Annotated in this window: 42 protein-coding genes, 1 pseudogene and 2 riboswitches (1 of these 45 running past the window's edge); of the genes and pseudogenes, 6 read left to right on the top strand and 37 right to left on the bottom strand. The window is 38.0% G+C overall.

Annotated features, from left to right (window positions below):
• The 25 genes from EDD61_RS05535 to EDD61_RS05415 all read right to left on the bottom strand — a co-directional run.
• Nucleotides 1–633, bottom strand: partial view of an HAD family hydrolase gene (locus tag EDD61_RS05535; protein ID WP_132224459.1) — the 5' portion only. It extends 27 nt beyond the left edge of the window; the window shows 633 of its 660 coding nt (coding positions 1–633); the start codon lies at nt 631–633; its stop codon lies beyond the left edge, outside the window.
• Between the two features lie 5 nt (nt 634–638).
• Nucleotides 639–1,670: an SIS domain-containing protein gene (locus EDD61_RS05530; protein ID WP_132224457.1), complete on the bottom strand. Its 1,032-nt coding sequence runs from the start codon at nt 1,668–1,670 to the stop codon at nt 639–641.
• A gap of 680 nt (nt 1,671–2,350) precedes the next feature.
• Nucleotides 2,351–3,082: a GntR family transcriptional regulator gene (locus EDD61_RS05525; protein ID WP_008687630.1), complete on the bottom strand. Its 732-nt coding sequence runs from the start codon at nt 3,080–3,082 to the stop codon at nt 2,351–2,353.
• Between the two features lie 13 nt (nt 3,083–3,095).
• Entirely contained in the window at nt 3,096–3,797 is a 702-nt protein-coding gene (locus EDD61_RS05520; RefSeq protein ID WP_008687629.1) for a GntR family transcriptional regulator, read from the bottom strand.
• A 143-nt stretch (nt 3,798–3,940) separates the two neighbouring features.
• Nucleotides 3,941–4,894 carry a 3'-5' exoribonuclease YhaM family protein gene (locus tag EDD61_RS05515; RefSeq protein WP_132224455.1) on the bottom strand — a complete coding sequence of 318 codons (954 nt, stop codon included), beginning with the start codon at nt 4,892–4,894 and terminating at the stop codon, nt 3,941–3,943.
• Nucleotides 4,887–6,863 carry a RecX family transcriptional regulator gene (locus tag EDD61_RS05510; protein WP_008687625.1) on the bottom strand — a complete coding sequence of 659 codons (1,977 nt, stop codon included), beginning with the start codon at nt 6,861–6,863 and terminating at the stop codon, nt 4,887–4,889. Before EDD61_RS05510 ends, EDD61_RS05515 begins: the two co-directional genes overlap by 8 nt.
• Entirely contained in the window at nt 6,854–7,921 is a 1,068-nt protein-coding gene (locus tag EDD61_RS05505) for a lysylphosphatidylglycerol synthase transmembrane domain-containing protein (protein WP_132224453.1), read from the bottom strand. Before EDD61_RS05505 ends, EDD61_RS05510 begins: the two co-directional genes overlap by 10 nt.
• A 122-nt stretch (nt 7,922–8,043) precedes the next feature.
• Complete coding sequence (locus EDD61_RS05500; RefSeq protein WP_008978662.1) at nt 8,044–9,123, bottom strand: glycosyltransferase family 4 protein; 1,080 nt, start codon at nt 9,121–9,123, stop codon at nt 8,044–8,046.
• 174 nt (nt 9,124–9,297) lie between these two features.
• Nucleotides 9,298–9,762 (bottom strand): hypothetical protein, encoded by a 465-nt coding sequence (locus EDD61_RS05495; protein ID WP_008687620.1) that lies wholly within the window; start codon nt 9,760–9,762, stop codon nt 9,298–9,300.
• Between the two features lie 78 nt (nt 9,763–9,840).
• Nucleotides 9,841–10,698, bottom strand: coding sequence for an inositol monophosphatase family protein (locus EDD61_RS05490; protein WP_132224451.1), 858 nt, complete (start codon nt 10,696–10,698; stop codon nt 9,841–9,843).
• A gap of 530 nt (nt 10,699–11,228) precedes the next feature.
• On the bottom strand, nt 11,229–11,975 hold the full coding sequence (locus EDD61_RS05485; protein ID WP_132224449.1) for an amino acid ABC transporter ATP-binding protein: 747 nt from the start codon (nt 11,973–11,975) through the stop codon (nt 11,229–11,231).
• Nucleotides 11,972–12,739 (bottom strand): amino acid ABC transporter permease, encoded by a 768-nt coding sequence (locus EDD61_RS05480; RefSeq protein ID WP_008687612.1) that lies wholly within the window; start codon nt 12,737–12,739, stop codon nt 11,972–11,974. The genes EDD61_RS05485 and EDD61_RS05480 overlap by 4 nt, the downstream gene beginning before the upstream one ends.
• A 15-nt stretch (nt 12,740–12,754) precedes the next feature.
• Nucleotides 12,755–13,600, bottom strand: a complete 846-nt coding sequence (locus tag EDD61_RS05475) for a transporter substrate-binding domain-containing protein (RefSeq protein WP_132224447.1) — start codon at nt 13,598–13,600, stop codon at nt 12,755–12,757.
• Nucleotides 13,601–13,660: 60 nt separating this feature from the next.
• Nucleotides 13,661–13,832: riboswitch (Lysine riboswitch) on the bottom strand.
• 64 nt (nt 13,833–13,896) lie between these two features.
• Complete coding sequence (locus tag EDD61_RS05470) at nt 13,897–14,628, bottom strand: pilin N-terminal domain-containing protein (RefSeq protein ID WP_008978666.1); 732 nt, start codon at nt 14,626–14,628, stop codon at nt 13,897–13,899.
• Nucleotides 14,612–15,466, bottom strand: coding sequence for a class C sortase (locus tag EDD61_RS05465; protein WP_132224445.1), 855 nt, complete (start codon nt 15,464–15,466; stop codon nt 14,612–14,614). The genes EDD61_RS05470 and EDD61_RS05465 overlap by 17 nt, the downstream gene beginning before the upstream one ends.
• Nucleotides 15,467–15,576: 110 nt before the next feature.
• The gene (locus EDD61_RS05460) at nt 15,577–17,178 is read right to left on the bottom strand and encodes a SpaH/EbpB family LPXTG-anchored major pilin (protein ID WP_132224443.1); all 1,602 of its coding nucleotides are present in this window, start codon (nt 17,176–17,178) and stop codon (nt 15,577–15,579) included.
• Nucleotides 17,179–17,227: 49 nt separating this feature from the next.
• Nucleotides 17,228–25,804, bottom strand: coding sequence for a Cna B-type domain-containing protein (locus EDD61_RS05455; protein ID WP_132224441.1), 8,577 nt, complete (start codon nt 25,802–25,804; stop codon nt 17,228–17,230).
• Between the two features lie 332 nt (nt 25,805–26,136).
• Complete coding sequence (locus EDD61_RS05450) at nt 26,137–27,429, bottom strand: immunoglobulin-like domain-containing protein (RefSeq protein ID WP_132224439.1); 1,293 nt, start codon at nt 27,427–27,429, stop codon at nt 26,137–26,139.
• Between the two features lie 126 nt (nt 27,430–27,555).
• Nucleotides 27,556–29,148, bottom strand: coding sequence for an NAD(P)/FAD-dependent oxidoreductase (locus EDD61_RS05445; RefSeq protein ID WP_132224437.1), 1,593 nt, complete (start codon nt 29,146–29,148; stop codon nt 27,556–27,558).
• Nucleotides 29,149–29,198: 50 nt separating this feature from the next.
• Nucleotides 29,199–30,239 (bottom strand): acyltransferase, encoded by a 1,041-nt coding sequence (locus EDD61_RS05440; protein ID WP_008687596.1) that lies wholly within the window; start codon nt 30,237–30,239, stop codon nt 29,199–29,201.
• A 70-nt stretch (nt 30,240–30,309) separates the two neighbouring features.
• On the bottom strand, nt 30,310–31,458 hold the full coding sequence (gene alr / locus EDD61_RS05435; protein WP_132224435.1) for an alanine racemase: 1,149 nt from the start codon (nt 31,456–31,458) through the stop codon (nt 30,310–30,312).
• An 18-nt stretch (nt 31,459–31,476) separates the two neighbouring features.
• Nucleotides 31,477–32,541 (bottom strand): D-alanine--D-alanine ligase family protein, encoded by a 1,065-nt coding sequence (locus EDD61_RS05430; protein WP_008687593.1) that lies wholly within the window; start codon nt 32,539–32,541, stop codon nt 31,477–31,479.
• Nucleotides 32,538–33,935, bottom strand: coding sequence for a UDP-N-acetylmuramoyl-tripeptide--D-alanyl-D-alanine ligase (locus EDD61_RS05425; RefSeq protein ID WP_132224433.1), 1,398 nt, complete (start codon nt 33,933–33,935; stop codon nt 32,538–32,540). Before EDD61_RS05425 ends, EDD61_RS05430 begins: the two co-directional genes overlap by 4 nt.
• A 410-nt stretch (nt 33,936–34,345) precedes the next feature.
• Nucleotides 34,346–35,776 (bottom strand): beta-Ala-His dipeptidase, encoded by a 1,431-nt coding sequence (gene pepD / locus EDD61_RS05420; protein ID WP_132224431.1) that lies wholly within the window; start codon nt 35,774–35,776, stop codon nt 34,346–34,348.
• Nucleotides 35,777–35,843: 67 nt separating this feature from the next.
• A complete protein-coding gene (locus tag EDD61_RS05415) occupies nt 35,844–36,623 on the bottom strand; it encodes a Crp/Fnr family transcriptional regulator (protein ID WP_243642689.1) in 780 nt (259 codons plus the stop codon).
• A 72-nt stretch (nt 36,624–36,695) separates the two neighbouring features.
• Between EDD61_RS05415 and EDD61_RS05410 the strand changes: the two genes are divergently transcribed.
• From EDD61_RS05410 to EDD61_RS05400, 3 genes are read left to right on the top strand one after another with little or no spacing between them, the layout of a single operon-like run.
• Entirely contained in the window at nt 36,696–37,523 is an 828-nt protein-coding gene (locus EDD61_RS05410) for a DUF3100 domain-containing protein (RefSeq protein ID WP_008978677.1), read from the top strand.
• Between the two features lies 1 nt (nt 37,524).
• On the top strand, nt 37,525–37,971 hold the full coding sequence (locus EDD61_RS05405) for a membrane protein (protein ID WP_008687587.1): 447 nt from the start codon (nt 37,525–37,527) through the stop codon (nt 37,969–37,971).
• The gene (locus EDD61_RS05400) at nt 37,972–39,261 is read left to right on the top strand and encodes an amidohydrolase family protein (protein ID WP_132224429.1); all 1,290 of its coding nucleotides are present in this window, start codon (nt 37,972–37,974) and stop codon (nt 39,259–39,261) included.
• Between the two features lie 211 nt (nt 39,262–39,472).
• Here the strand turns inward: EDD61_RS05400 and EDD61_RS05395 are convergent, their stop codons facing one another.
• Together EDD61_RS05395 and EDD61_RS05390 are read right to left on the bottom strand one after the other, a co-directional pair.
• Nucleotides 39,473–40,024, bottom strand: coding sequence for a chromate transporter (locus EDD61_RS05395; protein ID WP_020990842.1), 552 nt, complete (start codon nt 40,022–40,024; stop codon nt 39,473–39,475).
• Nucleotides 40,021–40,584, bottom strand: a complete 564-nt coding sequence (locus tag EDD61_RS05390; RefSeq protein WP_008687583.1) for a chromate transporter — start codon at nt 40,582–40,584, stop codon at nt 40,021–40,023. The genes EDD61_RS05395 and EDD61_RS05390 overlap by 4 nt, the downstream gene beginning before the upstream one ends.
• 97 nt (nt 40,585–40,681) lie before the next feature.
• On the opposite strand from EDD61_RS05390, the gene EDD61_RS05385 reads away from it, so the two are divergent.
• A complete protein-coding gene (locus EDD61_RS05385; protein ID WP_008687582.1) occupies nt 40,682–41,560 on the top strand; it encodes a LysR family transcriptional regulator in 879 nt (292 codons plus the stop codon).
• Between the two features lie 31 nt (nt 41,561–41,591).
• On the opposite strand, the gene EDD61_RS05380 is transcribed toward EDD61_RS05385, so the two are convergent.
• From EDD61_RS05380 to EDD61_RS05355, 6 genes are all read right to left on the bottom strand, one after another.
• Nucleotides 41,592–44,762 (bottom strand): CHAP domain-containing protein, encoded by a 3,171-nt coding sequence (locus EDD61_RS05380; protein ID WP_132224427.1) that lies wholly within the window; start codon nt 44,760–44,762, stop codon nt 41,592–41,594.
• A 177-nt stretch (nt 44,763–44,939) separates the two neighbouring features.
• Nucleotides 44,940–46,112 (bottom strand): phosphoribosylaminoimidazolecarboxamide formyltransferase, encoded by a 1,173-nt coding sequence (locus EDD61_RS05375; RefSeq protein ID WP_008687580.1) that lies wholly within the window; start codon nt 46,110–46,112, stop codon nt 44,940–44,942.
• Nucleotides 46,113–46,164: 52 nt separating this feature from the next.
• A riboswitch (ZMP/ZTP riboswitch) is annotated at nt 46,165–46,244 on the bottom strand.
• A 146-nt stretch (nt 46,245–46,390) separates the two neighbouring features.
• Entirely contained in the window at nt 46,391–48,286 is a 1,896-nt protein-coding gene (locus EDD61_RS05370) for an extracellular solute-binding protein (RefSeq protein WP_008978684.1), read from the bottom strand.
• The gene (locus EDD61_RS05365) at nt 48,283–49,137 is read right to left on the bottom strand and encodes an ABC transporter permease (RefSeq protein WP_132224425.1); all 855 of its coding nucleotides are present in this window, start codon (nt 49,135–49,137) and stop codon (nt 48,283–48,285) included. Before EDD61_RS05365 ends, EDD61_RS05370 begins: the two co-directional genes overlap by 4 nt.
• 3 nt (nt 49,138–49,140) lie before the next feature.
• Nucleotides 49,141–50,718 (bottom strand): ABC transporter ATP-binding protein, encoded by a 1,578-nt coding sequence (locus tag EDD61_RS05360; RefSeq protein ID WP_040013773.1) that lies wholly within the window; start codon nt 50,716–50,718, stop codon nt 49,141–49,143.
• 20 nt (nt 50,719–50,738) lie between these two features.
• Nucleotides 50,739–51,272 carry a helix-turn-helix domain-containing protein gene (locus EDD61_RS05355; RefSeq protein ID WP_008687576.1) on the bottom strand — a complete coding sequence of 178 codons (534 nt, stop codon included), beginning with the start codon at nt 51,270–51,272 and terminating at the stop codon, nt 50,739–50,741.
• 361 nt (nt 51,273–51,633) lie between these two features.
• On the opposite strand from EDD61_RS05355, the gene EDD61_RS05350 reads away from it, so the two are divergent.
• Entirely contained in the window at nt 51,634–51,975 is a 342-nt protein-coding gene (locus EDD61_RS05350) for a helix-turn-helix domain-containing protein (RefSeq protein ID WP_008687575.1), read from the top strand.
• Between the two features lie 187 nt (nt 51,976–52,162).
• On the opposite strand, the gene EDD61_RS05345 is transcribed toward EDD61_RS05350, so the two are convergent.
• From EDD61_RS05345 to EDD61_RS05335, 3 genes are all read right to left on the bottom strand, one after another.
• The gene (locus EDD61_RS05345; protein ID WP_008687573.1) at nt 52,163–52,492 is read right to left on the bottom strand and encodes a winged helix-turn-helix transcriptional regulator; all 330 of its coding nucleotides are present in this window, start codon (nt 52,490–52,492) and stop codon (nt 52,163–52,165) included.
• Nucleotides 52,493–52,964: 472 nt separating this feature from the next.
• Nucleotides 52,965–53,720, bottom strand: coding sequence for an esterase family protein (locus EDD61_RS05340; RefSeq protein WP_132224423.1), 756 nt, complete (start codon nt 53,718–53,720; stop codon nt 52,965–52,967).
• A gap of 188 nt (nt 53,721–53,908) precedes the next feature.
• Nucleotides 53,909–55,222 carry a polysaccharide deacetylase family protein gene (locus EDD61_RS05335; RefSeq protein ID WP_132224421.1) on the bottom strand — a complete coding sequence of 438 codons (1,314 nt, stop codon included), beginning with the start codon at nt 55,220–55,222 and terminating at the stop codon, nt 53,909–53,911.
• A gap of 117 nt (nt 55,223–55,339) precedes the next feature.
• On the opposite strand from EDD61_RS05335, the gene typA reads away from it, so the two are divergent.
• Nucleotides 55,340–57,178, top strand: coding sequence for a translational GTPase TypA (gene typA, locus EDD61_RS05330; protein ID WP_008978687.1), 1,839 nt, complete (start codon nt 55,340–55,342; stop codon nt 57,176–57,178).
• Nucleotides 57,179–57,413: 235 nt separating this feature from the next.
• On the opposite strand, the pseudogene EDD61_RS05325 reads toward typA, so the two are convergent.
• Nucleotides 57,414–57,671 (bottom strand): annotated as a pseudogene (locus tag EDD61_RS05325) (group II intron reverse transcriptase/maturase); the annotation flags it as partial.

Raw genomic sequence — 57,671 nt, 5'->3', positions numbered from 1 at the left:
ATAGGCTTCCAATAGATCATGTACCAGATACGTTGCTTTTGTTTGATCATAATGGAATCGTTCATCTTTTAATGCTGCTACTTTGATATCTGCACGTATAGCTGCTTCAATACCATACGTGGAATCTTCGATAATGATACAATGTTCCTTCGCTACTTTCAGCTGTTTCACCGTATGTAAATAGATGGCAGGATCTGGTTTGCTGAAAGGAAAATCCCTGCCGGTTACTACCAAATCGAAACTATTCAATAATTGACATTGCTGCATCATGGCATGAATTGCTGACATTGGTGATGAAGATGCAATCGCTGTTTTTATGCCCCTTTCGCGTAATCTTGGTAAGATATAACGCACATATGGATTCACAATATCCGCAAACACGACTTCCTCTTCACCCTGCATTATGGTTTCGTATAGCTGTTCCAGCTCTTTAGGATCAATCGCCTCCTTCCACCACGATGCCATCATCTGCCAGCTGGCTTCATTGCTGCTGCCGGCCAATTTTACGACTTCTTCATATGGCACATGAATGCCAAAGCGTTCATAGAAGGAAAGAACATGATGCATATAGATGGGTTCTGAATCAATCAGAACACCATCCATATCAAAGATCACAGCATCAATTTTTTCCATTGCTTCTAATATTCAAACTGACGGTAGTAGCGGCGATAAGCAAGATTGTGTTTTGTATAAGTTTCATAATAGCTTGCCAGACGTTCTGTTACTAACGCGGTTAAGATCATTGGTGAAACGATCATACGGAATTCCGGATCTAAACCATCAATCGCATATTCTGCTGTATCAATGACAACCAGCTTATCAGTGAATTTCTTGGCAAATGCTTCTACACGATTATCCAGCTTACGGCACTCATCTTCACCCTTGAACAAGAAGACCGGTACATCTTTATCTACCAATTCCAATGTTCCATGGAAGAAATCCGGACTGGATACTGCTCTTGTGCGTACCCATTGCATTTCTTCTAAGATACACATGGAGAATAATACGGTCTCTCCCCACAATGCGCCACTGCCAACGAAGATGCTATATGGTTCTAAAGCATAAGCTTTTGCAATTTCATCGGCTTTTGCATCAAATTTTTCACGAATATCTACTAAGTCATGGAAGATATTTTTTGTTTGGGCAATGAAGGCATCATATTTTGGGAATTCATTGCGGCGATTCAATAAACGCAGAGCTAAGACATCAAACATCAGATAACTATATTCACACTGTCCGGTTGTTACAGGAGCGGTGATGATCGTAGTCGCAAGTTTTCCAAGTGGTGTTTCTGGTTTGGTGAAAGCAACAACTTCAATGCCTTCTTTCACGATCCATTCCACAGCTTCCACGATTTCTTTGGTATCACCGGAAGCACTGGCAGTAATAACAACAGAACCCTTCTTTAAACGCTTGTTGCCAAGGACGTTTAATTCTGCTGCATTGGCTAAATGCACTTCTACTTCTGAGTATTTATTCATGATGTACTGAATTGGCTCTAATTCATCATAAGTTCCACCCATTCCTAACAAGAAAATATTTTCATATCCCTTATCATGTACTTTATCCGCAACCGCTTCTACTTCTTTTAATTTCGCAACGACAGCATCGCCATCTTTCAGATAAGTTTCTACATTAAATTTCGATAACATCACTTTTTCTTTTTCCATGTTTTTTTCTCCTTCGATTTCCTATCAGCTTTTCTTTCCCATCCAATTCTTTTTTTCATCATTTGTGCTATACTGGAAAGGAATGTTTTTCAAAGTGAGATCCAAGCTGAAGTAGTCGCAGTGTGCACCCTGTGGTTTATCAGCTAATCCACTTTACGTTTTTAATATACCAGTATTGTAATCTTTTTGCAAGCGTTTTCTTTTTACTTTTTCACCACAAGTGTAAATTGTTGTCTATCAATATCGATAATTTTATGAAAACTTGTTTAATAAAAGCCTTTATTTATCGTATTTTTGATAATTATTAAAAAAAATCAAAAAAATACATATTTTTTGATAAAATTTATGAAATTCTATCGTTCCTATGCTCATGAGGTTTCATGTATATACCAGTTTATACGGTTTTTATACCACTATAATAAATATCGTGCGAGTCCATCTATATTTCGATATACCACATATTCTAAACCATAGTATTTCAACATAAAAAAAGTCCTAGCTATGTCAAATGAACCCTGTTAAATTGGGCATAAGAAAAAAGACATTCTAGGTTTCTATTATACAGCGTCCATGTTGATTATAAAGGACCTCATTTTCATGGCAATACTCATTGAATTTAGCTTCTCGCTTTTGTATGTTGAATAATCTTCAGAAATGAAAAAAGTCAGCTTTTTGCCGACTTATCGTTTTGCGCGAAAAGTAAATTTTGCCTTATCACAACGGACATAGCTTTCAGTGTATTCTACTACATTCCCTTTTGCATCTTTGCCAATGTATTCAAAATAATACAATGGATGACCTTCCGCTATCTTCATCAATCGGGCTTCCGGTTGCACTGCTTTTAAAATCGTCAGCCGCTGAGAAAATACTACCGGTCGATGACCTTTGCTCTCCATGTAATCGTATAAAGACACATGCTCAAAATTATAAGTATCAATATCTTTAAACAAATGATAAGGAACATAACAGTACTCTAAAGCAAAGGATTCTGTTCCGATATTACGTAAACGATGCAATACATAAACATCTTCATTCTTTAAAATATGCAGTTTATTGGCTAAATAGCCACGTGAAGATATGACACCCTTTTCCAAAATTTGATTCATCAAAGGTATTCCACTGTCTTTAATAACAGCACCTAATCCTCGACTGGATTCAGATAAATTATCATAAAAAGTTACCTTTTGTGTTTTCTTTTGCGCGACAAATGTTCCCTTACCATGAATTCGATATAATATATTAGCTTCCACCAAAGAATTAATAGCGTTTTTTACCGTCATTCGGTTTACACCATAAGTATCTGCCATCTCTCTTTCACTGGGAATCTTTTCCCCGGGAAGATATTCCCCATCCTCAATGCGTTTCATGATGATTTCCTTCAACTGCATATAAAGCGGCATCCGATAGTCCATACATCACATCCTCCTAATTAACATAAACAAAGCGTTCCATCTTCATCAGACTTTCTGTATACTCAATCTGACGATTTTTAGTATCGTACGCCAAGCCCTGTTGCAACACTAGTTGTTCACCTTTTGCTACCTGCAACGACATTGCCGCAAAATCATCAGCGGTACTGACAAGAATTTCCTGTTCACTATGATCAATATGAATATCATAAGCAGTTTCCAATATTACATACAATGCTTGTTCTTGTAAATCGTAATGTTCAAGATCAGGTACGATCTCAATAGGAATGTACGTTGTCTCCAAAGAAATCGGCTCATCATCTACATAACGTAAACGCTGAAGTTCATATACTTTAGTTCCTAAAGGCAAACGCATATGCGCAGATAAATATTTATTCAATTCCATTTTTGACAAGTGTAATAATTTCATTTTCATTTTCAGACCTTGTTGAAAAATTGCTTCACTGGTCGATTCTAAATGGAAGACATTCTTTTCTACTCGTGGTTTATTGACATAATAACCGCTGCGTTGTTTTGAAACTATGATTCCTTCTTGTAAAAGAATCCGCAATCCACTGCGAAGGGTTAATCGCTGAACATTTAATTTCTCACAAAGATCTCGTTCACTAGGCAGTTTATCTCCCTCTTTCAGATTCTCTTGTTCTATCATGTTTTTGAGTTCATTGGCAATCATGATACTCAATGTCAAGATTTTCATATGCTTTCCTTTCTGCTGCGGTATACAACCTCTTTCATGCATAATTATACCAAATTAACAAAGAAATAGATAGGGAAAACTGTTTTTTCATATTTTACTGAAATACTTATATATGCATTTATTTAAGTAAAAAAAGGGAATACTCATTTTTTTGAGTTATTCCCTAATGTACTTTTATAAAGAAAGCGATTTTCCATCGCAAAGATGCGCGGAGTAAAGCCTCCTGGCTCTATTGGTGCCAATGCCTTTTCCATTGACTGCATACGTGCATCCATATTATCCAGCAAGTACAGCATTTCCGCTTCTGGAATCATTGGTAACACCGGAGATCCATAAGCGTATTGTCCATGATGAGCAAGGATCATATGTCGCAGCAACAGCACCTCTTCCCCTGTATAACCAAGCTGTTTTGCTTTTTCTTCCACTTTGCTTTGCATAATACTGATATGTCCCAACAATTTGCCTTCTTTGGTATAATCCGTCACAACCGCTCCGCTTAATTCAATCAGTTTTCCGATATCATGTAAGATCACTCCGGCAATCAACAGATCACGATTCAACAATGTGTATTGCTTGCATAAAGCATCCGCCATATGCAGCATGCCTAACACATGGGTTGCCAAGCCACTCACAAAATCATGATGATTTTTCATAGCTGCCGGATATGTATAAAAATCTTTTTCATAATCCGTGATAAACGCTTGTGTGATTGCATGAATGGCTTCATTTCGAATAGATGCTATATAAGCCGTAATTTCTTTTTGTAATTCATCTTTCGCAATTGGTCCACTCTTCACAAAGTTCCAAATATCATATTCTTCATCATTTACTTCTTCCATGTGATTTACACGAAACTGAAGCTGTTTTTGATGACATAAGACATCACCACTCACTTTAACCAACATTCCCGGTTTATAAGCATATAACAAGTTCTCTGGAACATTCCAATATTTCGCATCCATGCTGCCTGTCTTATCTTGTAATTGAAAGGACAGATAGGGTGCTCCCTTCGCTGTGACGCCTTTATTTACCTGAAGTAGCAATACCGTGATTTCCCCACGAAAACCATCTTCAAGCTCTGCTAATGTTTTATTCATCTTGCCACTCCATTTCTTCTATTTTTGCTATTACATCTTCATGCCGAAAGCCCTTTTGTAGACAATATGCAATGACCTTATTGCGCAACTGAACACCCTGATAGCGCCTTGCATAATTACGCAACGCTTTTTGAATGGTCTTCGTTAATGCTTCGCTGTCATCGACACCGGAAAAATCAAGTTCTTCTGCGCTCGATCTTGCCAAATCACCATCAAAGCCCTGACGAATCAACTTTTGAATGATCGTTTGCTTTTTCATAGCAGCCGACTTATCTTTCACACTATTCATTAATTTTTCAGCCATTTTACGAGCCTTATCTGCTTCTTGTACATCATCAAAATTGTTTAACGCCTGATCAATGATCTCAGGATCAATTCCCTTATTTAACAAGGTACGTCGAATCTTCCCTTTCCCGGTCAATGAAAACTGCATGCTATCCAAGCGATCCAATACATAACGCTGATCATTGATATAGCCTTTTTCTTCTAATTCATTCAGCAGTATTTCAACATCTTCTTTCCCTAAGCCTGGCAGACGATTAAAATACAACATCATTTCTTTGCGTGTATAATCCTTTATACGTAATTTGCGAATAGCAGCACGATAAGCTTCTAAACGAATTTCCTTATGTTGGAAATCCGCTACGGTATAACGATCCAACATTGTATGCAGACGAATCTTATAGGTGAAATAATCATCCAGTCGTATCAATATTTTAATTGGCTGATCTTCTTTATCGTTTTCCACATAAATGCGAACATAATCATCTAATGTCTTAATTTTTACGACTTCATATGCATCCTCAAAATCATCAATCGCCTGATAATAAACTGACATGACCTTAGAATAAAAAACCTTAGAATCGTATTTTACAATTTTTGCTTTTGCACGCTTGCGGAAAGCATCACGTTCATCTTGTGGTAAAGCAAAGAATGCTATTAGCTTGCGAGCAAATTCCTGCGGTGTATCAAATAAAAAGCCACTGTCGTTTTCGACAACAAGATCTTTTAAAACATCATCCCATCGAGCAAAAACCGGTAATTCACAAGCCAGCGCTTCGATATATGTCATGCCTTGTGTTTCCGTTAAGGATGCAGACACAAAGCAATCTGCACACGCATAATAATATGGTACTTCTTCTCTTGGCTTTTTATCAGTGAAAATCACATGGTTTTCTAAATGGTATTTTTTTACCATCGCTTGCAATTCATCCAGCTGTGGACCACCGCCAACAATCAGCAGCTTAATTTTAGGATCATCTATATAACGGAATCCTTCAATCGGTATATCCACACTTTTTTCTGGTGCAATGCGCCCAACAAATGTAATCACATGATCATCATCGGCAATTCCATATTGATGCCGAATTTCCTTCACCTTCTCCATGTTAATGGATTCACGATTAAAGTTCTCAAAATTCAAGCCGGTAGGAATCACATAAATCGGTGTCTTAACACCATATTTCTGCAATGTCTCTTTTGTTTTCTCACTTGGTGATATAACTGCCTGTGCACTATCTGATATCGCTCTTGAAAAGGTTGATATCACTTTTTTTGATACCTTATCTACTTCATCGATATCAAAACGATTGATATAATGCGTATAATCCTCATACATGGTGTGATATGTCGTTACGACTGGAATATTCAAATATTTTGCCACGATGCGAGCAAACATACCTACACCGAATTCCGTATGCACATGTATTACATCTAAATTCATTTTACGCACTTCATCACGTGCTGCAAAATGATATGGAGTAGACAACTTATACCCATACAGCCATTTTAATTCTAATCCAGGCAGGCGCAGTACATTGCCTTCTTTTTTCATGCGAGCTGCTTTATGATTGGTAATAACAAAAACATCATGACCGTTTTTTTCTAGTTCTTTTTGTAAAGTAACGATGCTGGATACAACTCCATTAATATCTGGTGTATATGTATCGGTGAATAAACCTATTCGCATACATCCACCTCCTTTTCCTCTTTCATCCATTTTTCACTATCATATTTCCGTTTTAAGAACAAGAAGACGACAGCCCCCACCAGCATGACAACATGGTAGGTTGAAAAACGCCATAGGATCATAACGCCGCTTGCTAATGCTGCATGTTTTACTACGGATTGAAATAAAGCCGTAAAGACCAATTCTGTTCCTCCACTCGCCCCGGGTATGGGGATAAAGGCATTGGCCATTAAGACAAAACTGGAAAGTGCTAGACAATCAATAAAACGATCTGCCCCTACAGAAACCCCCATTGCTTTCATGATAAAGTAAGGCAATGTAAATTGTATCGTCATTCGTACTATATTCAATACAACCGCCTGTAAGATCATCTTTTTCTCATGCTGCATCTTTTTGATTTCTGTAGTGAAAGATTCCATCTGTGCCGTCCAGCTGCTTAATGTCTTCTCTTTATTTTTTACAATATGCAATTTTGCCAAAATCTTTACACAGCCTTGTGACAATCGCACATATAATCGAGGAAACAACGCCATTGTCCACAAGACACCAATCACACATACATTCACAAGATAACCCAATAAGATACCAAAAAACAATGGACCGATGATTGCCATAAAATGAGAAAAACGTGCCAGAAACAAAATGGTAACATACAGCATCATCGTTGTTTGATAGACAATAAAATCAGCCCATAAGATACTGGCACCATCACTGAATTTAATCCCCTGTTTCTTAAATATATACGCTTGCGCAAATTGTCCGCCGGTTGCACTAGGTGTGATACCACTGAAAAAGATACCTACAAAACCATTTGCGATACCTTGTAAAACGGTATAATCTTTTTTACTTCTTTTAGCAAATACTGCTAAGATCCAGCCTACCACACAGGCATAGGCAATTCCCCACAGCAAAATGATCACAAGCCAGTACCAGTGCATACCGCCGATCAGCGTCATGACCTCCTGATAATGATCCTTTAATGCAAACCATAAGGCAACAACGGTCAACCCAATGATCAGCAGGAAATTCAGGACATAACTCTTTACAGAATTTTTCATCTTAATCCCTCGCTTTTAAGACCGCTCAACAAATGCGATCAACAGCATATCGCTATCTTTTAAATAATGAACAACAAAGATATAAGATATGCCTTAAGCGCAAAACAGACAGTTATTACTGCTTATTTTTTCGCTTTCTTTTCTTCTTTGCGTCTTCTCAGCAGTTCCCCACTTTCTTGCTCTTGATAAACCCTTGTATAAAAGTCCTTCCAGATCTGCAAGACATTTTCTTTTGAATAATACTGACTGATATAAGCGGAATCCTCACTGCTTTGTTGATAAAACGCCGTATCCTTTTGTAATCGGTCAATCAACATCACAAAGTCTTCATTGGATTCCCCACATTGATATTTATGAAATAAAATATCCTCATATAATTCCAAATTACGTAAGACTAATGGGCGTTTTAAATTCACTGCTTCCAAGATGGACATAGGAAACAATTCATTATAAGATGGCATGAATAACAGATTGCTCATGTTATAAATATCATTCATTTCACTGCGTGGAATGATGCCTAAAAATTTCACATTTGCAGGTGGATTTTCAACGACTTTTTTCAGTTCTTCATAGCCATCGGTAATCTTTCCAAAAGAGAACCCACCACACCAAACGAATTGAATATGCGGTAATTTTTTAGCAACCTCAATAAAGTCCAGCACCCCTTTACGAGTCTGTACCTGACCAACGCCAATAACGACAAAAGCATCTTCTGCAATGCCATATTTCTTACGTATAGCGAAACGTTCTTCTTCACTTTTTTCATAAAAGTCTTCCTTGGACACATAATTGGGAATATATACCATCTTTTCTTTAGGTATATCATAAGTTTCCAATTCTTTCATAAACGTCGGATTTACAACAATCAGATAATCGGCTGTCTTATAGAAGCTTATAACATATTTTTTGAATACATGAAATAATGCCTTAGGCAATTGAATACTGCCATCTAAGGTATCAGGTAAAAAATGTACATAACATACATTAGCATTTTTATTATTTTTCATACGCAGATAATTCTGCGGTTCTATCGTATGAGAATGAACGATATCTGCTTTTTTCACACTGTTGATGCGAACATCGAACAGATCACTTGCGCCTTCGCTGACTAGTTTCACCTGTTCCAGATAAGCACTTCCTACTCCCTGGCCTTCCACTTTATCGGCATTGGAAAGCATATTAATGACAATTCGTTTATCCAATCTGATTCCCTCCTGTTATCGCAAGAAACAAAAAAAGTTAACCTTTTTCTGCTTTGACAGAAGTATTATATCATATTTTCCATATATGGAATAGATTGACTGCTAACAACTTTGTAAGAAAGCCTTAAGAAATCCTAAGAGTTGCATAGTGTCACCTTTGAAAAAATAACTATCTTACATATAGCGCAAAAGTTCATATACATGCTGATACGCTCGTTGCAAGCGACGATATAATGTGCTTTCTACGATATCTCCTTGATGCAGCATGATGATTCTGCGATCTAAGCCGCGGACATACATATCTAACAATAGATCTTTCTCTTGCTTGGGTAATTGTAAAATCGTTTGAAGCAATTGATATGCATGATGATCACGACTTTGTTTCTGCAGATGTCGCAAATTCCGTTGCTCCATTGCTTTTAAGACTGGCTCTTTCCTCTGTTTACAGTCATTTCGTAAATCTAAGACACTTCTTGTATAATGCAAATAATCCACAAGCTCATCCTCAATTTGCAGATGCCTGCCATCTTCCTCATATAAGACACTATGCAGCCGCAATTCTTCTGCATATCGTTGCAAAAACAGCATTTCTTTCTTAATTTGCTGTGTAATTTGTTTTTGTATATGTATCTTTTCCATGCCATACCTCCTACCATACTGTCATACGATAAAAAAAAGAGAAAAGCGTAAATTTTCTCCATTTTGTATATTTTAAATTTAATTTCTCTCTAATTTCTTGAAGAATTCCGTTAAATCGTAGCCGCTGACAACGATTTCCGCTTGTCGACCATGTGTATTCCAAAGGATGGGATTTCCTTTAAAATCATAAGCATATCCATGCTGCATCTTAGCCATGATCATCGCTAGCATGACATCTCGCAAATTGCGCTTTGCGCAACAATACGCCATAGCTTCATAACGCATACAAGCCAGTATTGCAGCAGGACAGTTCCATCCATGCACTTGATCATCGATCACTTCATATCCCGCATCTTGCATTTTTTCTACCAACGCTTGAGGAACCCGCGCATTCTTAAACAGTAATTTGGGCATTGGCGGTTGCGAAGGAAAGGTCAATTTTTCACCCTGTTCATAAGTTTTTAAGGATGCCTGTTCATAATACATTGTTCCAGCATCCTCAACATAAGAATAGCAAACATCACGTGCTGGAAAATAAACAATTACAATAAGTGGCTCATGTTCTTGCAGCAAAGTCACACATATCGAATAGGTATCCGCCTGCTGAATGTAGGGCAACGTACCATCAATTGGATCAATAATGAGGGTATATGCATGATCCTGCTTTGGATATAAGCGCAACGAGGGTGTATCCTCTTCCACATCTAAAGTTACCATATGACCAAGATAAGGATACACACTTTGTAACAGCATCTCCTGTACTAACTCATCCACCTTAGTTTTCGCTTCTCTCATTGCAAAATGTGCATCACTTTCTCGTTCTTCACGTTCAATGGTTTTCCCTTCGTTTTGAATATTGGCCTGTAAATTTCTTGCCACAACACCGGCTGCTTTTACTGTTTGAAATAAAATTGGTGCTATCGTATGCACATCCATCCTTACTCATCTCCCTATCTGCTATTTATGCTGTTTCTTAGCTAAATACCTTTTGCGCATTTGCAAACCGAACATCGCACTTAAAACATCAATGCCCACATCTTGAATTTATCCGCTTCTTCCAATTACAAACAACTGAAGAAAGAAGCGCTGTTGGTACAAATACACTGCATAAAAAAGCGAGTATCCACGCATGATGATATGTGTCTTCATGAAAACAACCCTAGTATTGCATCGTCAAGCTTGTATATTCACTCCTATTCACAGCCTTCCTAAAAAAACTGCACATCATCTCTAAATAAAGTTCCTTGTTGTGCATGTTCCTAACCTCGTATTTTCTCCATGTATCATCTATTTAATAGTAACGAATACAAGGTGAAAATGCAATGGAACATCGCGTATTATTTACAAACATCTCGAAACTGAAGTTGTCATAGAAAAAGTAGGGAGATTACACGGTTGTGCTTTTTCCCTACAGATTCATGATGACAAAAGGAACTAAGTGCTCCCTTTGGATTATCTTTTTTTATTTATTGCTTTTGTAATCGATAGCGTTTTAAAAATGCTTTCGTACGTTCATTTTGTGGATGCTCAAAAAGCTCACTCGGTGTTCCCTGCTCACAAATAACACCTTGATCCATAAATACGACACGTGAACTGATATCATGAGCAAATGCCATTTCGTGTGTTACGACGATCATGGTTAAACCATCTTTAGCCAATTGTTTCATGACATCCAGAACATCACCTACCATTTCCGGATCTAATGCACTGGTTGGCTCATCAAACAATAGGATTTCAGGATCCATACACAAAGCGCGAGCAATTGCCACACGCTGCTTCTGACCGCCAGATAGCTGCATACTGCTGGCATTGGCAAACATCTCCATACCAACCTTACGCAGATTATCCAACGCTTTTGCCTTCGCCTCTTCTTTACTGCGTTTCAAGACCTTGAGCTGGCCTAGCATACAGTTTTCTAATACCGTTTTATTATTGAATAAATTAAATGACTGAAACACCATACCAACATGTGATCGATGAACATTCAAATTCAACTCACCCTTTAAGATATCCTTACCATGATAAAGTATTTCACCGGCATCCGGTGTTTCTAATAAATTGATACAGCGTAATAACGTTGATTTTCCACTTCCGCTAGAACCAATAATAGTAATAACCTCATTGCTATCACAGTGAAAATCAATATCCTTTAACACTTCCAAAGAACCAAAATGTTTTTTTAAATGACGAATTTCTAACAAAGTATCACTCATGCCAAATCACCTGCCTTAGGTACGCTTTGACTAGTCGGAAAGGAAGTCTTAGGCATATGCAGACGTTTTTCAATCCATGTCAACAATAGCGTAGCAGCACTCGTCAATAGCAAATAAATAACACAGGTAGATAGAAAGGTTTCCGTAAACAGCATCATACTTCCCGCTACAGAACTAGATTGGAAAAACAATTCCATTACGCCAATGACATTCAGCATAGAACTATCTTTGATATTAACAATTAATTCATTGCCTAAAGAAGGGAAGGAGTTGCGAATGGCTTGTGGTAAAACGATGGCTGTCATGGTCTGTGTATTTGTCATACCAAGACTTCGAGCAGCCTCAATTTGCCCCTTATCGATAGATTGAATCCCTGCTCGTATGATTTCGGACATGTAAGCACCCGTGTTTACAGATATGATGACGACTCCAGCAACATTAGCACTCCATCCCAGATAAGGGCGCAATGCATAATACAGAAACATTGCCTGTACCATCATTGGCGTACCCCTAAAAAACCATACATATACTGCCACAATGCTATGCAAGATACGTTTTACTATACGTATTGGCATACGATCACGCGGCTCTATTTTTACGGCTCTGACACCACCAAGCACTAGACCAATCAATAAACCGAAGAAAGTGCCCAATACTGCCAACATTAACGTAATCTTAATACCATACCATAATAATGGTATATTGTTTTGGAATATCCACCAGGCTTTTGGCAGCATTCCTTCAGGAACAGCAGCAATTACCATGTAAGAAACTCCTCCTTATTCTGCCTTAGGCTGAGCTTTTCGTGCTTCTTTCATCCATTCATCTCGCGTTTTCTTAGAAAGATTATCAACTGCTTTTTGAACGTCTTTAAAGAGCTGGGAATCACTAGTCCCTTTCTTCATAGCAATAGAAACACTTGTATCAATGTCAAAGCCCTTCCCTTTTTTGAAATGTACAATGGTAAGATCCTTATTAGCCGCAACTGCCCCTTCAGCTACAGGAAGTTCCGCTGTAATACCATCCACTTCTTTTTTCTGTAAAGCCACGATCATTTCAGGATAAGTCGCTTTTGGTGTTGCATGCTTTACCCCTTTGATTTGATCAATGACCGTATCATAATTCGTACTCTTCTGACCAATAACGGTTTTGCCCTTAAATTGTTGAATATCATTGTATTTTGCAACCTTTTTATCACTCTTACGAACGATCATAACCATTTCACTTTCATAATATGGCGTAGTAAAATCCATACCTGCGCGGCGTTTATCATCGGCTGTCATCCCAGCAATCACCGCATCAATCTCACCTGAATTCAATGCTGGCTGTAATCCTTCCCAGCTAACTTTTTTAACTTCGATTTCACGATCCAACTGTTCTGCCACATAACGTGCCACACGTACATCATAGCCATCACAATAACCGGCTCCACCGATTGCTACACTGGTATCTGTCTGCTCATTGCTCTGCCAATTAAATGGCGCATAGTTACATTCCATACCAACTACAAACTTTTCTTTACCAGTTACGCTAGATACATTTTTTCCATCATCTTCGCTTCCTCCACATCCGGAAAGCACAAATGTCATTGCCAATGCGGCTGTTGATAATTTCTTAAGTTTCATTTTTTTACCTCTTTTCTTAATACACAAAAAAGTCGCGCTATTGCACGACTCCATAGTTCGAGTGTCAATAGCTCCTCTTCATCTTACATGAAGGAGTGTTATCGGTATTTCCAGATAACCCCAGATAACTTCCCCGCCGGAAAATCACCTTCGGCGATGATTACCTTTCAAAGTTTTCACTGCCTGCCGGCTCCTACTCCTACTCTGACGCATCGCTGCCTCTATATGATTTTTTTGTCTTTCCTACTTTATCGCAATTCATCTTTTTTGTCAACCGTCAATTATTTACAATTTCTTCATAAATTTTGACTTGCTTTTCTATACTTTCCATAGAGCAGCAATAGCCCTCCACTGCCTAAGAAAAGGCTCAAGATCTCTATTCTCCTGGTAATATCTTTCGTCTGCACATCTTTATTTGCAGAAGATGATGCATCATTCCCCGTTGCGGAAGAGGGGTCTTTTTGATGAGAGGCAGAAGAATCATCGTCTTGTATTGGTAAAGTTTTGTTTTCAAATTTTGGTTCTATCACAACTTCCCATTGTTCTTTCCCATCCATCTGCAATGGAACACTAAACAACGATGGGGCACTGCTATAAATACTGTCTTGTAGAGTTGCCTGCTTTTCTTGTACTAATAAATACATCCCCGCTTCTTGCTTAGTAAAAACCGCTTCACCTTGACTATTAGTTGTACTCTGTATACCTTTTAAACCATGCTCATGTACATAATCGGCTAACATTTGAGCATTTTGTTTTTGATGCAAAGAATCCATATCATCTAAATTCAGTGATACATGCAGAAAATCACCACTTTGAGTCCATTCTGAATCTTTCCAATCGGCAACTTTGTATATCGCAAACGATACATTTTGTAATGCGTGCCTATCATCACCATCCTTTTGTATGATTGCTTTGATAATGACATTTCCATATTCCTTTGCGTATGCAATACCAAAAGGCATTATAAAAAGCAGACTGCAGAAGAAAATACCAATACTGATTTTATATCGTTTATTTCCTTTCTTCATATGCGTTTCCTTTCTTTCGTACATACCACTTTACACTTATATATACCCCAATTAATACAATACATGCAACACCTAATGCTTTAATATAGAATGGCAATTCAGCCTTTAATTCCATTTCATCAGCTATTTTAACAGCTTCCTCATAAGGAATCCTTGTTCCTCTCACTAATAGGCGATGTGTATTTATCGCATAAGGCGTACACGTCAATAAAGTTACATAATCTTTTCCTTCTACTATGGATAACGCCTGGGTTTGTGTTGGTTTCACAGTTAGTATCTGATCCACCTGATAAGCAAGGGTATGATGCAAAACTTTGATGTAAAATACGTCCCCTTTTTCCATTTTATCTAGATCGGTAAAAAGTTTTGCGCTAGGCAATCCCCGATGTCCAGATAATACCGTATGACTTGTTTCCCCGCCCACCGGCAAAGAAGTTTCTGGTAAATGTCCGATACCAGATTGTAATACACGTTCGCTTATTCCGTGATAAATTGGCGATAAAATATGAATCTTCGGTATCTCAATATAACCAAGCATGCCATTTCCATCTATATCTAGCAGTTTATCATAAGTAGTATGCTTCAACTGTTTCGCTTCTTCACTGAAGGGATCAAGTATCTCACTGTTTCCAATTAATGTTCGATTATATGCCAATGCCTTTTGCATCATTTCATCTTCTTGCTGTTGCGTAATATGTGATACTTCTTGTTCATAATCTGTAGCAATCGTTGTCGCATGTCGCTGATTCAAATAATTGCTAATAGCCGGATAAAATAAGATACCTAACCCTATCAGATAGCCACATATTCGCAAACACATAAAGATTCGTCTTTTCATAGCCTCATCCTCAATCTTATCTTTCTTCCGCAATAGGCACAAGCTTTCTCATGCCCATTGCGGAAAAAACAGGTGATTTTCTTAAAGAAAGCCCTGTTCTTCCTTTTTACTTATGCTCTTCTGCGTTTTCTACTAATGACAGAACAGCTAATCATCACTGCTAAAATACCAACACCAACGATAGTGAACATAATCGTACCATTCCCACCTGTATCCGGTAATACACTGCCTGATTTATTCTCAATTGGGATTTCTGGAGAAGCATCTTTATTTGTTATTGTTATTGTTTTTGATTGATCTCCTATTGTATATGTAACATCCACTTTCTCTAATTTTTGTGTACTAGTATTATAAGTTGGCGCAATCTTGATCGTTACATCTCCTACAAGTTTATTGTAACCATCAGGAGCTTTGATTTCTTTTAACTTATAAGTTCCAGCATCAAGTCCACTTATTTTTACTTTACCATCATCATCAGAGGTTATAACAACTGAAGTAAAACCTTCTTTATTTGCCTCCTCTGAAGTAGCCTGTCGGTAATTTCCTCCAGTAAAGGCAATTAAATTAATTTTAGAAGTACCATCTGCTTTATACAATTCAAATTGTGCCCCAGCTAAAGGTGTTTTTGATTCAGCATCATTTGTATCTGTTAAATAATACTTATAAATCGTAAAATCAAAAGTATGTACATCAACTACACTAGGCTCAGAGTCTTCAGTTCCTGTTGCTGGATTCGATGGGTCATTGCTATACTCTACAGTTGCGCTATTGGAATTCGGATTCATTCCGGAAACTGCTTTTTCATTTAAAATAGCTGTATACGTAACCTCTATTGATGCTCCTACTGAATCCTTGTTAGAAATAAAGTTATTAAAGGTTATTGTAATGCTTTGCCCATTTTTAGTTAAAGTATATGTATTCTCTTTCGGTGTATCTGTATTATCTTCCGTTAAAATCTTTTCCCCTATTTTCACACTGCTAATCTCGCCAAATGTTAAACCCTCTGATAATGTATCCTTAAAGTTAAAGGTATAACTACTATAACCGGTCATATCAGGAACAACGGATGTCAATTTAAAAGTTACTGTGTCACCGACATTTGCATCTTTTGCTATATTAGTGTTTCCATCTACGATTACCTTATCCACTGTCGGATATGTACTTTTCATATTAATTGTTGTTTCAGTTTTATGAATACTAACTAACATAGCTGGACTCTTTACTAATTCATTAGTCCCATTTACTGTGTCTGCTGCACCCTTTGGATAAACCAAATAATATCCGTATGATATATCTGCTATCGTTAAACTATCTGCATTAGCTGTCTCAGATTTTGTCGTATTTATTGTTTTTCCTTTTTCTGTGGTGACTAACCAATTTAGAACATTTTTGGCAAAAGCTACTTTAGCTGTATCCTCATTTAATCCACTTACATAATCATATGCAGCAGTTGACAAAGCATCATCTGCCTTACCAGTACATTCAGGTAACGTAAGGAAATAATCCGCAAAATCCGGATTCAATGTATATGCGACATTATCACCACTTTTTGTAGCACTAAACAATTGATACAATTCCACCGTTTTACCATCTTTCGTACCGTTGATTGTTAAACTTCCTTGTCCATCCGCAGCCGTGATTGGCTTACCAAACCCTAACACCATGACAAAGGCAACTGCCACTGCCATAAAACTTGCAAATATTCTTTTCATTTGTTTTCCCTCTTTCCTTTTCTGTTATGAATATTTTTTCTGCTTTGTATCAAGCAGGTGGTGAATTACTTTGTCGCTGCTGTTTCTTCATAGCTTGCCGCTCCTTTCTTCTTTTCTGATGCCTTATCACATCACTATAAAGCATAACGATCAATATACAGCCTCCCACCAGAATAAACATAAAGATTCCCATGCCACCGGTATCTGGCAGTATTGCAAAATGACTATTGGTAATCGTAAAGGTTGTATGATCCTGTGAACTATCAATTTTGATAATATAGCCTGGTATTGCTGTTTCACTTACTGTATAGGTGTAATAACAAAGACTTCCATCCTCTGCTGTCTTGTAAGCTGGCAGATCTGTAAGTACATGCTGCCAAGTTGCTTTTGTTGCATCCCCATTGATGACATAACTCTCATATCCCGTTACAATTTCACTTTTCTCTTCCTTATTTTCTTTCCATGTTCGTTGCAGAGTAATGTTGATCTTGTCTGGTCGCAGCTGATCGCGATTATCACTATCTTTCCAAACTTTATTGATTGTGAGTTTCAAGAACTCATCGCATGGATCTTGTTCCTGTGATGGTTCTGGTTTGGTTGTATCAGAAGCATTAGTCCCAGATGATGCATCATCCATCAGCACTGCTTTTGCTGGTGATACATAAGCATTTAATGGAATTGCTTGCTGTGAAGTAGATGATACAAGCTGCGCATCTTTCAGCGTTTCAAATTCTTTTACATTGACGATATGTTTAATGCTATATGCATTCCAATCATCAACAATTGTCGCTATATTAGTTAAGATGGACGTATCTTTTGCTATTTCGTTATATATCCTGTTCACTTTTCGATAAATGTGATAGAGATTATTTTCACCTTCTACCTTTTCAATCGTATTGAAGTCATAGCTTGAAGCAAGACTACTCTTTCCTGTAAAAGGTCCAATTGAATTTGCTGTACCCTTGATGGTATCACATAATTCCATCGTGTTATCGAAGAAGAGTCCTTCTTTGTTAAAACCAACAAAACCACCGCTGCTACCTTCTTCTTTCTGCGCATCCTTGTCATTATTCGCTCCGCCGCCAAATACATCATAGCCAAACTTTGTACCGTTAACTTTACTATTTTCTACTTTTGTTCGATTTGCTTTGATTAAAGTGACGCGGACGTTTTGTTCATTCTGCTCAGAGTCTATTAATCCATTCTCATTACATGGTAACTTTATTGTAGAATCTCCTAAGGTAATAATCGCAAAATCGGTTTCAGCTGGATTTTCTGATGATTTTTTTGACAAACTAACCGAAATTTTTAAACCTAACAGGTTCAGATTGACTACATCGCCATCTTTTAAAGCTTTTACCTTAAGAATGCCAAGATGGATATCAAGTAAACCCAGATTTTCTAAATCGTCTATATATAACGCTTTTACTAATGGATTTAAAACAACCGTTAACAAGGCGTTGACAAGTTCTGACTTAAATTGTACATCGGCCAGATAAGCAAAATCGGTTTTGCCAATAAAGCCGCCGGCAATACCTTGACTGGCTACCTGATTGACTCCTTGTTCCTGTGTTTCACCACCGGCAATACAATTCACGATGCGGGCAAGATTACCATAACCGATAAAGCCACCGGCAATTGGCTGTGTTCCTTGCCCACTGTTTACAAGGTAACCACCCGCAATACCGGATACCTTACTATCGTGGATATTAGAGCCAAAAACATCCAGTACACCTAAAGAGCCGCCAAGTAGTTCTCCAAAGCTACCTTCTAAAACATCTAGCTTATCAGCATCAACGACACCGCTCTTGCCACAATAGCCAACAAAACCGCCGGTGTTATTTAAGCCTTCAACTTTTGCTAGATTGGTCACGGTACTATTCTTGATAGAGCCATCCAATAAGCTGCCGCCAAAGCCGCCGGCATTGCCATAATAAACTAAAGATGCATTGCTTCCTTGGGATGATTCCGTATGTGCGCTAACATGTAAGCCAGCCTGTGGACTTCCTTTAACCTCACTATGGTATACATAGGTGCGGAAAGTATCCAATACATCAATACCACCGGTTTTAATAAGATGTAAGATATTGGTTGTTTCATCTCCAGATACTTGTGCTGCTGCATCGACATCACCTATTCCAAAACAACCTCCAACATGATCTCCTCCAATAACAGAACGTAAACGATCTAAATGGACACCGGAATCTGCCGTCTTTTCTTCTCCTAATACCGCGCCTGATAAACTTCCGGCAAAACCTCCGGCTGCTTTTGCATACGCTGTATTTACACCCTCTTGATAAGCACCATTTACGACAATGCCCCAATCATCCCAGCTGGATACTTTGGCATAGCGGATGGTTGATATCGTTGCATTCAATACTTGAACAAGATCTGCTGGGGATGCTATCAATAAATTTAGTACCTGATTTAATAGTCCTTGCTTGGTTGCGGTATCCACACGTGTGACACTGCCTGGATCTACTTTACCCGCATAGCCTCCTACATAACTTGTCCCATCTACACGACGCAGTTTTTCGATATTACAAGCTGTTGTCGCATTCCCCCAAATTTGTCCGCCAACCATGTAGCCGACATAACCACCGGCATACCCGGTTGTTTGTGTTTGATTGACACCGGTAGCAGCAATACTGGCACCGCCACGATATCCTTCAACACTTGATGTGCGAATAACTGGCACAAAAGACTCTATCGCTGGTATCGTACCTGCTAATTTTACATTAGCTAAATCAATATCACCGGTTTGGGCAACTGTTCCCGTTATCATTTCACCTGCAAAACCACCGGCACTGCGATATGCATTACTTATTTTTAAGTCCTGCGCTATCGCATCCGTAATTGTGCCACCTTCCATGCGTCCTACATAGCCACCAGCTGCACTTCCTTGTATTGAGGTTGCAGCATCCTGGTTACGGCCGGCACTTACTGCATAACCATAGGCATATTTTTGTATGATGTTAGTGAACTCTTCAGCAGTATTAACTTCTCCTAATTCTTTTAACTGTTGTCCATATGCCCCATATACACCGACTGCCTTTACCCAGGCATTCCATTCTGCCATATCCAAATTTCGCAAAGGTCCTGAAACCGTTGTTTGCTTTTCGCTAGGATATACTGCCTGCATCACAGTCAATGGATTATCAAGTGTAATCAAATCAAATAAGAGATGCAGACTGCCGGTATCTGCCACATTGGCACATTGCATCAAACCTGTGTAACCACCGGCATATTCCACACCATATACCGAACGAATGCGCTTTATACTTGCTTTACGCTGTGGTCCAGTATAGGCACTGCTCTTCCAATCACTACCATCATTGCCCCAAATCTGACCACCGAAATTATGACCGACATAGCCGCCTGCCAGACCTCTTAGCACACCATCACTGCTTTGCGCATCTGCTCTTACGACACCGCCACATGGGATACAAGTTGTTTCACTGTTTTTAATTGTTGGGACAAACGTTCGCAGGACGCTTACTAGATTATCCGCTTGAATCAGCCCACCTAATACACTTGTTCCTGTGACAACATCTGCCACATCACCTGGTTGTATGGTACCTGCATAGCCACCGGCACTTTCTCTGGCTATGATATGAGCAAAACGATAAACATTGGCATCTTGAACCTGTGTTCCCTGCATATCTCCCGCAAAACCGCCTGCTTTTCCGATCTTTCCACTCGTATCACTTGCGATAACATTAAATCCGGAAGCATCGCCGTAAACATCACTATGCTCTACGATGGATACAACAACATTTAAGGCAGAAGCTGCATTTGCCAACTGTAAAACCTTATCTAAAACCTTAACTCCGCCAATGGCTGCCGTGCTGCCGATTACAACCTTACCAAAATAGCCACCGGCATAGCGATAGCCTTTTATTGCATAGTCACTTGTACCATCAAAATAAGAATTGGCTTCTCTTGTCTGCAAATCCTTTGGTTCTACAACCTTTGTATTTTGTAGCTTTTGTACATCACAGTTACTAATTTGAACACCACTGGCATAACCGATATAACCACCGGCACTTCCGGTATTTACATCGTTTGTATTATCTTGTGTATCACTGCCGCTTACATGCACACGCATTCCACTCGCAATTGAGCGTATGGATGCATGTTGGATAACCGGCACAAAAGCTTGAATAACACTAAGTGTATCATTGAATTGTGTCAGCTGATTTAAAAGGCTGCTGTCTTGTCCAACTTCCGCAACACTGCCTGCCTGCACAAGGCCACCAAAGCCACCGGCATAGCGTAATCCTTCTACTTTCCAAAGATGCTCTACCGCTGTTCCTTTTTGTCCATCAACGGCATTCGCTTGATTATCAATATATCCACTCTGCATCTCTCCGACATAACCACCGGCATAACCTTGTGCCTGTGATATATCATTTCCTTCAAACACTTCAGTATGTACATACAATCCAGCATTGCCCTCATCATTTGCATGTCCGGATACTTTTGCATCCGTAATGGTACTGCTGGCAGCTTGTAAAACACTGGTTAATTCTTTTACATTCAATAATTTACCTAAAATAGAGTTTAACAATTCTCCTGTAGCATCACTTGCCTCTGCTACACTTCCGGAACGTAAGATGCCCACATAACCACCGGCATGATAAGCACCGATAACTTCTTTTACATCTGTTATATTGGCATGCGCTATTGTCACCGCCTTGCCATGGCCAAGAAAACCACCCGCATCACCTAATGCAACATCACCTTGTTTTCCTGTTGCACGAACAATTAGCTGTTCTCCTGTAATAGAAATATCAGAAAGTTTAGGGTATGCGATATCCATGACACTTAGCAACTGGGTAGCATCTAACAGATTTAATACCTTGATAGAACCGGTTTGTGCAACATCACCTGGCAATAAGCGACCAGCAAAACCTCCGGCATAAGCTGTTCCTTTTACATATGCTAAACCACTTATCGTTGTTTTTGCCTCTGCTGATGTATCACCGGCATCCGGATGGTTCACACGGTAATTCATATCAACTGCCTGTCCATCGCCAATGACACCACCAGCGATTTGCGCAGAAACCTGAGGATCAGCACCATTCACTACATAAGTAAGTGTGATATCTTGAAATTCCGGTGTTAAGGCACTCATGACCCCTAATAAATTGGTGAGGTTAATTCCCGCTAGATTAGTTGAATTTCCTACGGTAGCTAAAGCATCTCCGGCTTTCGCATAGCCGATAAAACCTCCGGCATTTCCGGCATCCATTGGTGCAGATACCGATTGTAAAGCAGTGACACTGGCACGTTTTACCTTTCCACTGATACAGTTACCGATAAAACCGCCGCTATGACTGTCCGTTTCACTCGTCACTACACGAAACCCTGTTGTTGTACCGGAAATGGAACTATCGTATACCATAGTTTCCACCATGTCAGCCAAGCTAAGAATGCCATCTGCTTGAATCAAGCCTAATCCTAAGACATCAACACCTCCAACACTCGCTAAGGTCCCACTTCCGAAATATCCGGCAAAACCTCCGGCGTTTTTACCGGCACTGATGGATGCTAGATTCGTTAAGTTCACATTTCGCACTTCTCCGCCTAATCCATAACCAATCACGCCTCCGGCATTACTATTGGCACCAGTAGCTTCCACCTTTAAACCAGTTGTACCACCTTGTATCGTTATATCTTTTACTTCAAACCGCATATAATCCGCAGCTTTTACCGTACTGCCTAAGACATCACTTAAGCTTGTCATGGTTGCTTTCCCAATGCCACCCCCGGCATGCTCTATTGCTGATACAGTAAGAGAAGTTGATGCGCTAACTTCATTTCCCTTCTTGTCATACGTATAAGAAATATTATTTTTTGTTAAAACCCGCTGTACTTCCTTGGTTGTTGTCTTTGTATCATCCTTTAATTCTTCCGTATTTGAGATTTGTACTGCCCCAGCATAGCCTGTGAGTCCTCCGGCATGCTTGCCACTGGCGATAATCGCAATCTGTTGTCCGCTAACTTCTATTCCCGTCATGACAGAAGGACGCATACCTACTAGATTCAGTATTTGAATATTTTTATCCCCACTTAGGATACTTGATAACAATCCTTGAACCAGTTTTAACAATCCTTGCTTATCATCATCACTTTCATTGATATCTGCGACATCTCCCATATCCGCTTTACCGCTAAAACCGCCAACATAGTCCTTACCTGAAACCTTACTAAGATTTTTCACACTGCAATCAATTGCATAGCTATTGCTCATACTTCCTACAAAACCACCGGCATAACCTGCATTATTCTCAGTCGAAGTTGCCGTTACATTAAGTTTACCGCTACCTTGTATTTGAGAATTTAAGAAGACGGTATTGACAGGAAAGTTACCTAGCAAATCAATACCTAACGAAGAAAGGGCCCCAGCAATGACTTGATTTGCTGCTCTTCCTGCGAAACCACCAACATAATTTGTTCCTTGGATTTCACTATCACCATTCGTGATAACTTTCGCATTGTGGATGATAGAACCTCTGATATCCCCGATAAAACCACCGGTATAATCGTTACCGATAATTGATGCCTCACTTGCAAAACTTACGGAACAATTTGTTATAACCGCATTCACATAGCCAATAGGAATTAAGCTACCCACATCTAATAAGCCACCATCTAATAAGAATGTAACTAAATCACCTAAGCCTAAAACAGGTAAAGCATTTAATAATTCGCTTAATGTTTTTAAAGTACCTCCAATCAACCCTGTAATAGCTTCATATTTGGTGATGCCTGATACATATCCTATCAATCCTCCAGTATAATTATTTGCATTTGTAATTCCCTTAAGATTGGTTACCTGACAATTGTCTATTTGAACATTTCCTTTTACAACACCTGCTAATGCCCCAGTCGCAAAGGATTTTGGATCATCTTTTAAGCTCTCCCCTAGACCTAATACCTTTAAAACACCAGCAATTAATGAAACATTCTTATCAATGCTCTTTGTTGTCGTCTTCACTTGAACAGTATCTAAAGTAATATGTGATACAAGAATAGGTTCATCAGAAAACTGTAAGTTACTATCTCGACCTGATGCTAAGCTTCTAAAGAAGCCTATTCCATATTCTTCATGATAAGTTTTTGTAAATATCCCTTCACTTTTTTGATTAATAGCATCTGTCTGATTGATCTCTACATTATGAATGATTGCATTACTGCCTTCAACCATGCCCTTTTGTCCAATCATCGTACCAGTGAAATTTTCAATTGGCTCCCAGGCAACCGTCGCTCCTGAAGCTGTCCCATCCTCTGTTAAATAAATATCACGGAAAATAATATAATTCGCCGTATTGCTATAGGTTGCTCCAGCTTTTCCGATATTGATAGGTTCTGTACTGGTTGCATCATAGGTTAATTTTTGCTTGACATCTAGTTTACTACCATAGTAGTTGTAACATTTTGTTGCATCCGTAATCGTGATTCCATCTAATTTTTGACGATCGCCTAATTTATGTTCTCCATTCTTTACGGCATATAATTCTCTATTAGACCAGTCAAACGTCTCATCAAACTTAATCAAATCTGCATCTCCTGGATAATACAGACGAATTGGATGATCCGCATTGTCTTCTTTGACCTGCCATGAAGTGAGAATTGATGTACGTTCTTCATATACTTCCCAAATTGGTTCTGTGACTTTTGTATCCGTACCGATTGCTCTTAGCTGTTTTTGATTCCCAATTAGGATATAATCTTTATTATCAATAGTCTTAACAACCTGTCCAAAATACTCTCTTCCATCATATACCGATGGATATTGATCCGTATTGGTGAAAGCAAGGGCAGCTGCTTTTAAGGTTACCTCTTCGATAGAAAAAGAGGAAGCAAGCACATACGTATGTGCTTTGCCATAGGTTAAATGTGTACCATCCTTTAATGTATAAACTTGTCCAATACCAAGTGTTTCCGCATTCCAGTCCCCGGTTGTTACATATTCCTGCTCAGCATTTGCTGATTGCATCAAAGATAACTGATAGCGATTGTATATATAAATGGTATCTGTTGTTTCATCATACAATACATGTTCTTTACGTTCTTTATATGAAATTATCGTTCCCGTAAAATCCTGTGGATAATACCACAAGGATGACTTTTCAAATTCAATATCCTGCATAAGATAATAATCCTGGTTCAATGAATACGTGATTGGCTGATCATCTATAAAAATCATCTCGCCATTACCAATCGCACCCTTTACATCCCCTTCATATACGGGCTTACCACTACCAATTAATTGAAGCTGTTTGTAATTATAAATACAAATTTTATTATCCTGATAGTATGTAGAAAGTGCTGTTTCATCTTGTGATAGTTTAACATCTTTTTGCACATTCTCTTCTACAGTCGTTTCTTTATTGTTTTCATCTGGTTTATCCTGCTTTAAAAGTGATTGTTCTTCATTCCTATCTGATGTTGGGGTATCCTCTGAAGCTACCTTACTTGCTGAAGTCTCTATCTTTTCTTCTGGTAATGTCTCTATTGGCTGTTCATCAACAGCATTAAAATCATCTGCTGATAGTAATCCACTTTGCATAATAAAAAGAGCTGCACATAAACAAAGCATAATGATTTTTTTATGCATCCTTTTCCCCTGTGGCATGACTTTACTCAACCCTTTCAAATGTCTATATGATGTTAAAGTATTTTTCTCATCTGTATGAATGATTTCAGGTAATTTTTAAATAATCACAAATACATCATACCTATTTCTACTTAAAAGTTTAGCACGCTTATTTCTCATCGTCAATAAAAATGGTTATTTTATGTATGATTCATTAAGTATATTTACTCTTTCATACAATGTGATTGATAATAGATTGCTTTTCCTATGTTTTCCTAAATAACCTGATCAAATAAAAAAAGCTAGGAATCAAACAAATTGATTACTAACTTAATAAGAAAAAATATGATATATTATTTTATTTCATCCACCGTCGCAAAACGATAGCCTTCCTTCTTCATATTCTTTATAAAGGTATCCATGGCTTCATAGTTTCCTTTATTGCTAGGATGCAAAAGATAGATAGCACCATTATGATAATGATCCATCATTGTCTTTAATGCTTCTTCTCCACTTACATCACTGGCATAATCATAATAAGCGTGACTCCAAAAATACGTACGATAACCTAAATCCTTTACCATTTTCATTGCACGTTCGCTGCCTCCGCCTTTCGGAAAACGAAAGACTTTCTTCATTGGTACTCCGCATACTTCCATATACGTTTTTTCTGTCTCTGTAATTTCCTTAACAAAAGCATCTACATCTTTAGCGTTGGCAAGTGTCGTCATATCATAATGGTGCCAAGTATGATTGCCGATTACATGACCATGCTTCACAAGATCGCGCATAAAATCGGCTTCGTTCTTGATATAGTTACGCGTCAAGAAAAAGGTCGCTTTCACGTTGTTTTTATTTAAGACATCAGCAATTTGTTTGATATAGGTAATATCATTTCCCCCTTCATCAAACGTCAGATAAATAACCTTTTCATCTTTCCCCTGATAATAAGCATCATATTTATCTAATAAGCTTTGCGGTTTTGCGCCAGTAGTCCGTTTATGTTCCTTACTTTTATTAAACCACCATTCTTCTGCAGTATTGTCGTAATCATCATGATTATAATACAGCTTGGTCGTTGTAGGATCTTTACAAACCTGCACTTTACGTGTGACACTGGCAATATTGTTACTAGCGTCTTTGACTTGATAAACAATGTCATAGGTACCTGTTTTTTTCATATTAACATGATGTTTAACCGTTACTTTTTTGGTTAGATCACCATCATAATTATCCTGTGCATGAAAGCCTGGTTCTTGATACGTACCATTCTCAAACACTCGAATCATCTTTCCTTGTTTTAGTGTAATAGTAGGTGCTTTCGTATCAACAACATGTACCGTTCGACTTACTTTTTTATCATAACTATCAAGATGATAGACGATTGTATACGTTCCTAATTTATCTGTATTCAGATTCGAGGTGCGTTTCACTTCATCACTATAATCATGAAATCGATAGCTCGCTATCACTCCGGGATCGCGAAATGATTCATGTACCTGTACCTTCATTTCTTTGTCTCCATCCACTTTTAACAATGGTACGAATAAGCCACTGAAAAAGAGTATTTTAACGAGTACACCTATTACACAAATACCTAAGCATGCCAAAATTCCATAAATCGTATAGCGGCAACGTCTGCTCATATGCATCACCTCATGGTAAAGCGTATGCATAAGCATCATTTTTTATGATTGTTAAGTAGTTTATGATCGTATGTATCCATGCCCATAACATTTATTAAGAATGGTACAAGTTAATCGCATTATTTATTATTCTTGGTGATAATGATACATTCCAATTAATTGCTCACTGCAACGCAAACCATCAATCGCCGCCGATACAATGCCTCCTGCATAACCGGCTCCCTCACCACAAGGATAGATACCTTTGATTTGTATAGAGGTACAATCTTCTTTATTTCTTATCATGCGAATTGGAGAACTGCTGCGTGTTTCCACACCAATCAGCACAGCATCTTGATAGGCAAAGCCTTTCAATTTTTTATCTAATCCTTGTATTGCTTCTTCCATCGCCTCACACACATAGCTTGGCAAGATAGTATGCAGATTTGCCGATGTAACCCCTAACGCATAGGTTGGTACTACACTGCCAAACCCTTTTGAAGTTTGATGTGCCAAAAAATCCTTAACCAATTGTGCTGGAGCCTTATAAGAACATCCGCCTGCCTGAAATGCTTTTTTCTCTAATGTTTCCTGAAATTGAATCGCTTTTTCCGGGTCATTCCCATAATCCTCAGGACGTATTTGTACCAGCAAGGCACTATTGGCATTTTCTCCATCACGGGCATGCTCACTCATGCCATTTACCACAACGCCACCTTCCATAGAGGCACTTGGCACGACATATCCACCCGGACACATGCAGAAAGTATATACCCCGCGCCCATTGGATGCCGGATAGGTCAAACGATATTCTGCCGCTTTTAAACGAGGATGATTCGCATATGCTTTGTATTGCGCTTCATTGATCAAGCGTTGTGGATGTTCGATTCTGGCTCCTACAGCAAATGCCTTTGGCTCTACTGCGACACCTCGTTTCATCAACATACGCATTGTATCACGAGCGCTGTGACCGATTGCTAAGATTAGTTGTTCACACGGTATCACTTCACCATTTGCCACAACACCACAGACTTCTCCTTTTTCAATCAAGATATCATCTAAACGCGTAGAAAAGCGGATTTCTGCCCCTAAACGAAGGATTTCTTCACGCATGCGTTTCACGATATCACGTAATAAATCCGTACCGATATGGGGATGCGCTGTATATAAAATATCTTCAGGAGCTCCAAAGCGTACAAACTCTTCCAAAATCTTGCGAATGCGTACATCCTTTACTCTGGTAGTTAATTTGCCATCGCTAAACGTTCCGGCACCACCTTCTCCAAACTGCACATTACTTTCGGTATTTAAAATTCCTTCCTTCCAGAAGTGTTCAACGCTTTTTACACGTTTTTCCACACATTCTCCACGTTCTAAGATTAAAGGTTGATACCCCATCTGGGCTAATAACAAAGCTGCGAACATACCGGCTGGTCCAAAGCCAACAACAATCGGGCGATGGACAAGTCCGACAACACCTTTTTTCGGCATGCGATAGCGTTCATCCGGGGTCTTGGTGATATCCTTATGAGGATGTTTTAAGACATTTTCTTCATGTTTGAGGGTACAATCCAGCGTATACGTAAACTGCATATGGCGCCATCTTGCATCAAAGGTTTCTTTATGAATGCGCCAAGATAGTAATTCCTCTGGTGCTATGCGCAATTTTTTAATAATTTTTTCCGGAAGTAACGTCATATCTTCTTCTAACGTTAAATGAATTTGTTGAATACGTATCATAAGTATTTTTCTCCTTTAAAAGGGAAAAGAAAGCCAATCAGCTTTCCTTTCTAAGCATATAAGTGTTTGAAAATAGGGAAATGTTTTGCTAGTGTATAAATAATGAGCGCAAACAATAAGGAAGACAACGCAACAATTCCATATTGTAATAAAGCATTCATCGTTGGAAATAAAGCTGTGACCACAACAACAAACATAAGATGAGATACATAGATCAATAGCGATAACACACGCAAGGTCTTATAAAGCTCTTTGACCTTAAGATCTATGGATAATAAAGTAATAAATAAGAATGCAACCGTTGGTACCAACATCAAATACATACTTGCCAAATCATGCATATATCCTTGTTCTCTTAAGAAAAAGCATTCTCCGAATAAAGCACACAGGGACAATACAAAGCCGATAAAGGGTCCTAAGGTACTGCGGCTTACGACCATGCGCCCTTGCGCAAAATAAGCACCTAAAGAAATAAACAACATACCAAAGAAAATCCCATTTCGCGTTGTCACAAAAAGCTGGATGTAATAATGGTATGCACGACCTATATAAGGTAACTCTTCAATCATCTGTGGATAAACATTACCAAGCATCCCTATGAGATACAAAAGGGCACTGATGATTATCGTTGTCGTCAAGGAAACATAACGACGCAGAACATAAACAGCACATACCGCTACCATCAAAGCTGGTAAAAACCAGAGATGGTAATAACTTCCGGTAAAGAAGAAGTCACGCAGATAGCGCAAGAAAGTCATCGCATGTAATCCATCGCCCCTAACTAACAAATAATTAAATGGCAAATAGAAGATTGACCAAATCAGATAAAGTTTACCTAAACGAAATACATAATGTTTTAAGGCCGTAACATTTGCATAATCATTCCATTCTCTTTCATTATCCAGTTTCGCAAAAAATAAATAACCGGAAATTATGAAAAACAAAGGTACGGCAATTCTGGCGATAATCTGAACCAATACAAAATTTGCTGTCTCATTTATATCCAATAATGGCCCTGTATGTATACAAATAACTAAAAAAGCACTCATAAACTTTGCAATATCTAATGCACAATATGTTTTCTTCTGCATCATTTCCCCTCCTTTATGATCCCTATTACTTAATTCAGCAGATAATTTCATGAAAAATAGCCACTTCTGGCTATTTATAAATTCTTGGCAATCGCGCACTCATCCAACAAAATGTTTCATTATTGATTGTTTGAGCTAATCTAGTTAATTCATCAATCGGTAACTTTTCATCACCGTCACAACCAAATAAAGTAACAACATCGCCTTCTTTGACATGTTTTATATCTGTAACATCTAACATCATTTGATCCATACAAATATTGCCAATGATCGGTACCCGTTTCCCATGCAACAATGCACATGCCCCTTTATTGGAAACACTGCGTGGATAGCCATCCGCATAGCCTATAGAAACTGTGGCGATACGGCTGATGCGCTCACTGGTAAAATGGCGGCCATAACTTACACAGACACCTGGCTGAATCGTTTTTACCATTGAAATGTTTGCTTTTAATTGCATGATAGGCTGAAAATCAGGATGCGTGATCGTATCAATGGCATCATCACTTGTCGCACCTAAGAACAATAAGCCCGGGCGTACATAATCATACTTTAAATCCGGATAGTTCAAGATACCATAACTATTTTGTAAATGGCGTATGCCAACATCAATTCCGGCATCTTCCAAATCCTTCAACACCTGATCAAATAACATGATTTGCTTTCTTGTATAAGCCTTATTATCCTCATCCAGACCATCACTTACACTAAAGTGGGAGAAAATGCCATCGACTGCTATATGTGGCAGATGATAAACTTCTTTCACTTCCTCGATACGGTAGTCCTGTTGTTGTGTTATGATGCCCAAACGTGACATTCCTGTATCCACCTTGACATGTCCATGCATGATAACCCCATGCTCTTTACACCATGCATTTGCTTTTTTGGCATAGTCTAAGGATAAAAAGGTTTGGATCAAATCATGTTGAATGACTTGATGAAAATGAACAGGTGGTGTATAACCTAAGATTAAAATTGGCTCACGGATACCGCCTTCGCGTAAGGAAATGCCTTCATCCACACTGCTGACACCGAAAAAATCAATGCCACAGCGGCTCAATTCTTTGGCACATGCCACATCTCCATGACCATACGCATTCGCTTTTACGATTGCCATGATCTTGCTGGTAGAGGGCAATAATTTTTGTATTTCTTTTACATTATGGCTGATCTTGGACAGATCAATTTCCAGCCATGCTCTGGTATCGCTCATCAGCATGGTTCTCACCTCTTTTATTTATCTTGTTAATGCAAATGCAATCAATTTGTCTAATAAATCGCCGAATTCAATACCGGCTTCTTTCATCATCGTCGGATAACGTGATGTATCCGTAAAGCCGGGAATCGTATTTACTTCATTCATCACAATGCTTTGTTGAGGAGTAACAAACATATCAACCCGTGTCATACCTTTACAATTCATAGCACGATAAGCTTTCAAAGCCAAGCTTCTTGCCTCTTCAAACAGCTCTTTACTGATTCTGGCAGGACAGTAGATATGAGAGTCTACCATTTGATATTTCCCTTCATAATCAAAGAATGGAGCGGCTGTTTCAATTTCATCCACACTGCCCGCAAACAACTCTTTATTTCCCATCACCGCACAGCCGATTTCAAAACCTTCAATCGTCGTTTCCAAAATCACCTTGCCACGGCCATCATGATAAAACGCATCCTTCATGCTTTCTTCAAAGTCATCAAAGGAAGCAATTTTATGAATACCGAAACTACTGCCGGCATTGGCCGGTTTAATAAAGATCGGTAAACCTAACTTAGCTTTTGCTTCTTCATAAATATGTCGATAATCCAAATGTTCATCCTCGTATACACACAGATAAGGGGCACAAGGAATACCGGCATTTTCCATGACGATATGCGCCATTTCTTTATCCATGCAAATAGCACTGCTCATATGATCACAGCCGACATAAGGAATGCCACTTAATTCAAACAATCCTTGAATGGTTCCATCCTCTCCATTCTTGCCATGTAGAACAGGGAAAATACAATCCACTGGAAGTGTTTCATAGCTGCCATCTTCCTTTAGTTTAAGAAACCCCTTTTGGGCAGTGGAGCAGGATAAGACACATGGCGTGATATTACCATCCATCCACGTATCATGCTCAATGGCATCTACATCACCATCATATGCAAACCATTCGCCATCCTTGCTGATTCCGATGAAGATCAGTTCATATTTATCTTTATGTAAGGAACGAATCAAGCTTGCTGCAGAGTGCAGAGATACCGGGTATTCGCTTGATTTTCCGCCAAAAATTACAGCTAATTTCAATGTACTCATTTTACTACCTCTTCTTCCTTTTTTACTAATGCATCCACTACTTCATCCAGCTTCATGCCACGACTTCCTTTTACTAACAGCATGCAGTCTTTATGCTCATATGGACGAAGATAACAGATTAATGCTTCTTTATCCGTAAAGTGTTCAATATGTACACCTGTTAAGTTATTAAATGCTCCTTGTGTGATATAACGCGCCATATCACCAATCGTTAAGACTTCATTTAAATGGTACTTCGCTAAATCTTTACCTAATGTATAATGAATCATATCACTGGTGTCACCTAGTTCCAGCATATCACCTAATACCGCAATCTTATAAGGAACATCAAATTCTTCCATGGTATCTAAAGCTGCCAATGCACTTTGTGGATTTGATTTATAAGAATCATTTAAGATCAAACACTTACCAAAATCAACAAGCTCATTGCGCAATCCTGTTTTTTCAATATTTTGATAACCTTCTCGGATTTCTTCTACACTTAAACCTAACGCTTTCGCTGCAATCCAGGCAGCTGTTGCATTCATCGCTTGATGCTTACCAATCATATCTACATGATATGGACACACATCATCATTTAAACAGAAACTGACACCTTCACGTTTTTGCGTGATATGCGAAATCACATAGTCATTCTGTGGCTTCACTCCAAAGGTGCGGATACGAATATGTCCGGGAATCTGTGCATGGGTGACCGCATTTTGCAAGATTTCCTGATCACCATTGTAGATAAACAAGCCATGCTCTTTTAATCCTTCAACAATTTCTAATTTCGCTTTAGCGATATTTTCCATCGTTTTCAGATTTTCTAAATGCGCAGTACCTACATTTGAAATAATCGCAATATCCGGTTCTACCATATGCGTCAGAAAAGATAATTCCCCTAAATTTTCCATTCCCATTTCAATAACAGCTGCCTCAACATTTTCACTCAAACTTAATAAGGTTAAGGGAACACCTATCTCATTATTATAATTGCCCAATGTTTTTTGCGTGATGTAGTGTTCTTGAAGCAATGATGCTAAGATATCTTTGGTACTCGTCTTTCCATTACTGCCGGTAATTCCTACCACTTTCATATTTAGTTGATGCCGATATGCCTTTGCTAAGTCTTGCAAAGCTTTTGTTGTATCTTCAACTAAAATAACAACGACCTCTTTGGGAGGATTCGGCTCTTTTCGTTCCCATAAAACAGCTTTTGCCCCATTCGCAATCGCTTGTGCAACATATGCATGTCCGTTATTCTTCACACCATGGATTGGGATGTATAAGTTTCCTTCCACGACCTTGCGAGAATCAATACAGACACCCTGAATCTTATCTTCAATAGCCCCATTTTCTATATAGTCCGCATCCAACATACGGATAATTGCATCAATTGATCGTATAATCATGAACCTTACGTCCTTTCATTAACATCTTAATATCTACACATATCTTGTTTTCGTGTGATATGTTCCGCATTTTATTATAGCATAACCCCTCCAACTTGAACCAAAGAATTTTCATAATTTCCTTATATTATCGTAAGAATTCCCACATCCATTTTTTTACAGCGCTTTCATGCCGAAAGAATCCCTAACCATAGGAAAGTTCTACCTAAAAAGCAAAAACATCTGTAGAAAGCTAAACACATAGCTACATTTGCATTCACAAAGCTTAATAATAAGGTTAACCATCGAACATATGAAAAAAACATATCGGCATCTTCTCATATAAGAAGCATTACCTTGCATAGCATTCACTCATTCATACCATAAAAAAAATCAGACCATATGTGATCTGATCATATTTTCGGATGCGCTTATAAGTTTTCCAGGAAAGTCTTTAAAAAGATGTAAGTTCTATCAAAGCTATCCATATCTAAGCGTTCTTGTGGTGTATGAATATCTTCCATCAGCGGTCCCATCGTTACGATTTCCATGTTTGGATTTAAGGCTTTAAACACACCGCATTCTAAACCTCCATGTACGGCTAACAGCGTTAATTCTTTTCCATAAATATCCTTGCATACACGTTTCATAACTTCCCGCAATTCGCTTTTTTCATCATAGCTCCAAGCTGGATAGCGTGCCTCATGCTTTGTTTCAAAACCAAAAGCCTCTGCTAAAATATCCATAGTGATTGCTAAATCATCCACATAAGATTCCAAAGCCCCTCGTAAGGAAACATTTAACATGACTTCTTCATCGCAATGAATGACTGCAAGATTACTACTGGCAGTACTTAATCCTTCAATGCTCATACTGTGATGATGTAAACCATCTGGCACACTAAGCATTAGTTTTAATAAATTTTCACTATCTTCAATGGACATGGCTGTTTTTGCTGATGTTTCATAAAATGCGACTTCCATATTCGCATCACTGAATTCCAATTCCTTTTTTATTACCGCAGTCATTTCCCGGACTGTTTTTTCCAATTTTATAAAAGGTGCATCACTAAAGAAAACAGCTGATGCTTCACGTGGAATTGCATTATCCTTGTCACCGCCATCCATCATATGCAACTGCATATCAAATTTTGCATTTACTGCATATAATATGCGTGCTAATAAACGATTGGCATTTCCACGTTCTTTATCAATTTCACCGCCACTATGGCCACCTTTTAACCCCTTTACATCTAAACGATATGCCTTTTCTTGCATAGGCACTTGCAGATTTGGACGTGTGAAGATTACATTCATACCTCCTGCCGATGAAATACAGGTTGCGGTTTCCCCACCATCATCTAAATTGATCATGCGATTTGCATGCAATTGTTCTTTCTTTAATGCCAATGCACCAAATAATCCTACTTCCTCCTGTACGGTAAAAATGCATTCCAGCATTGGATGTTTGGCCTCTTGATCATCCAATAAAGCCAGCATATATGCCACACCGACACCATCATCCGCGCCTAGCGTCGTTCCTTCCGCCATTAAATAACCGTCTTCCAGTTTTAACTTTAAAGCATCCTTTGCAAAGTCAAAATCCACATCGCGATGTTTCTCACAAACCATATCCATATGAGCTTGTAAAATGATCGGTTCATGCTCTTCATAGCCCTTGCTTGCCGGCTTACATATAATGACATTATTCATTTCATCACGTTCATACGTAAACTGATGTGCTTTTGCGAATTCTTCTAAATAAGCACTATATGCCTCCTCATGAAAAGAACCATGAGGGATACGCGTCATCTCTTCAAAATACTTTTGATGAGCAAATGCATGATTCAAAATAGTTTCCATTTTATACATCCTCCATAAACATAGTGTTATTGTACCACATTCTCTTTGAATTACCATGAGATACGCCTTATTGTTTCACATTCATCTGCCGATAATACCCAATTCGCTCCTTAGCGCACTTCAACTGTTTCGGCGACATTGTGATTTTCCCCTTCTGTATAGCAAACAGACCTTCCTCTTTCAATCTGGCAATCGTACGATTTAATGTTTTTACACTGATGCCAATTTCTTCATACAATGCATTGCGTGTTTTTTTAACAACGATATGCATTGCCTGCGGATCCTTTAAAAAGGCAGATTCCACATTATTGATCAGATAATCCAGTAATAAGAATTGGGGAGGATAAAACAGCTTTGCCCCACGATTATAACTCGAACGATATAGTTTTAAGGCAACTTTTGCCGCAACCAGACGCAAAAAGTGTATATCCTTAGCAATCCAATCTTCAAAATCTTGCCTGCTTAAGTATAAAATGATACTTTCTGTAATTGTCTCAATCGTCACGCTGGTTTTCGGCATGCCTGCTAAAATCGTTACTTCTCCAATAAAATCTATCGGTTCATTTTTTTCAATCATAAATATATTGCCATTCTCAAATTCATTAATGACCCGATGTTCACCACTGGCGACAATTCCAAAATAGTCAAGCGGACTATCTTTTTGATGAATGATATATCCACTTGGATGTACCTTGATGATAAGACGCTTTTTATATTCTTCAGGCATATACGTAAGATAGTCTTTTAATTGGGGCACGATATGATATACTTCTTCCAATGTCACAGTATCACCTTCATCATTGATTGTATCATGAAATAGTAAAAATTTTCCTTGAAAATAGCCCATTTGTCCTTTTTTTACCTAATTATGATCTGTTACCATTACAAGGAACAAAAGAGAAAGAGGAAGAAGGTTTATATGAAAAAAGAAAAGTATTCATATCGTTCTTTACAAGAACGCTTGCGGCAGGAATATAAATTATATCTGCTGGCTTTTGTATTTATCGTGATTGCAGATGGTATTGGCGTAATCAAATTACCGATTTGGAAAGGAACTTTTATCCTATTCCCCATCTTTTATGCAATTCTTATGGGGGTATGTGCAGGACCATGTGTTACAAAGTTCATTAAGCGAAAAGAGGTCAAAGCTGCCAGTAAATTGGTTATTGTTGCGATATGTCCTTTTATCGTCAAGTTAGGCGTTAATGCCGGAGCCAGTCTAGAAACCGTCATTTCCGCCGGACCTGCCTTATTATTACAAGAAATCGGTAATTTAGGAACCATCTTCTTAGCATTGCCAATTGCCCTATTGTTAGGTCTAAAAAGAGAAGCTATTGGAGCCACACACTCAATTAATCGAGAAAGTAATCTGGCATTGATTACCGATATGTTTGGTCCGGATTCACCAGAAACCAGAGGAAGCTTATCCATCTATATCGTTGGTGGCATGATTGGAACGATTTATTTTGGTTTTCTGGCTTCTATGAGCGCTGCCACTTCGTTATTTCATCCCTATGCCTTAGGGATGGCTTCCGGTGTAGGGGCCGGTATCATGATGGCAAGTGCTACCGCATCTTTATCCACGATTTATCCGACGATGGCAGATCAGCTTTCTGCATTAGCCAGTGCCAGTGAAACCATCAGCGGAATCACAGGAATTTATGTTGCCATCTTTATTGGTATTCCCTTAACAAAAAAATTATATGACATCTTAGCACCACGCATTAGCAGAAAGAGAGGCGAATAACATGCGCATACAAGAATGGATTTTTTTATTTATCGTAGCTAGCTGTGGCATTGCCTTAGCTAATTTTGTCGGATTTCAAGTTGGACTCATAGAGTCATTACCAGGCATCGGCATCCTATTCGTTTTATCTTTATGTGGTGTTGTCATTAGTAAAGTATTACCTATACGCTTACCCATCGTAGCCTACTGTTCCCTATTAGGGTTATTAGCAGCATCCCCCCTTTCTTTCTGTCGGGAATTTGTCATTACATCCGTTAATCAGATCAACTTTACGGCACCTTTAACAATGGTAGGGGCATTTGCCGGTATCTCTATTAGCGATCAGTTAAAAGAATTCGCTGCCCAGGGATGGAAAATGATCATCATCGGCCTCTTGGTCATGACAGGAACTTTTTTAGGTTCAGCCGTAGTTGCCCAGATAATGCTGTCCATCACAGGAGCTATCTAAATGCTGTTACAAGATATTGCCTATTTAGATGAAACGATGGAGGTAAAAGAACATCAAGATATCCGTATTCAAGACACATGTATTCATGAAATAGCAAATCATGGCTGCTTATCTCCTTATCCAAAAGAAGAATGTTTATCCGGAAAAGGCTTGCTTGTGATGCCTGGTTTATGTGATGCTCATATGCATACCGGGCAACAATTGTTAAAGGGATGTGTCTTAGATGCATCCGGAATGATATGGAAAGATATCATGTTACCTTTTGAAAGTACGCTGACAGATGAAATCATGCAGTTAAATGCTGAATTGGCTGCTCTTGAAATGATACGTAATGGCACGACCTCGTTTTTAGATGCCGGCAGCTACCATATGGATGCCGCAGCTAAGATCTATGCACAAAGTGGTTTGCGGGCACAGTTAACCTGTAGTACGATGGACGATGCAAGTCTTCCCATCCAAATACAGGATGATGTAGAGAGCGCTTTGGCTAAAAATGATGCTTTTTATGATACGTGGCATCAAAAAGGCAATTTGAAAGTCAGCTATTCCCTACGCACGTTATTATCTGTTAGTGAGCGTTTGATTAAAGAAATACATGCTCATGCCAAAGCCCGTAATGCTTTATTGCAAGTTCATATGAATGAATATGAACAAGAGGTACACGCTGTTATTGCAAAATACGGTATGCGTCCATATACCTATCTTGATCAATTAAAGATTCTAGATGAGCGCTTTGTAGGCGCCCATTCTCTCATCGTAGATGTAGAAGAAATATCCCTGATGCAGAAGCATCATACACATGTTGTACTATGCCCTTTCAGTAATAGTGCCAAAGCTTTGGCACCCTATCCCACCTTAAAAAAGCAGGGTCTTTTACTTGCCTTAGGCAGTGATGGAAGTGCTCATGGAGGCTTAAGCCTGTGGAATGAAATGCGTCAGCTTCGTTGTATGATTCATGTGACACATGGCATCGCAAACCATGATCGTCATATTTTAAGCGCCAAAGAACTCTTGCATATGGCCATTACAAATGGGACAGCCCTTATGCAAGAAAAAAATTTGGGTTGTATCAAACCCGGCTATTTAGCCGATCTGATATTTCTTAATATCCATCAGCCTCATCTTTATCCCAGCGGCAACCTTACAAACACTTTAGTAGAATGTGTGGAAGGGCATGATGTGCTGCATAGTATGGTCAATGGAAAATGGCTGATGAAAGATCATAAGATACTAACACTCGATGAAAAAGCTATTTTCCAAAAAGCCGTTGCCTTTCAAAGAAAGTCATAAATATTAAATCTATTCAATATTTTCGTAAACATCAATATAGGAAACAGAAGCAAGAACATTTTATCTATCATTCATGCTTCTTTTTTAATAGGTATACCTTATTTTGATACACAGCACTTATTTATAATTAAAAAAAACGCTATGCAAATGCGTTTTCTCATACTTTTTATATACAGTTACTAACACTTACAAAGGATCCTTTCACATCTATCTATTGATAAAAAAGTATTCCGACAACACCAGAAAGCATCATTAAAGCAATGGGATTCATCTTCCATTTGCGGCTAATGAATAAAATAATCAAAAAGATAAAGACGGCTGGTATTTGGATGGCCTCCATAGCAATCCTTCCCTCTTTGAAAAAAGCTAACGACACAATGATTGCCGCTGCTGCCATAATCAGACCCAAAGAACCGGCTTTTAATCCTTTTAATACTTCCATAAAAACACGTGAGGAAGAAAAGCGTTGAAAGATATGATAAATACCATAGGCAATGCATACCCCCATGCAGATACAGCCAATCGTTGCACATAATGCACCAGGTATACCTGCTACACGCATACCAACAAATGTGGAAGTATTCACCGCTAAAGGTCCCGGTGTCATTTGGGAAATTGTAATAATATCCGTAAACTCTTGTGCGCTCAACCAATGTTGACTTTGAACTACCTGTTCACTGATCATAGGAATAATGGCATATCCACCGCCTATACTGAATAAGCCAATCTGAAAGAAAGCAAAAAATAATCGTAATAAACTCATATGCTCACGCTCCTTCTCTCCATATGGACTTTCAGTACACAAATCAAGGCACACAAAATAATCAAAACAGCCACATTCATTTGAAAGAAATAATTTAACACAAAGACCGCCGGAGTCATTAAGATGAAAAACAATTGCTTTTCTTTCACGATCATTGCATACATATCAACAATCAAATCAACAATCAATGCCGCAACACCTGCTTCCATCCCTTTTAATACAGCATTGACCATTGTATTATCCCGAATCACACTATAAATTGCTGAAACAATAGATAAAATGCATAAAGGTGGTAAAATTGCTGCAATACAGCTAACAAATAAGCCACTTTTACCAGCAACTCGATAACCACTTAAAGCACTCATATTAATAGCTATCGCACCAGGAGAAGACTGTGCTATAGCTGCAATCTTCATTAATTCGTCTTCATCGAAAAACGCTTTATTCTCTACATAATATTTCCGGATCATTGGTATAACGACATAGCCGCCGCCAAAAGTAAAGGCACTGATAAACATATTGATACCAAACAGCCAAGTCAGCTTTTTCATCTTATTCATAAAAACACCTCTTCGATAATAGTTTACCATTTGACACAGCATAAATAAAATTATATTATTTTATAAGATAGATAACCTATAGGTTATGGAGGTAACTATGGATATCCGACGTTTTCGCATCTTTCAAAAAGCCGCAGAACAGCAAAGTTTCACAAAAGCTGCTCAATCCTTGTATATGACACAACCAGCTGTTTCAAAAGCCATTCGTGAATTGGAAGAAGAGCTGCAGACACCCCTTTTTGAACGCTTTCCCAAAAAAGCCATCTTGACCCCGGAAGGGCAACTTTTCTTAAAAAAAGTAAATGCCTTATTGACCCACTATGACGATGTCCTGCAACATGTTGCAAAGATTCATTCCCAATACACCCTGCGCATTGGTTCTAGCATCACCATAGCAAATGACTTTCTTACCACTATCTTGAAGGATTTAAAAAAAGCTTATCCCTCTTTGTCGATGCAGGTGGAAATCGCGTCAAGTTCGGCTATTTTAGATAAACTAGTCCAACAGCAATTGGATATAGCTTTTGTTGAGGGGATGATTGATCAAGATGCATTTATCTGTCTGCCCTTTTCAACCTATCACATAAAAGCGGTCGCTCATCCCGAAGTATTGCAGAAGCAATCGATTACTTCTCTATCGGATATCGCTAAATTTCCATTATTACTGCGAGAAGAAGGCAGTGCCATACGTGATGTTGTAGAAAGCTGTTTCTTGCTATATGATATTCCTTTACATCCCGCATGGACATCAACCAATTCTACCGCTTTATTGAAAGCCGCAACGAAAGGTTTTGGTATCACGTTTCTTCCGGAAAAAATGGTTACAAAGAAATTAAAGAACCATACGCTTGAAGAAGTACAGTTAGCTGAGCTTCAGCTGATGAATAGAAATCACATCGTATATCTGAAACATAAACATGTCAATGATGCAATGCATACGCTGATTAAATTGGCAAATACCATCCCCCATAAATAAAGGAAGGATTGCCCCTTCCTTTATTTTTGTTTTAGAATACTTTTATTAATTTCCAATAGGTCTGTTGCCATGCGTTCCAATGATACAAATAAACGGAATTACCACTTGCATCATAATCTCCTCCACGCGTTAACTTAAAGTCTGGATATTGCTTTAATTTGATGACATACGTTCCATCATACAGTTTCATCGCTTGCCACTCATCCGCCATAGGATCTGTATAGGGATTCAGATATGCATGTCCTTCGACATGCCCATAATATGTTGGAGGTGTCTCATATTGACTTGCTGCTGTAATATAATCTGAGTGGATATGATAGATATCAACTACCTTGTTATTATCAAGTTGACTTCGTAAGATAAAAGCATTACCGCCGATATTTTGTAAATTCCAATATTGCGCATTATAATCCCCATTGGGTTGGATATTTAATTTAGTAAAAGCTTGCGAACCTGGTGCTGTTAACGCATATCGCGCATCTGGTGATGTGAAAGCATATGTGCCATCTGCTATATAGACATTATTTTGATTAACATGAATCGTACATTTGGTTGTTTTTCCATTACTTGCTCTTGCGGTGATTGTTGCACTACCAGCTGCTTTGGCCGTTACTATTCCAGAAGAGCTGATGCTTGCAATATTAGTGTTGCTAGTTGTCCATGTTACTTTTTTATTTGTTGCATTGGCTGGTGTTATGGAAGCTTTTAATTGATATGTGTTTGGGGTATAAAGGGTTACTAACGAGGTATTTAATTTAATTCCTGTCACTTTTTGTTCAATCGCGATTTTCGCGCTGCCAGATACTGTCGCGTAATTCTTGTTTGTGATTTTATAATATACGGTTGTAATACCGATTGATTTACGATATGGTTTCGTTTTTGTCCAATTCCCTTTCGTACTAGTACGATAATAAACCACTGAGTTTTTCGCTATATTGCTAAGCGAAATGGAATGATTTTTTCCATCATAATATCCTGTATAACTTTTTACGCTAGGTTTTTGCATACCTGTTTTTACCGTGATAGAAGATGTACCATAAACCGTTTTCGTACAATTTGCATTACTTAGTTTATAATATACCGTCGTTTTTCCAATAGATGTGCGCGTTGGTTTCTTCATTGACCAGCTAGCTCTTGTGCTTGTACGATAATATATCTTTGTACCCGCTGTTACATCATGAAAACTTATCGTATGGGCTTTTCCATTATAAGAACCGCTATACCCCTTTGCTTTACCCTTTTGTATTGCTTTTTTAATTGTAATCTTAGCACTACCTGTTTTTGTCCTTATGCAATTACTATTCACTATTTTGTAATACACCGCCGTTGTTCCAACACTTGTGCGAGTAGGTTTTTTCGTAGACCATTTTGCCCTGTTATTGGTACGATAATATACTTTAGAACCTGCTGCTACATTACTCATACGTATCGTGTGAGACTTTCCATTATATGTTCCTGAATAACTTTTTGCATAGCCTTTTTGTGATGCCTTCTTAATTACAATTTTCACAGTTCCCGTTTTCGTATTTGTGCAATTGCTATTTACAATCTTATAATAAATTGTCGTCGTTCCTGCACTTGTACGGGTTACTTTCTTTGTTGACCATTTCGCTTTCGTACTCGTACGATAATATATCTTAGAGCCACTGGCAACATTATTGAAACTTATTGTATGAGATTTCCCATCATACGTTCCACTATAACTTTTTGCATAACCTTTCTGAATATTTTTTTGAATAGTAATTTTTGCGTCCCCGCTCAGCGTTTGAAAATAAAGGGGATTTGTTATTTTATAATATATTGTGGTCGTTCCCGCACTTGTTCGCGTTGGTTTTTTTAAGGACCAAGCGCTACTTGTACTTGTTCGATAATACACCTGAGAACCACTTGGTACATTTGCAATACTTATACTATGTGGCTTACCATCATACCTACCATTATAATCTTTTACAACAGCAGGAATTTTTATTTCACCTTTTTTGATATAAAGCTTATGTGCTGATGTTAGATCTATTGGATATATCTGAATATTTGTTCCAGATTCAAAGTTTCCCCCTGAAGCATTCATTGCCATATAAGGAGCACATTCTGGTTGTAATGAGTAGCCATCATTAAATTTCCGTATGAAGAAGCGCTGCGCAGGTCCAGGATTGTATGAATAGAACTGCATATTCGTAGCACTTTTTGAAGCAGCCTGATACACATCTAAATATAATCCTGTTTTCATATCTTTTATGGTATATGCCTCATTCGCTGTTCTGGTAAACTCATAAATAGCTTGATTAGAAGAATTAATGTTTCCTAATTGTGCATTGTTATTTACATTCACCAAATATGTGTTATTAGAAAAGCCTATTTGCGCATAAAAATGCTCTCCAAGATTTTGCGCTTTACCTAGCAAATTATAGGCGTTAGGTATCATCTCCACCAAATTAGATAATGGTGATTCACCAGCACTATTTTTAGCGGAAACTCCTGCCCAATAATTCTTTCCTAATAAAGGTATTGTATAAGAGAAATTTCTTCCGACATTTATAACCTTCATTTCTTCATCTGCACAATAAATTCTTACGATATATTCACTGGCTCCAACATCATTCCAAGACATCGTGTAATGATAGCCAGAATTGCTTAAATTAAGAGTTGGAGCATTTGGAATACTTTCATTAGTAAAATTTCCTAAATAGATATACCCTTGAAAACCTGGATCTTTTTTCTGAATTCCAGTAATACTATCCGTTTTTGTTCTAAAGTTAAATCCACCATAGGCTGATTCAGAAATCGTCATCGTATTTCCATTTACTGCTTCTACTACCGCTACATGCCCATCACCACCATTCCAACAAATGATTGAACCAATTTTAGGTGTGTTTCCATAGCTAAACGCGCCCTTATTTACATTATCGTTAAACCAATTATAAGCGTGACTTCTTGATAAATTTGGTTTATATCCTAAAATTTCATATGCTCTACCCCAAGCATAAGCTGTACAGTTTGGCATACCATAACCAGATTGATAAAAAGGATTATCAGAATAATAATGGTAATCACTTTTACTTGGTGCCGATGTCCTTGGATAAAAAATGGCAGCAGCCTGTAGTTTCGATAATACATTGCTATCTTGAAAAATAAAGCTCATTGATAAAAAAAGTGATAGTAATGCAAATGATACTTTTCTAATTGTCTTTTTGCTTGTTTTCATCTGTTTCCCTCCATGAATAAAATAAGAAATGGATTCATTCCTATTCCATTAGTATGCCTTTAATATAAGCCTATTTGATTACAACCTCAAGCATTTATACAAAAATTGCATAATCAGTGTCATTTATATAAAGAAAAAACCTCAAATAAGCTCATATGCCTATTTGAGGTTAATGACTTAATGATGGAACAGACGCACATGTGTCATACACATGGCGATATTATATTTATCGCAAGTCATAATCACATGATCATCACGAATAGAGCCACCCGCCTGTGCGATACAAGAGACACCACTCTTATGCGCACGCTCAATGTTATCACCAAATGGGAAGAACGCATCAGAACCTAACGCAACATTTTGTAAGGTTGCTAACCATGCTTTTTTCTCTTCTTTTGTAAAGGGTTCTGGTTTCGCCATAAACATCTCTTGCCACATGCCATCATTCAATAAATCTTCATAATCATCAGAAATATAAACATCAATCGCATTATCACGATCAGCTCTGCGAATGCCATCTTTAAATGGCAAGGTCAATACTTTTTCATGCTGACGAAGATACCAATTATCTGCCTTATTACCTGCTAAGCGGGTACAATGCACACGGGATTGCTGACCGGCTCCTATTCCCACAGCCTGACCATTTTTTACATAACATACGGAATTAGATTGTGTATATTTTAATGTAATCAAAGCTACTAATAAATCACGTTTTTGCTCAGCGCTCAACGTTTTGTTTTGGGTAGGAATTTCTGTAAATAAAGCATCACTAATTTTAATATTGTTTCGCCCTTGTTCAAAAGTAATACCAAAAACATCCTTTTGTTCAATAACTTCTGGCACATAAGATGGATCCATCTGAATCACAACATACTTCCCTTTTTTCTTTTTCTTTAAGATTGCTAATGCTTCTTTGGAAAAGGAAGGTGCTATAACACCATCACTGACTTCTTTTGATAAATACTTTGCACAAGCAGCGTCACATTCATCACTTAAAGCCGCAAAATCCCCATAGCTTGACATACGGTCACTGCCTCTGGCACGAATGTATGCACTTGCCATTGGTGTTAACTCCACATCATCCACAAAATACATCTGCTTTTCAACATCGTTTAACGCCACATAGACAGCAGCTCCGGCTGGTGATACATGTTTAAAACTAGCCGCACTTGGCAATCCTGTAGCTTCTTTTAATTCCTTTACCAATTGCCAGCTGTTAAAAGCATCTAACAAATTGATGTATCCAGGATTTCCATTTAATATTGTGATAGGAAGTTCCCCTTCCTTCATGAAGATACGAGCAGGTTTCTGATTGGGATTACAACCATACTTTAATTCCATTTCTTTCATTATAATACTCCCTTCCGTTAAGAATTGAAAAAAGCCGACACTTCTAGACGTCATCAAACGCCCAGACGGTCGGCTTATCTAACATTATACTCCCTGTGGTCCATTCCACTTCCGTCAGTCATATAACTATGAAAACTTTATCATGCAATAAGAAATTCGTCAATCTTTTTAGCTTATTCAAACAATCTGTCTATCCTGTGCCACCTATATAAACAATAATGTTTTAAAGCATTACGGCTATCGGATAGCGCATAAAGCAAGCCTATTTCATAACTCTTTTATTTTGCAATCTTTACCTTTGTCCAATAATCAGAAATAATTTTCTTCACATCGGCATTATATTCAAAGATTTCATCTTTCGCATAACCCACACGAGGCAGATATGCATGATTGCCATCAAATTCTCCACCTTCACTGCTTGCCTCATCTAAAACCTCTTCATTGCTAGATGCATAACCGACAAACAGTGTGTTTTTCATACTTGCTTCATAATCTAAAAGGAAATTGATATATTCATTTGCCAGTTTTGGATTTTTAGCATTCTTAGGAATGACCATGGCATCACTCCACAAGTTCGTTCCTTCCTTTGGCATATAATAGTCCATATCTTCATTTTCACTTAAGATATATGCAGCATCTCCACTATACACTAATGCCATATCTTTATTGCCATTGATCATTGCATCAATAACTTCATCCGTCACAATTTCCGGATCCATGATATCGACTGCTTTGACCAACCAATCATAAGCATCTTTCAACTCTTTTTTATCACTTGTATTCATGGAATAGCCTAAGGCTTTTAATGCCATCATAAAGGAATCACGTTCTGAGTCATACATATAGATATGACCTTTATATTTCGTATTATGGAAAATATTGAAGCCTTCTTTTTCCAAATCAGTCTTATGAACTTTCTGCTTATTATAGACAATACCAACCGTTCCCCAGAAATATGGCGCACTGTAAGTATTATCTGGATCATATTGCAAGCCTTTGACACCTTTTGCTAGATTACTCAGATTAGGAATCATAGATTTATCTAAAGGCTGCAGCTGTTTCTCCTGAATCAGACGTTCAATCATGTAATCACTTGGTACTAATACATCATAAGATTCACCGCTTTGCAGCTTCGTATACATTAATTCATTTGAATCAAAGGTATCATAAACGATTTTTACACCAAATTTCTTTTCAAATGCCGCATTGACTTCAGGATCTAAATATTCCCCCCAATTATATACCTTTAAGGTATCGCTGCCATACTTAGCAATGGCATCTTCTGGTGAAGAAGAACCAACACCGCCTTTTAAAGCAACTAACACCGAACCAATGACTAATGTAAAGCATACAGCGATGATACCAAAAACTTTATTAGAAATTGGTCTTCCCTGTTTTTGACGTTTTTCTTTCACCATTGGTACTAAATTTACAAACAGCAATGTAATGGTAATCATTATAACAATTAGGGTAGATAAAGAATTAATGCTAGGATTGATACGCTTGCTCATCGTCCATACAAGGGTTGATATATTCTTTACCCCATTGCCTGTGACAAAGTAGGAAATGATGAAGTCATCAAAGGACATGGTAAAGGCTATTAAAGCACCGGAAACAATCCCCGGCATGATTTGAGGGACAATGACCTTCCACATGGCTTTGGCTGGTGTTGCACCAAGATCCATGGCAGCCTCTGCCAGATTAGGATCAAGACTTCTCAGCTTTGGCATGACGGATAAAATGACATAAGGTGTACAAAAAGCGATATGTGCCAATAACATCGTCAAAAAGCCTTTTTCCATATGCATGGAAACATAAAATAGCATTAAGCCTACCGCCGTAACAATTTCTGGATTCATGATTGGAAGATCATTAATCTGCTGTACAACCTCACGAACGATGCGTTTGGATTTTGATAAACCAATTGCCGTAATCGTACCGACGATCGTAGAGATGAATGTCGCAATCACAGCAGTGATCAATGTATAGTAAATAGCCTCCATCATATTGCGGTCAGAGAACATTTTCTCATACCATTGCAAAGAAAAGCCATCAAAGCTGGTAAGCGAACGACTGCCATTAAAGGAAAATACCAGCATATATAAAATCGGAAAATAGAAAAATACCAAAATGAGTCCGAGTATCAAGCGGCGGGAAAACTTTTTATTGTTCACTGTACATTCCCTCCTTTTCTAGCTCTGACGGTATCATCCCCTTTATCAAGACGACGGGTGATATACATACTGATCATGATGATAACGGCCATGATCATACTGATGGCGCTACCGAAATTCCATTCGCCAACCGAGATGAATTGATTTTCTATGACATTACCAATCATCATATAACCGCCTCCACCCATCAGCTTGGGAATGACAAAGCTGGAAACAGATGGCAAGAAAACAAGCGTGATACCAGAAACTACACCAGGGAGCGATAAAGGAAACGTAATATTTTTAAAGCGCTGGAAACGATTTGCCCCCAAATCATTTGCTGCTTCTAATAATGATTTATCCATTTTAGCTAAAGAGCTTTCGATTTGCAAAATCATAAAAGGGATAAAGTTATATACCATACCTAAGACAACGGCGAAATCAGTATATAATAATTTTGTTGGTTCTAGCCCAAAGAATGCTAGGATATGATTGATTAATCCATTATCAGCCAAGATACCGATCCATGCATACGTACGCACCAACATATTGATCCACATTGGAAGCGTCACTAACAAAATCAATAAGTTCCGTTTTTTAGGCGATGCTTGAGCAATCGCATACGCAACTGGATAACCAATACATACACATAACACTGTGGTAATTAACGAGATTCGTAAGGATAGCCACAATGTCTTTAAGAAGTCCGGGTCTGTAAAAAACTTCTTAAAATTATCAAATGTGAATTGTAAAGATACAACATCATTCCCCTGCTTAGTAAACGCATATAAGACAATCAACAACATCGGAATGACGATCATAGCGACCATCCATACAATGTATGGGATCGTTAAACGCTTAAATGTCTTCATGTGTTAAAATCCCATCTTACTCATGACATGAATATCTTCCGGGAAGAATGTCAGACCCACTTCTGCACCTTCTTCGGCAATATCCGTCGTATGAATCTTAAACTCACGACCCTGTGTACTAAAGGTAACCTGATACGTACCAGCTGTGATATGATCAGGATCAAAATCATATTCCACATTTGAAATCTCTACATCACTTTCATCAGACAACTTCCAACTCTGTGCATTTGCCCATGTTTTTAAATCCGTATCTAAAGCTGCACTTTCCTTAATTTCATCCACGGTCTTAAAGAAATTAAATGCCGCAATGGCTTCATTCGCTTTAGGATTTTCCACATATTGCTGCTGCACAACAAAAACATCAATTGAGACACTGGTTCCATTGCTAGTAGCAAACGTTACCGGGTAAGTGCCAATTTCTTCTTTGATATCATATTCAATCTTTGAAATAGAAATATATTCATCTTCTTGGGTCTCCCAAGCCTGCGCATCTGCACGCGCAATAATTTCCGCATCGTTGAGATCTTTGACATCTTCGATATCCACATAGAAATCATTCGCAGATATTTTTTCACTGGCATCACTAGATGTGATATCGTGCTCCTTTGTTACCTGCATATTAACACTGACACGCGTTCCCGGAACGGTTTCCACCATAATTTCATAATGAACACCTTTAAATAATACCGATTTTACAATACCTGTCATTTTCCCATCTTCTTCTTTAACGATATCCAAATCTTCCGGACGGATGACGACATCCACCTGTTCTCTTTCTTTGAAACCAAAATCGACACAATCAAATACGATATCATCAAATTGCACCTTGTAATCTTCCAGCATCACGCCAGGAATGATATTACTTTCGCCAATAAAGTTTGCCACGTAGCGATTTTCTGGTTCATTGTAAATATCCGTAGGTGTACCAACCTGCTGAATCTCCCCATCCTTCATGACAACAATCTTGTCTGACATGGTCAAAGCCTCTTCCTGATCATGAGTGACATAAATAAAAGTAATGCCGACTTCTTGCTGAATTTTCTTTAATTCATATTGCATCTCTTTACGCAGTTTCAGATCCAAAGCACCTAATGGCTCATCCAATAACAATACTTTTGGTTCATTTACTAATGCCCGCGCAATGGCAATACGCTGTTGTTGTCCTCCTGATAATAAAGTAACATCTTTCTTCTCAAAGCCCTCCAGATTAATTAATTTCAACATCTTTAAAACTTTTTGTTCAATGACATCCTTGCTCATCTTCTTGATTTTTAAACCAAAAGCGATATTGTCATATACATTCATGTGTGGAAATAACGCATATTTTTGAAACACAGTATTGAGCTCACGTTTATAAGGAGGCAATTGGGCAATATCCTCTCCATCGAAAATCACATGGCCTTCACTAGCCTCTAAAAAACCGCCTAAAATACGTAGCAACGTCGTTTTTCCACAACCACTTGGTCCAAGCAGCGTCACAAACTCATTTTCATAAATATCTAAGTTAATTCCCTTTAAAACAAGCTGTCCGTCAAAATCTTTGACGATATTCTTAAACTGAATCAGTTTTTTCTTTTCCATTTCCATATTGCATATCTCCTTTAAAATAACGGCGGTGTTGTAATCCACAGCACTTTAGCGTCATGTTTCCCTACATTACGAAGATAATGACGATACTTCCCATGAATATAGAAGGTTTCTCCTTTTTTTACCGGATACTCCTTCTCCCCATTAACCAGAAGAATACGTCCTTCCAGTACATAACCAAATTCTTCGCCATCATGAGGATCAAAAACCATACTGGTTTTATCCGCATGGAGTTCCAGCAGAATAGGTTCCATTTCATTTTTCTGCGCATTTGGTACGATCCAATGAATACAATATTCTTCATGCTCATCAATGAAATGATCTTGTTTGCTAAAAACGACCTTCGTTTGCTTGCTTTCCTTAAAGAATGAGGCAAGATCTGTTCCCAATGCTTCTAAGATATCTTCCAGCGTTGAGACCGAAGGGGACGTCAGATTACGCTCTACTTGTGATAAAAAACCTTTTGTTAATTCACTGCGTGAAGCCAGTTCTTCTAAGGTCAGATCATTTTGGATGCGCAAAGCCTTAATTTTTGCTCCGATATCCATGCCATTCCTCCTTTTTGTCAGTTTAGTAACACTAAACTTTTTGTATTATATTTCAAACAAGTGTATTATACATGTTTTTGTTAAGATTGCAATATATTTTAAACAAAAAGTTTGATATATTAAACAAGAAATTCCATAGCACCCTATTTCGCTATAGAGACACCTTTAAAACTATAGAATTTAAATATGTTATTTTTCTTATCTCAACCTTTTCATAAGAAGATAGCATCATTTTTTAAAGAATATACATTATTCTTCCACATATATAATGGATTCTGTTTTTTTACCATTTATAATGGTATCTTAATAAGCTTATTCAATTCTATTTTATACTATATATAAATATGAAAGAGGTGTCGGTATGTTAAAGATAGGTGGTATCTTGCAAGCAAGGATGGTTCAAAAGGATATGAAACAAAAAGAATTAGCAAATCTTTTGAATGTAGATCAGCGGACAATCTCCAGTTATTGCAAGAATATCAGTTTCCCAAATCTGGAAACCTTATCAGCGATTTGTGAAATTTTGGAACTCGATTTAAATGAACTGCTGCAAATACATGCCAAAGGTAATGAAGAGCTGCTCATTCACGATGACATCGAATTATCTTTGCTGCAACATTTTCGTAAACTGCCCAATGGTAAAAAACGGGTTTTTGCCAAAAGCATGGCGCAGCTGATAACACTTTTGCATGAGGAAGAATAACTTATATAAGAACTTATAGCTTTTCCTTACGTAAAACTTTATCCATAATAAAAAGACAGTTTCTGTCTGGATAATGAAGAAATGTTAAGAAGAAGTCTTATGGATTCGTTGTTTCTTGCCATAAGACTTCTTTTCGTACGCTTCATGTAACAGAAAAACTGTCATTTTCATAAAATAGATATCTTTTTTAAATTGCTCCGTATTCTTTCCGAATTTCTTCCCCGGTTTCCCAAATCGTTTTTACCGCCCTCAAAAACTTAGCACCGCGATTTGTCAAAGCATATTCAATTTGCATCGGTTTTACATTCTTATGAATAATGGTAGAAACTAAACCAAGGGCTGTTAATTCCTGCAAACCATCACGAATCATTAAACGGTTTTCCACTTTCATGTCCAATGCAATTCGCCCAATTTCTTTTTTACAGCTGTCTAGCTGCCGCAAAAGTTCACATAAATCTTCTCGTTGTAAAATAGCTATGCCTAAAGTGTAAGCATCCTTATACGTCATTACCTTCATATGATCAGCTCCTTATGGTGCTTATCCTAGCATTATTTTCCTATTTTTGACAATGTTTTTTTATTGAAATGACAAAACTTTTTAAAACGATTACTAACTAAGCATATTCTTACAAAAACCCATCTTTTAGAACTTCACATATTTTCACGTAATTCAAACATTTTTTACCTATAGTATTTTTTTATACTTATAGACGAGCAAGGGAAACACCTTGCTTGTATGTACTCATCATTCTCCCTAATGATAATTCATACAATTTTCTATCCCCTTAAATAATCATAATGATTTAGAAATCGCCGGTCCCCCCTTAACCGGCTTTTTCTATGTCTTTTTTCATCATGCATATCATTGGGTTCTTTTGTTAATATCCCTAAAGCTTAACATCAAAAAAGCAGCTTGCTTTCTCTTTCTTGAAATGCATACACTAGCTGCTTTTTTTCTTAATTTAAACATGCTATTTCACATGCTTTTCCTATACAAGAAATTGCAGGAAATAATCAATTTGCTTCTTCCACCAATACCAATCATGGGAAACATCATAACCCCAAAAATCAATCCATACATCAATTTGCTTATCCGCATAAATCTGTTCCATATGATGTAGACTATTTTCACACTCCTGCTCCCAGGCGCCCTGACCACAGCATAAGATGACTTCAGACTGGCGATATAATTCCATATATGGATAATCTTCCTTCAGATTAGCTAAATAATCACTCGGTGAATTTTGATAAGTCAATTCATCATGATATTCATGGAAGAAGAAAGATGCATGATAAATACCGCTCATTGCCAGTACCTTATCAAATACATCCGGTCTTCTTAACATTGTGTTTAAAGCATGAAAAGCTCCCATGCTACATCCACATGTCATCATCTTATCATAGCTTTTACCACCATTATCAAAGGTACTGATTTCTTGAACACGCAAAACGAATTCATCCACGATGTAATGATACCAGCGTTCATGCAGCTCTATACGCTCTCTTGGATTTCCACCTTCATTTGACCAAGTTTCTTCATCAATACTATCCACACAGAAGAATTGAATTCTCCCTTGTTCAATAAACGCGCTTGCTGCATCAATCATACCGAAATTCTCAAAATCATAAAATCTGCCATTTTGTGCCGGAAAGACAATACATGGCTTCCCCGCATGTCCATACACCTTAAACTCCATGTCACGATTCAATTCATGGCTAAATTCCTTATAGTATGCTACCTTCATAAATTATCCCTCCTCATCGTATTATGATTTTGCAGCAGTTTTCTTAAAATGGATAAAAACGCATAGATACTTATATCATTTCGTCATATTCTTTTTATTATTATATCATAAAATACAACAATTCGTGGAATTATATATCATTTCCTATCCTAAGAATAAACAAGAGAAAACAGGCATTTGGCCTGTTGTTAGGATCTTCTTACCTTATCTGGATGATACGTATATAATTCGCTGACCGTAACAAGTTGAAATCCCTTCTCCTGCAGTTTTGGAATTAAAATGATAGCCGCTTGTGCACTTGTATCATACAAGTCATGCATCAATATAATATCTCCATCCTTCACTTGCTTTAATACTCGCTCTACAATGATCTTCGTATTGCGATCCTTCCAATCTCGTGTATCCAATGACCATGTGACGATCCGTTTGCCCTGCGCACACTGCATAACGGTATCATTTTTTGAACCATATGGCGGACGAATAACATTTGGATAGGTTCTCGTTATTCCATAAATAGATTCTTGCGTAGCTGCGATTTCCTCTTCGATATTCGCCTTGGATAAAGTTGTCAGCTGTTTATGCGAAAACGTATGATTGCCGATCTCATTTCCTTCCAACACCATGCGTTGTAACAAATTGGGAGCATTGGCAGCATTTGATCCTAAAACAAAGAAAGTCGCACTGCCATGATATTGTTTTAGTGCATCTAATATGGCGGCAGTATAGCGTTTACTAGGACCATCATCAAACGTCAAAGCAACCATCGGTTTTTGGGGATCAATATTTTTCACAGGTTCATTTAATATATCTTCATATGGTACTACCGTAGGAATCGTTTCACTGCTTAATGCGGTTTTTCCTTTTATTTTCTCATAAGGACACTCATATGTTGCTGTTGTATCAAATAATGTATGAGGTGGAAAATAAAAAACCATAGCATCCTTTTTTAGCACAAAATGCGCATAATTCTCCATCAAGGCTGCACTATGCGTCCGAAAAGCATCACGGTCACAAGCCTTTGATGCATGCTTTTGAAAATACTGTATGACGTCTGCTGAAAGCTGTGTCAAAGCATCTTCACTTAAAAAATCTTCAATCGTTAAAAAAGTGTTTTGTTTTGTATCATAAACCATGGTTTCAACGGTCTCGTTTTTTTGATACAATACCTCATAAAATAATAATTTTACTGACAAATAACGATTATCTTTTACATACGATTCATAGCTCACATTGAATTCCGGTTTCCTTGTTTCTTTCATCTTTACCGCTTGTTTAATAAAGGATGATTCATAGGAATGTATGAGTTCTTTTATTCTTTTGTTCATTTTTGGATAGGATGTTTCAGGGTATTGGACACTTTTCACATAGGCATCTTCCACTGCCAACTGCTGTTGTCGCTTACCCACTTCCTGTTGCGGATTGCTGTTTTGCGCAATCTCTTTTTGCGAGCATCCCCACAACAAAAGGCATAGGAAAGGGCATACAATTTTTCTAAGTTTCATGTTTTCTCACCTGCTCATAAAAGTATATGGAAAAAACCGCATAAAAATGCGAAAAAAATTGTAATTCCACCCATTTCGGTATATGATAATACATGGTCATAAAGGTGGAATATATATATGAGTGAAAAAGAAAAAATTATAAATATTGCGGTTATCGCGCATGTAGATGCCGGTAAATCGACATTAGTTGATGCTTTCCTGCGTCAAAGTGATGTCTTTCGCAGTAATGAAGAAGTTGTCGACTGCGTCATGGATAGCAATGATTTGGAAAGAGAACGTGGTATCACGATTTATTCTAAAAACTGCTCTGTCATTCATGACGGTGTAAAAATTAATATTGTGGATACGCCAGGCCATGCGGATTTTTCCAGTGAAGTAGAACGTATCATTAAGACCGTTGATACTGTTATCTTACTGGTTGATTCCAGTGAAGGACCTATGCCACAAACGCGATTTGTCTTAAGTAAATCCTTAGAGATGGGCTTGCGCCCGATTTTGTTGATCAATAAGATTGATAAAAAAGACGCTCGTCCTCAAGAAGTTGTCGATGAAGTATACGAACTGTTCTTGGACTTAAATGCCAGCGATGAACAATTGGACTTCCCAATCCTGTATGGGATTGCGAAACAAGGTATTGTTCAATATGATTTGGATACCCCTAGTGATTCTATTGAGCCATTATTCAAAACGATTTTAAAACATTGTGATGTTTATCCAGATCTGGATGATGAACCATTACAGATGCAAGTATCTGCTTTAGCTTATGATGAATATATCGGACGTTTAGGTATCGGACGTATTTACCAAGGTGTATTAAAACCACAGACACAATATGTGGTATGTGATTCCTTTGGACATGAACGTACCAATACAACAAGTCAGATTTTCGTATATCGTGGCTTAAGCCGTGTTTCCGTTGAAGAAGCGCATAGCGGTGATATCGTTGTTATTGCCGGTATTGCGGATATTTCCATCGGTGAGACCTTATGTGAAAAAGATCATGTGATGCCATTGGAAAGCATTCATGTGGAAGAGCCAACCTTAAGTATGAACTTTATTGTCAATAAATCTCCATTCGCAGGACAAAGCGGTAAGTTTGTTACTTCCCGTAATTTAAAAGAACGTTTAGAAAAAGAACTAGAAGTAAACGTTGGTTTAAAAGTAGAGCCTACAGACAGTGGTGATTGCTTTAAAGTCAGCGGGCGCGGAGAATTACATATTTCTGTCTTATTAGAACAGATGCGCCGTGAGGGCTATGAAGTCGCTGTATCAAAACCAGAAGTCATTCTGCATAAAGATGAAAATGGGAAAACGGTAGAACCCGTGGAAGAAGTTGTCGCTATTGCCCCGGAAGAATATAGTGGAACCATTATTAATAAATTGAACCTAAGAAAAGGCACAATGGTGGATATGGTTGAAGAAAATGGCTATGTCCGTATTACTTATGAAGCACCTACACGCGGCTTATTAGGTTATCGCAGTGAATTTATTAACGATACACGTGGAGAAGGTACTTTAGTACGCCGTATCAAAGGTTACACACCATATAAAGGTGAAATCACCCAACGTGCAAACGGTGCTATGATTTCAACCGATACCGGTGGTGCCATGACGTATGCCTTATGGAATTTGCAAGAACGCGGAACCCTCTTTATTTCACCACAGACGGAAGTGTATGAAGGTATGATCATTGGTGAATCCGCACGTAATGTTGATATGGATGTAAATCCTTTGAAAAATAAAAAACTAACCGCTATTCGTTCCTCTGGCAACGATGAAGCAATGCGTTTGACTCCGCCAAGAGAAATGACATTAGAAGAAGCATTAGAATGGATCAATGATGATGAATTAGTAGAAATCACACCAGACTGTATCCGTCTACGTAAAAAAGGCTTAAAGCCGCATGAACGCCGCCAATACTATCGTGATCGTATGGCTGCTGAAGAAAACTTATAAAAATAAAAACCCCAAACGGGACATGAGGATGCATTTGCTTATCCCAATAAATGTTGATGCATACCTTCTCAGATGGGGTTTTTCTTAATCCTTTTTATCAAAGCTTTGCGATAAAACAGCTCTTGCATACGTTTGCTTCCTCAAAGAAAGTAGGCGATAGTCATTAAACTACCGCCCCTTATCAAACCGTACGTGCCCTACTAAGGCATACGGCTTACCAATATGCTTATTTATGTTATCCACTATATCGTAGATTCACTCCTGAATTTACGATTTTCTTTATTCTTTCCTGTGTGTAGTATTTGATTCCCTGTTCTTTTAATTTATTGATATATTTTTCTTTTCTGACTTTGTTCTTTTCCTGTTGTTTGTTCACATACACATCTATTGTATAGCTTGGATACATATCCTTGTAATAATGCCATGCCGCGGGTATCAATCCTATCTTACAGAAGAATTCGATATTCCAGACTCCTATTTTCGCAAATCCTTT

The organism is Longicatena caecimuris, assembly GCF_004341945.1.
Taxonomy (GTDB): domain Bacteria; phylum Bacillota_I; class Bacilli_A; order Erysipelotrichales; family Erysipelotrichaceae; genus Longicatena; species Longicatena caecimuris.
The sequence above is the reverse complement of the archived record's forward strand: the minus strand, read 5'-3'. Positions and strand labels throughout refer to the sequence as shown.

Excerpts from the sequence above, each read along its gene's own strand:
- EDD61_RS05455 (WP_132224441.1), bottom strand. The coding sequence starts at position 25,804 with ATGCATAAAAAAATCATTATGCTTTGTTTATGTGCAGCTCTTTTTATT.
- EDD61_RS05470 (WP_008978666.1), bottom strand. The coding sequence starts at position 14,628 with ATGAAGAAAGGAAATAAACGATATAAAATCAGTATTGGTATTTTCTTC.
- EDD61_RS05475 (WP_132224447.1), bottom strand. The coding sequence starts at position 13,600 with ATGAAACTTAAGAAATTATCAACAGCCGCATTGGCAATGACATTTGTG.
- EDD61_RS05445 (WP_132224437.1), bottom strand. The coding sequence starts at position 29,148 with ATGATACGTATTCAACAAATTCATTTAACGTTAGAAGAAGATATGACG.
- EDD61_RS05485 (WP_132224449.1), bottom strand. The coding sequence starts at position 11,975 with ATGAGTGATACTTTGTTAGAAATTCGTCATTTAAAAAAACATTTTGGT.
- EDD61_RS05525 (WP_008687630.1), bottom strand. The coding sequence starts at position 3,082 with ATGGACTATCGGATGCCGCTTTATATGCAGTTGAAGGAAATCATCATG.
- EDD61_RS05480 (WP_008687612.1), bottom strand. The coding sequence starts at position 12,739 with ATGGTAATTGCTGCTGTTCCTGAAGGAATGCTGCCAAAAGCCTGGTGG.
- EDD61_RS05440 (WP_008687596.1), bottom strand. The coding sequence starts at position 30,239 with ATGCAGAAGAAAACATATTGTGCATTAGATATTGCAAAGTTTATGAGT.
- EDD61_RS05520 (WP_008687629.1), bottom strand. The coding sequence starts at position 3,797 with ATGAAAATCTTGACATTGAGTATCATGATTGCCAATGAACTCAAAAAC.
- EDD61_RS05355 (WP_008687576.1), bottom strand. The coding sequence starts at position 51,272 with ATGGATATCGGAGCAAAAATTAAGGCTTTGCGCATCCAAAATGATCTG.
- EDD61_RS05430 (WP_008687593.1), bottom strand. The coding sequence starts at position 32,541 with ATGAGTACATTGAAATTAGCTGTAATTTTTGGCGGAAAATCAAGCGAA.
- EDD61_RS05345 (WP_008687573.1), bottom strand. The coding sequence starts at position 52,492 with ATGAAGGTAATGACGTATAAGGATGCTTACACTTTAGGCATAGCTATT.
- EDD61_RS05515 (WP_132224455.1), bottom strand. The coding sequence starts at position 4,894 with ATGAATAAAACATTAGCAGAGCTTGAAGATGGTTTTCGTGGGGAAATC.
- EDD61_RS05460 (WP_132224443.1), bottom strand. The coding sequence starts at position 17,178 with ATGAAAAGAATATTTGCAAGTTTTATGGCAGTGGCAGTTGCCTTTGTC.
- typA (WP_008978687.1), top strand. The coding sequence starts at position 55,340 with ATGAGTGAAAAAGAAAAAATTATAAATATTGCGGTTATCGCGCATGTA.
- EDD61_RS05425 (WP_132224433.1), bottom strand. The coding sequence starts at position 33,935 with ATGATTATACGATCAATTGATGCAATTATCCGTATGTTGGATGCGGAC.
- EDD61_RS05390 (WP_008687583.1), bottom strand. The coding sequence starts at position 40,584 with ATGAATAAGATGAAAAAGCTGACTTGGCTGTTTGGTATCAATATGTTT.
- EDD61_RS05495 (WP_008687620.1), bottom strand. The coding sequence starts at position 9,762 with ATGGAAAAGATACATATACAAAAACAAATTACACAGCAAATTAAGAAA.
- EDD61_RS05450 (WP_132224439.1), bottom strand. The coding sequence starts at position 27,429 with ATGAGCAGACGTTGCCGCTATACGATTTATGGAATTTTGGCATGCTTA.
- EDD61_RS05360 (WP_040013773.1), bottom strand. The coding sequence starts at position 50,718 with ATGGAAAAGAAAAAACTGATTCAGTTTAAGAATATCGTCAAAGATTTT.
- EDD61_RS05335 (WP_132224421.1), bottom strand. The coding sequence starts at position 55,222 with ATGAAACTTAGAAAAATTGTATGCCCTTTCCTATGCCTTTTGTTGTGG.
- EDD61_RS05490 (WP_132224451.1), bottom strand. The coding sequence starts at position 10,698 with ATGGATGTGCATACGATAGCACCAATTTTATTTCAAACAGTAAAAGCA.
- EDD61_RS05400 (WP_132224429.1), top strand. The coding sequence starts at position 37,972 with ATGCTGTTACAAGATATTGCCTATTTAGATGAAACGATGGAGGTAAAA.
- EDD61_RS05380 (WP_132224427.1), bottom strand. The coding sequence starts at position 44,762 with ATGAAAACAAGCAAAAAGACAATTAGAAAAGTATCATTTGCATTACTA.
- EDD61_RS05375 (WP_008687580.1), bottom strand. The coding sequence starts at position 46,112 with ATGAAAGAAATGGAATTAAAGTATGGTTGTAATCCCAATCAGAAACCT.
- EDD61_RS05410 (WP_008978677.1), top strand. The coding sequence starts at position 36,696 with ATGAAAAAAGAAAAGTATTCATATCGTTCTTTACAAGAACGCTTGCGG.
- pepD (WP_132224431.1), bottom strand. The coding sequence starts at position 35,776 with ATGGAAACTATTTTGAATCATGCATTTGCTCATCAAAAGTATTTTGAA.
- alr (WP_132224435.1), bottom strand. The coding sequence starts at position 31,458 with ATGCTGATGAGCGATACCAGAGCATGGCTGGAAATTGATCTGTCCAAG.
- EDD61_RS05385 (WP_008687582.1), top strand. The coding sequence starts at position 40,682 with ATGGATATCCGACGTTTTCGCATCTTTCAAAAAGCCGCAGAACAGCAA.
- EDD61_RS05415 (WP_243642689.1), bottom strand. The coding sequence starts at position 36,623 with ATGGGCTATTTTCAAGGAAAATTTTTACTATTTCATGATACAATCAAT.
- EDD61_RS05465 (WP_132224445.1), bottom strand. The coding sequence starts at position 15,466 with ATGAAAAGACGAATCTTTATGTGTTTGCGAATATGTGGCTATCTGATA.
- EDD61_RS05530 (WP_132224457.1), bottom strand. The coding sequence starts at position 1,670 with ATGGAAAAAGAAAAAGTGATGTTATCGAAATTTAATGTAGAAACTTAT.
- EDD61_RS05340 (WP_132224423.1), bottom strand. The coding sequence starts at position 53,720 with ATGAAGGTAGCATACTATAAGGAATTTAGCCATGAATTGAATCGTGAC.
- EDD61_RS05505 (WP_132224453.1), bottom strand. The coding sequence starts at position 7,921 with ATGAAAAATTCTGTAAAGAGTTATGTCCTGAATTTCCTGCTGATCATT.
- EDD61_RS05405 (WP_008687587.1), top strand. The coding sequence starts at position 37,525 with ATGCGCATACAAGAATGGATTTTTTTATTTATCGTAGCTAGCTGTGGC.
- EDD61_RS05350 (WP_008687575.1), top strand. The coding sequence starts at position 51,634 with ATGTTAAAGATAGGTGGTATCTTGCAAGCAAGGATGGTTCAAAAGGAT.
- EDD61_RS05395 (WP_020990842.1), bottom strand. The coding sequence starts at position 40,024 with ATGAGTTTATTACGATTATTTTTTGCTTTCTTTCAGATTGGCTTATTC.
- EDD61_RS05510 (WP_008687625.1), bottom strand. The coding sequence starts at position 6,863 with ATGCGAATAGGTTTATTCACCGATACATATACACCAGATATTAATGGA.
- EDD61_RS05365 (WP_132224425.1), bottom strand. The coding sequence starts at position 49,137 with ATGAAGACATTTAAGCGTTTAACGATCCCATACATTGTATGGATGGTC.